This is a genomic window from Streptomyces minutiscleroticus (assembly GCF_014650875.1).
In the GTDB taxonomy this organism is placed as follows: domain Bacteria; phylum Actinomycetota; class Actinomycetes; order Streptomycetales; family Streptomycetaceae; genus Streptomyces; species Streptomyces minutiscleroticus.
In genome coordinates this window covers 1-52,770 of sequence record NZ_BMVU01000048.1, presented here as the reverse complement: position 1 = coordinate 52,770, position 52,770 = coordinate 1, and the positions used below count along the sequence as shown (strand labels likewise).

General features: G+C 73.2%; 47 protein-coding genes. 9 read left to right on the top strand and 38 right to left on the bottom strand.

The window, feature by feature from the left end; all coding sequences use genetic code 11:
• Window positions 1-297: 297 nt before the first annotated feature.
• A complete protein-coding gene (locus IE271_RS32030; protein WP_190193992.1) occupies window positions 298-1,029 on the bottom strand; it encodes an SseB family protein in 732 nt (243 codons plus the stop codon).
• Between the two features lie 148 nt (window positions 1,030-1,177).
• Here IE271_RS32030 and IE271_RS32025 point away from each other — a divergent pair, with 148 nt between their 5' ends.
• On the top strand, window positions 1,178-2,146 hold the full coding sequence (locus IE271_RS32025) for a serine hydrolase (protein ID WP_190193991.1): 969 nt from the start codon (window positions 1,178-1,180) through the stop codon (window positions 2,144-2,146).
• Between the two features lie 212 nt (window positions 2,147-2,358).
• On the opposite strand, the gene mycP is transcribed toward IE271_RS32025, so the two are convergent.
• Both mycP and IE271_RS32015 read right to left on the bottom strand, forming a co-directional pair.
• Window positions 2,359-3,606 carry a type VII secretion-associated serine protease mycosin gene (gene mycP / locus IE271_RS32020; RefSeq protein ID WP_190193990.1) on the bottom strand — a complete coding sequence of 416 codons (1,248 nt, stop codon included), beginning with the start codon at window positions 3,604-3,606 and terminating at the stop codon, window positions 2,359-2,361.
• A complete protein-coding gene (locus IE271_RS32015) occupies window positions 3,603-4,685 on the bottom strand; it encodes a hypothetical protein (RefSeq protein ID WP_229919683.1) in 1,083 nt (360 codons plus the stop codon). The genes mycP and IE271_RS32015 overlap by 4 nt, the downstream gene beginning before the upstream one ends.
• A 1,482-nt stretch (window positions 4,686-6,167) precedes the next feature.
• Between IE271_RS32015 and IE271_RS32010 the strand changes: the two genes are divergently transcribed.
• Window positions 6,168-7,370, top strand: a complete 1,203-nt coding sequence (locus IE271_RS32010; protein ID WP_190193989.1) for an amino acid deaminase/aldolase — start codon at window positions 6,168-6,170, stop codon at window positions 7,368-7,370.
• 42 nt (window positions 7,371-7,412) lie between these two features.
• On the opposite strand, the gene IE271_RS32005 is transcribed toward IE271_RS32010, so the two are convergent.
• The 5 genes from IE271_RS32005 to IE271_RS31985 all read right to left on the bottom strand — a co-directional run bounded on the left by IE271_RS32005 (window position 7,413) and on the right by IE271_RS31985 (window position 13,525).
• On the bottom strand, window positions 7,413-8,357 hold the full coding sequence (locus IE271_RS32005) for a DUF2510 domain-containing protein (protein ID WP_190193988.1): 945 nt from the start codon (window positions 8,355-8,357) through the stop codon (window positions 7,413-7,415).
• A gap of 84 nt (window positions 8,358-8,441) precedes the next feature.
• Entirely contained in the window at window positions 8,442-9,758 is a 1,317-nt protein-coding gene (locus IE271_RS32000) for an HAD family hydrolase (protein WP_190193987.1), read from the bottom strand.
• A 34-nt stretch (window positions 9,759-9,792) separates the two neighbouring features.
• Window positions 9,793-10,614 carry a 3-oxoacyl-ACP reductase gene (locus IE271_RS31995; protein WP_190193998.1) on the bottom strand — a complete coding sequence of 274 codons (822 nt, stop codon included), beginning with the start codon at window positions 10,612-10,614 and terminating at the stop codon, window positions 9,793-9,795.
• Window positions 10,615-10,622: 8 nt separating this feature from the next.
• On the bottom strand, window positions 10,623-11,987 hold the full coding sequence (locus tag IE271_RS31990) for an aldehyde dehydrogenase family protein (RefSeq protein WP_190193986.1): 1,365 nt from the start codon (window positions 11,985-11,987) through the stop codon (window positions 10,623-10,625).
• A 173-nt stretch (window positions 11,988-12,160) separates the two neighbouring features.
• Window positions 12,161-13,525, bottom strand: a complete 1,365-nt coding sequence (locus IE271_RS31985) for a glutamine synthetase family protein (protein WP_190193985.1) — start codon at window positions 13,523-13,525, stop codon at window positions 12,161-12,163.
• A 75-nt stretch (window positions 13,526-13,600) separates the two neighbouring features.
• On the opposite strand from IE271_RS31985, the gene IE271_RS31980 reads away from it, so the two are divergent.
• Together IE271_RS31980 and IE271_RS31975 are read left to right on the top strand one after the other, a co-directional pair.
• Complete coding sequence (locus tag IE271_RS31980) at window positions 13,601-14,335, top strand: FadR/GntR family transcriptional regulator (RefSeq protein ID WP_229919682.1); 735 nt, start codon at window positions 13,601-13,603, stop codon at window positions 14,333-14,335.
• 157 nt (window positions 14,336-14,492) lie between these two features.
• Window positions 14,493-15,179, top strand: coding sequence for a gamma-glutamyl-gamma-aminobutyrate hydrolase family protein (locus IE271_RS31975; protein ID WP_190193983.1), 687 nt, complete (start codon window positions 14,493-14,495; stop codon window positions 15,177-15,179).
• A gap of 124 nt (window positions 15,180-15,303) precedes the next feature.
• Here IE271_RS31975 and IE271_RS31970 read toward each other — a convergent pair whose 3' ends face one another.
• The 4 genes from IE271_RS31970 to IE271_RS31955 form a co-directional block, all read right to left on the bottom strand.
• Window positions 15,304-16,041: a helical backbone metal receptor gene (locus IE271_RS31970; protein ID WP_190193982.1), complete on the bottom strand. Its 738-nt coding sequence runs from the start codon at window positions 16,039-16,041 to the stop codon at window positions 15,304-15,306.
• Window positions 16,042-16,057: 16 nt separating this feature from the next.
• On the bottom strand, window positions 16,058-16,642 hold the full coding sequence (locus IE271_RS31965; protein ID WP_190193981.1) for a helix-turn-helix domain-containing protein: 585 nt from the start codon (window positions 16,640-16,642) through the stop codon (window positions 16,058-16,060).
• Between the two features lie 320 nt (window positions 16,643-16,962).
• Window positions 16,963-19,578, bottom strand: coding sequence for an ABC transporter permease/substrate binding protein (locus IE271_RS31960; protein ID WP_190193980.1), 2,616 nt, complete (start codon window positions 19,576-19,578; stop codon window positions 16,963-16,965).
• Window positions 19,571-20,665 (bottom strand): quaternary amine ABC transporter ATP-binding protein, encoded by a 1,095-nt coding sequence (locus IE271_RS31955; protein WP_190193979.1) that lies wholly within the window; start codon window positions 20,663-20,665, stop codon window positions 19,571-19,573. Before IE271_RS31955 ends, IE271_RS31960 begins: the two co-directional genes overlap by 8 nt.
• A gap of 304 nt (window positions 20,666-20,969) precedes the next feature.
• On the opposite strand from IE271_RS31955, the gene IE271_RS31950 reads away from it, so the two are divergent.
• The 3 genes from IE271_RS31950 (at window position 20,970) to IE271_RS31940 (ending at window position 23,973) form a co-directional block, all read left to right on the top strand.
• Window positions 20,970-21,875 carry a 5'-3' exonuclease gene (locus IE271_RS31950; RefSeq protein WP_190193997.1) on the top strand — a complete coding sequence of 302 codons (906 nt, stop codon included), beginning with the start codon at window positions 20,970-20,972 and terminating at the stop codon, window positions 21,873-21,875.
• Window positions 21,876-22,041: 166 nt separating this feature from the next.
• The gene (locus IE271_RS31945; protein ID WP_190193978.1) at window positions 22,042-22,890 is read left to right on the top strand and encodes a siderophore-interacting protein; all 849 of its coding nucleotides are present in this window, start codon (window positions 22,042-22,044) and stop codon (window positions 22,888-22,890) included.
• A 120-nt stretch (window positions 22,891-23,010) separates the two neighbouring features.
• Window positions 23,011-23,973 carry an RluA family pseudouridine synthase gene (locus tag IE271_RS31940; RefSeq protein ID WP_190193977.1) on the top strand — a complete coding sequence of 321 codons (963 nt, stop codon included), beginning with the start codon at window positions 23,011-23,013 and terminating at the stop codon, window positions 23,971-23,973.
• On the opposite strand, the gene IE271_RS31935 is transcribed toward IE271_RS31940, so the two are convergent.
• The 17 genes from IE271_RS31935 to IE271_RS31855 all read right to left on the bottom strand — a co-directional run bounded on the left by IE271_RS31935 (window position 23,967) and on the right by IE271_RS31855 (window position 41,604).
• Entirely contained in the window at window positions 23,967-25,466 is a 1,500-nt protein-coding gene (locus IE271_RS31935; protein ID WP_190193976.1) for a cytochrome P450, read from the bottom strand. The two genes, IE271_RS31940 and IE271_RS31935, sit on opposite strands and share 7 nt — an antisense overlap.
• A 153-nt stretch (window positions 25,467-25,619) precedes the next feature.
• Complete coding sequence (locus IE271_RS31930; protein WP_190193975.1) at window positions 25,620-26,240, bottom strand: GTP-binding protein; 621 nt, start codon at window positions 26,238-26,240, stop codon at window positions 25,620-25,622.
• Complete coding sequence (locus tag IE271_RS31925) at window positions 26,221-26,634, bottom strand: DUF742 domain-containing protein (RefSeq protein WP_190193974.1); 414 nt, start codon at window positions 26,632-26,634, stop codon at window positions 26,221-26,223. Before IE271_RS31925 ends, IE271_RS31930 begins: the two co-directional genes overlap by 20 nt.
• Window positions 26,631-27,038 (bottom strand): roadblock/LC7 domain-containing protein, encoded by a 408-nt coding sequence (locus IE271_RS31920; protein WP_190193973.1) that lies wholly within the window; start codon window positions 27,036-27,038, stop codon window positions 26,631-26,633. The genes IE271_RS31925 and IE271_RS31920 overlap by 4 nt, the downstream gene beginning before the upstream one ends.
• Window positions 27,035-28,630 (bottom strand): sensor histidine kinase, encoded by a 1,596-nt coding sequence (locus IE271_RS31915; protein ID WP_190193972.1) that lies wholly within the window; start codon window positions 28,628-28,630, stop codon window positions 27,035-27,037. The genes IE271_RS31920 and IE271_RS31915 overlap by 4 nt, the downstream gene beginning before the upstream one ends.
• Window positions 28,631-29,009: 379 nt before the next feature.
• Window positions 29,010-31,865 (bottom strand): DEAD/DEAH box helicase, encoded by a 2,856-nt coding sequence (locus IE271_RS31910; RefSeq protein ID WP_190193971.1) that lies wholly within the window; start codon window positions 31,863-31,865, stop codon window positions 29,010-29,012.
• A 73-nt stretch (window positions 31,866-31,938) separates the two neighbouring features.
• A complete protein-coding gene (locus tag IE271_RS31905; protein WP_190193970.1) occupies window positions 31,939-32,829 on the bottom strand; it encodes a diacylglycerol kinase in 891 nt (296 codons plus the stop codon).
• Window positions 32,830-32,858: 29 nt separating this feature from the next.
• Window positions 32,859-33,809, bottom strand: coding sequence for a twin-arginine translocase subunit TatC (gene tatC, locus IE271_RS31900; RefSeq protein ID WP_190193969.1), 951 nt, complete (start codon window positions 33,807-33,809; stop codon window positions 32,859-32,861).
• A 48-nt stretch (window positions 33,810-33,857) separates the two neighbouring features.
• On the bottom strand, window positions 33,858-34,145 hold the full coding sequence (gene tatA, locus IE271_RS31895; protein ID WP_190193968.1) for a Sec-independent protein translocase subunit TatA: 288 nt from the start codon (window positions 34,143-34,145) through the stop codon (window positions 33,858-33,860).
• Between the two features lie 344 nt (window positions 34,146-34,489).
• Entirely contained in the window at window positions 34,490-34,684 is a 195-nt protein-coding gene (locus IE271_RS31890; protein WP_190193967.1) for a hypothetical protein, read from the bottom strand.
• 10 nt (window positions 34,685-34,694) lie between these two features.
• Window positions 34,695-34,955 carry a hypothetical protein gene (locus IE271_RS31885; protein ID WP_190193996.1) on the bottom strand — a complete coding sequence of 87 codons (261 nt, stop codon included), beginning with the start codon at window positions 34,953-34,955 and terminating at the stop codon, window positions 34,695-34,697.
• A 32-nt stretch (window positions 34,956-34,987) separates the two neighbouring features.
• On the bottom strand, window positions 34,988-36,202 hold the full coding sequence (locus IE271_RS31880; protein ID WP_229919681.1) for a helix-turn-helix transcriptional regulator: 1,215 nt from the start codon (window positions 36,200-36,202) through the stop codon (window positions 34,988-34,990).
• 16 nt (window positions 36,203-36,218) lie between these two features.
• Entirely contained in the window at window positions 36,219-37,172 is a 954-nt protein-coding gene (locus tag IE271_RS31875; protein ID WP_190193966.1) for a helix-turn-helix transcriptional regulator, read from the bottom strand.
• Window positions 37,173-37,354: 182 nt separating this feature from the next.
• Window positions 37,355-37,726, bottom strand: a complete 372-nt coding sequence (locus IE271_RS31870) for an FKBP-type peptidyl-prolyl cis-trans isomerase (protein ID WP_190193965.1) — start codon at window positions 37,724-37,726, stop codon at window positions 37,355-37,357.
• Window positions 37,727-37,811: 85 nt separating this feature from the next.
• Window positions 37,812-38,816, bottom strand: a complete 1,005-nt coding sequence (locus IE271_RS31865) for an FKBP-type peptidyl-prolyl cis-trans isomerase (protein ID WP_190193995.1) — start codon at window positions 38,814-38,816, stop codon at window positions 37,812-37,814.
• Between the two features lie 157 nt (window positions 38,817-38,973).
• Entirely contained in the window at window positions 38,974-40,335 is a 1,362-nt protein-coding gene (gene pafA / locus IE271_RS31860) for a Pup--protein ligase (protein WP_190193964.1), read from the bottom strand.
• Between the two features lie 9 nt (window positions 40,336-40,344).
• Window positions 40,345-41,604 (bottom strand): MFS transporter, encoded by a 1,260-nt coding sequence (locus IE271_RS31855; protein ID WP_190193963.1) that lies wholly within the window; start codon window positions 41,602-41,604, stop codon window positions 40,345-40,347.
• Between the two features lie 120 nt (window positions 41,605-41,724).
• Here IE271_RS31855 and IE271_RS31850 point away from each other — a divergent pair, with 120 nt between their 5' ends.
• On the top strand, window positions 41,725-42,750 hold the full coding sequence (locus IE271_RS31850) for a LacI family DNA-binding transcriptional regulator (protein ID WP_190193962.1): 1,026 nt from the start codon (window positions 41,725-41,727) through the stop codon (window positions 42,748-42,750).
• A gap of 129 nt (window positions 42,751-42,879) precedes the next feature.
• On the opposite strand, the gene prcA is transcribed toward IE271_RS31850, so the two are convergent.
• From prcA to arc, 6 genes are all read right to left on the bottom strand, one after another.
• A complete protein-coding gene (gene prcA, locus IE271_RS31845; RefSeq protein WP_190193961.1) occupies window positions 42,880-43,632 on the bottom strand; it encodes a proteasome subunit alpha in 753 nt (250 codons plus the stop codon).
• Window positions 43,633-43,693: 61 nt separating this feature from the next.
• A complete protein-coding gene (prcB, locus tag IE271_RS31840) occupies window positions 43,694-44,539 on the bottom strand; it encodes a proteasome subunit beta (RefSeq protein WP_190193960.1) in 846 nt (281 codons plus the stop codon).
• Window positions 44,491-45,096 (bottom strand): endonuclease VII domain-containing protein, encoded by a 606-nt coding sequence (locus tag IE271_RS31835; RefSeq protein WP_190193959.1) that lies wholly within the window; start codon window positions 45,094-45,096, stop codon window positions 44,491-44,493. The genes prcB and IE271_RS31835 overlap by 49 nt, the downstream gene beginning before the upstream one ends.
• Window positions 45,097-45,146: 50 nt before the next feature.
• Window positions 45,147-45,365, bottom strand: a complete 219-nt coding sequence (locus IE271_RS31830) for a ubiquitin-like protein Pup (RefSeq protein WP_190193994.1) — start codon at window positions 45,363-45,365, stop codon at window positions 45,147-45,149.
• Window positions 45,366-45,546: 181 nt separating this feature from the next.
• Window positions 45,547-47,058 (bottom strand): depupylase/deamidase Dop, encoded by a 1,512-nt coding sequence (gene dop, locus IE271_RS31825; RefSeq protein WP_351280063.1) that lies wholly within the window; start codon window positions 47,056-47,058, stop codon window positions 45,547-45,549.
• Window positions 47,059-47,289: 231 nt separating this feature from the next.
• Window positions 47,290-49,056: a proteasome ATPase gene (arc, locus tag IE271_RS31820; RefSeq protein ID WP_190193958.1), complete on the bottom strand. Its 1,767-nt coding sequence runs from the start codon at window positions 49,054-49,056 to the stop codon at window positions 47,290-47,292.
• 254 nt (window positions 49,057-49,310) lie between these two features.
• On the opposite strand from arc, the gene IE271_RS31815 reads away from it, so the two are divergent.
• The gene (locus IE271_RS31815) at window positions 49,311-49,616 is read left to right on the top strand and encodes a ferredoxin (RefSeq protein WP_190193957.1); all 306 of its coding nucleotides are present in this window, start codon (window positions 49,311-49,313) and stop codon (window positions 49,614-49,616) included.
• A gap of 68 nt (window positions 49,617-49,684) precedes the next feature.
• Here the strand turns inward: IE271_RS31815 and IE271_RS31810 are convergent, their stop codons facing one another.
• From IE271_RS31810 to IE271_RS31800, 3 genes are all read right to left on the bottom strand, one after another.
• Window positions 49,685-50,263, bottom strand: coding sequence for a hypothetical protein (locus IE271_RS31810; RefSeq protein ID WP_190193956.1), 579 nt, complete (start codon window positions 50,261-50,263; stop codon window positions 49,685-49,687).
• Window positions 50,264-50,444: 181 nt separating this feature from the next.
• A complete protein-coding gene (locus IE271_RS31805; protein WP_190193955.1) occupies window positions 50,445-51,347 on the bottom strand; it encodes a tRNA (adenine-N1)-methyltransferase in 903 nt (300 codons plus the stop codon).
• A 127-nt stretch (window positions 51,348-51,474) separates the two neighbouring features.
• A partial coding sequence (locus tag IE271_RS31800; protein ID WP_229919680.1) for a site-2 protease family protein occupies window positions 51,475-52,770 on the bottom strand: 1,296 nt, incomplete at its 5' end.

The window sequence follows — 52,770 nt, the reverse complement described above, 5'->3', positions numbered from 1 at the left end:
CGGAGGACCACCCTCGTACCGGGCGTACCCGGGTGGCTCCGACAACGCGGCGTGGGGGTCCCCCCTGCTCGAAGAGCCAGGGGGAGTGCCGTGCCGGACGCCGCGAGCCGGTGAACCCTTCCGGTCACGGCACTAGGTCTGCGGTCAGAAGACCTGCCCGGCCGTCCTCCGCGGCGGCCGGGCAGGTCGGCCGCGCACTCCCGCCCGCGGGAGGCGGCGCCGCCGTCCGCCGCGCGCGGGGCGGCCGGTCCCCCGCTCGCGGCTTTCCGTACCGCCCGCCCGACGCGGCCCGGGCGCTCAGTCGCGCGCGTACAGCGGCTCGCCCTCCGGCATGACGTGGGGCGCCAGGAACATCAGGTCGAGGCCGCGCACCAGGCGGGCCCGCAGCGTCTCGTCGGCGGCGAGCTCCTGGGTGAGGGCGCGCGCGGTCTCGGCGGCGCTCGCGGACGGGGTCATGACGAGGGCGAGGGTGCCGTCGGTGTCCCCCTCGTGCAGGTACGCGGCGAGCACCGACGGCACCGCGTGCAGCGCCGCCCGCACCGCCTCGATCACGGCCGGGTCGTCCATCGGGTCCGCGCTCGTGCGGCCCTCGGCGACGGCGCGCAGCGCGGGCCCCGTGAGCTCGTAGGGCACCGGGCCCGCGAGGTCGAGCACGATCGTGTCCGCGTTCTCGTGGGCGGCGGCCCGCAGCGCCTGCTGCAGGGGGACGGCGACGGGCCGGGCCTGGGGGTCCCACCGGGCGAGGCTGTCCGTGGAGGTGAAGGCCGGCAGGGCCGTACGGCTGCCCGCCCGCAGCGTCGGGACCGCCATGTCGCTGGTCTTCTCCCGGCGCAGCCCGTGCTCGTCCTCTTCGACCTCGCCGAGCACCGCGACCACGGGGACGAGGAGCCGGGCGCCCGCCAGCGCCGCGAGGACCGGTTCGTGCGCGGTGCGGTCCTGCGCCCAGGCCGCGAGCGCGGCGGCCAGCCGGGGGTCGGCGGAGCCGTCGTCGTCGGAGTAGCCGGGGTCGGGAATGTTCTTGTTCGCCACGGGGACCGACCCTATCGGTGGCCGGAGCCGGTCCCGTCCCGCGTGTGCGACAAGGCGCTGATACGACTCATCGGTTTCTCAGGATTCCCTGACCGGTGTCTCACCCGGATCCGACCCCGCGCACAGGGCCGCGTCCGAGCATCGCGGCATGGACTCCCGAAGAACGCGCCGCCGGCACGGCGCCGAGCCGCCCCGGCGCCGTCGGGCCCTCGTCCGCACGGCGGCGGCCTGCGCCGTCCTCGTCGGCGCCGCGGCCGCCGGCACCGTGTACGTACGGGCGCAGGCGCACACCGGAGCGGACCTCGTATCGTCCTCCAGGACGTCGCGGTCGTCGGATGCGTCGAAGAGCACGAGGTCGGAGGCATCGGTGGAACGAGTGGCGGCCCCCGCGCCGGACACGGACGGACTGCTCGCGGACGCGATGGCGGCCGTGGCCCCGGAGGACGGGGCGGCGGTGTCGGTCGCGGTGCTGGACCCGTCGTCCGGGGACGGCGCGGTGTACGGCGACGGGGCGTTCGACACGGCGAGCATCGTGAAGGTCGACATCCTGGCGGCGCTGCTGCTCCAGGCGCAGGACGCGGGGCGCGGACCGACGGCGCAGGAGCGCGCGTACGCCACCGCGATGATCGAGAACAGCGACAACGCCTCCGCCTCGGCGCTGTGGGCGGTGATCGGGCGGGCGGCGGGGCTGGACGCCGCCAACGAGCGGTTCGGGCTCACCGCCACCGAGGGCGGCGAAGGCGGGCTGTGGGGGCTGACGCAGACCACGGCCGCCGACCAGCTCGTCCTGCTGAGGCAGGTGTTCGGCGCCGACGGCGACTCGGAACTGAGCGAGACCTCGCGCACGTATCTGCAGGGTCTGATGGAGAGCGTGGTGGAGGACCAGGCCTGGGGCGTGTCAGCGGCGGGGTCCGGGTGGGCCCTGAAGAACGGCTGGCTGGCGCGGAGCACGACGGGGCTGTGGGACGTCAACAGCATCGGGCGGGTGACCGCGGACGGGCGGGAGTACCTGGTCGCCGTGTTGTCCGACGGCAACTCCACCAAGGAGCAGGGCGTCGCGCTGGTCGAGGCGGCGGCGCGGGCGGCCGTCTCGGCGCTGGGCGGCGCAGGGTCGTAGCGGGGGCGGGCGGGTCCGGGAACGGGCAGGTGCGGAACGGACCGGTACGGGGCGGGTCGGCCCGGGACGGGTCGGCCCGGCCCGCGGGACCGATGGGTGCGGGGCGATCCGGGACGGTCGTGTTGCGGGCCGGAGGGCGGTCGCGTTGCGGGCCGGAACGATCACCTTCGTGGCCTGAAACGGCCAGTGGTGCGCGGAAAGAAGCGGGGGCGCTAGAACTCGAGGGGGCGCGTGTCGTGGGGGCGCGCGCCTCCTCGACCGCGCCACAGGACGACCGCCGCGGCCAGCAGCAGCACGCCGAGGCCGCCGGCGGACAGGCCGACCCAGCCGGACACGCCCTCGTCGTCCCGAGCCGCGTCGGGCCCGTCGCCGAAGTACGTGCCCGCGTGCGCGGCCGGGCGCGCACGCTCGGGGGCGAGCCGCCCGCCCGCCTCGATGGCCGCCGCGGGGTCGACGAAGCCGAAGCCGCGCGAGTCGTCGCGGCCGTCGCCGGGCGCGTCCCGGGCCGTGTCCTCCAGGAGCCGCTTGATCTGCGCCGGCGTCAGGTCGGGGTGGGCGGCCCTGATCAGCGCGACCGCGCCGGAGACGAACGCGGAGGCGGCGCTGGTGCCCCAGCCCTCGTAGTACTTGCCGTCCGGGTCCGCTATGACGATGTCGACGCCGGGCGCGCTGACGGTGGCGTACCAGCGGCGGGTGGAGAACGAGGCGCGGGTGCCGTAGCGGTCGACGGCCGTCGCCACGACGACGCCCGGGTAGGCCGCCGGGTACGAGATGTGGTCGCCCTTCTCCCCGCCGTTGCCGGCCGAGGCGACGACGACGGCCCCCTTCCTCAGGGCGTACTGCACGGCCTCGTCCTCGGCGGGCTCGGGGTGCGCGGACTTGGAGTCGTCGCCGAGGGAGAGGTTGATGACGTCGGCGCCGTGGTCGGCGGCCCAGCGGATGCCGTCGGCGAGCGCGTTGCCCCGGGTGCTGCGGGCCCGGGCGCGCGCGGAGTCGCCGTCCTCCAGGATCACCCGTACGGGCAGGATGCGGGCCTCGGGGGCGACACCGAGGACGCCGTCGGTGCCGCCGGGACCGTGGCCGTGGCCCGCGATGATGCCCGCCATCGCGGTGCCGTGCCGGGCCCAGGCCCGGTCGCCGCGCCCCGCCCCGAAGCCGACCATGTCCTTGCCCTGCAGGACGTTGCCCTCCAGGTCGGGGTGCTGGTCGTCGACGCCGGTGTCCAGCACGGCGACGGTGACGCCCTCGCCCTTGGTGGTCTGCCATGCCGCGGTGGTGCGCATCGCCTCCAGGGCCCACTCCTTGGCGCGGATGCCGTCCGCGTACGCCGCGGTGGACGGCGGCAGCACGAGTGCGGCGGCGAGCAGGACGCCGAGCGGTCCGGCCCTGCGAGCGGTTCCGGCCCCGCGGGGCGTGCCTGCCGCGCGTCTCCTGCGGGGCGTGCCTGCCTTGCGGGTCATGAGGGCGTCTCCGTGGCCGGGTCGGCGATTCTGCGCAGACCGCGCTCGACGCGGTCGGCGAGGCCCTGCGCCTCGTGGCCGAGGCCCGCTTGTGCGGGGGCGGTGGTGGCGTCGGCCCGCATGGCCTCGGCGGCGGGCCGGGGGTCGGCGACGGTGCGGCCGTCGGCGAAGCCGGAGACCGCGTAGACCACGACCGGGGCGTCGGTCAGCACCGAGATCGTCCACGCGGCGCGCTGCTCGTCGCCGAAGCCGGCCGCGACGGTGTCCTTCGCCGCGTACGGGCGGGGCATCAGGTCGCCGCGCCGGTCGAGCCCTCCGTCCTCGAACCGCTTGCGCAGCGCCGCCGTGGTCGCGGGGTCCGCCTTGGTGAACAGCAGCCCCACGGTGGTGACGTGGCTGCGGGTGGCGTCCGTGTAGGTCGCGCGCAGCAGCCTCAGGCAGCCGGCCGGGGCGAGGGCCTTGCGCAGCAGCGGGTCGAACGCGCCCTCGCAGCCGCTGTCGGGCGCGACGGCGACCCGCGTCCAGGTGCGGTCGGCGCCGCCAGGTCCCGCGCCCTCCCCGTCGACGGTCGGCGGGAAGAGGGTGTCGACGGGGACGCTGTGCCAGAGGTCGCCGGCGGCGGCGAAGCCCTCGCGCCCGCCCGCCGCGCCCGCCTCGTCGCCGGTCAGCCAACTGCCGGTGACGGCGCCGCCGATGAGGCCGAGCCCCAGCACGAGGCAGGCCGCGGCGGCCGCCGCGCGCGCTCCGGCGCGCGTGCCGGGCCGCGGCCGCGTGGTGTCGCGGTCGCCGGTGTCCGGGTGCCCCAGGGAGAAGAAGGGCCGGCCGGTGGCGGTGCCCAGCACCGGGTCGACGCCGGGGGCGGGACGGGGCGCGTGGGCGGTCGGCGCGTCGGCGGCCGGTCCGGTGGCGGGCGGCGGAGCCGCGGGGCGCGGGACCTGCGGGTGCCGTGCGGGCGGTACGGGCCGGGCGGGGGCGGTTCCCCGTCCCCCGGCGCCCGGCCGGGCGGCGTCCGGGGCGGCCGGCTCCGCGGGGACCGGGCGCAGACGGTGCGTGGCCTCGTCGGGGCGCTCCTCGGGCACGGGCGTACCCCGGAGAGAGGCGGAGACGGGCGCACCCGGAGCGGCCGCACGGTCCGTGGAGCCCGCACCATCCGCACGGCCTGTGAAGCCTGCACGGTCCGCACGATCAGTGAAACTCGCACGGTCCATGGAACCCGCACGATCCATGGAACCCGCACCATCCGCACGGCCTGTGAAGCCCTCGCGGTCCGCACGGTCTGCGGCACCCGTACGGCGCGCGGGGTCCGGGGCGCCGGCGGGGGCGCCCGCGGCGGTGCGGTGCGGCGGAGCGCCGGTCCGGTCCGGGCCGGTCGTGCCCCCCGGCGGGACCCGCCGGTACACCACGCCCGCGCCGCCGTCCTGGTCGTGCGAAGGCGCCGTGGCCGGGCGCGGCGGCGCGGCCGGCTTCGGCGGCGCCGTGGGACGGGCCGGAGGGGGCACGGCGTCCCGGCCCGTTCGCGGCTGCGACGCCGGGCGCGGCGGGACCGCCGGGGCGTCGGTGCGCGGGGCGGCCCCTCCCACCGACGGCGGCGCGTCGGGGAACCGGGCGGAGGCCGGCGGAGGCGGCGGCGACGAGGCCCGGCCGCCCCGCCCGGCGCCGGGCCCGCGGTCCGTGTCGCGTCCGGCCCGCGGGGACGCCTCGCGGCGCGGGCTCCCGTACGTCCCGTACGGGTCCTGCCGCCCGTATCGGTCCTGCCACGGCTCCTGGTACGGGTCCTGCCTCGGCTCCGGGTCCGGACGCCCGGGGCCGGTACCGGCCACGGCGGCCCCGGTGCCCGCGGGCCCTTCGCCGGCCCCGTCGGTCTTCGCCGCTCCGGACCCGCGGCGGCTCCCGTCGCCGCGCGCGCCGTCCGGACGGCGCGCCGAGGGGAGGCCCGTCGGGGAAGAGCCGGTTCTTCCGCTGCCGGTGTTCGCAGAGGCGACGCCCGGGAAGGCGTCCCCGTCCGTCCGCTCCCGCCGTCCGCCCGGCGTGCCGGCGGCGTGCGGCGCCGTCGCACCCGGTGTCCGCGGGGCCCGCGTACCGGGAACGCCCGAGGTCTCGCCGTCGGTGCGTGCGGACGGAGCGCCGGGTTCCGTGCCCGGTCTCTGCGCGCGGCGGCCGTCGCCCGGGCCGCCGGGACCGGTCCCCGGACCTCCGCCCGGCACCGCCGCGCCCCCGGGCGGCACGGCGGACGGCAGGGGCGGAAGACCGGGCGGCGACACGTCCGAGGGGGCCGGTGCGTCCGGCGCGGCCGGTGCGTCCGGGGCCGCCGGGGGCCTCGACGGCGGTGCGACCGGGCGCGGAGGGATGGAGGCGCGCCGCGCTTCCGTGCTCATGCACCCCCCGTTCCGTCGTCTCCGGGCGACCCGTCTGCCGCGGGCGTTCCGGGAGTCCGTTCCCGCCCGCGTGCGCGTCACTCTACGGGTTGCCGCTGTGCGGATGGGAACCAGTGCGCGAGCCCGGGGCATCTGCCCGGGAACGTCCCCCTACCCCGTGGTAGTCCTGTCTGGCAGGCTGCCCGCATGACTGCGCGCGCCGCCGACCGGGCCCGTTACGACCGGGCCACCGCCCATCTCGACGCCCCGCTGGCGATCGTGGACCTGGGCGCCTTCGACGCCAACGCGGACGACCTGGTCCGCAGGGCGGCGGGCAAGCCGGTCCGGGTCGCGAGCAAGTCCGTGCGCTGCCGCGCCCTGCTCGAACGGGTCCTGGCGCGCGACGGCTTCTCGGGGGTCATGTCGTACACGCTCGCCGAGTCCCTGTGGCTGGCCCGGTCCGGCTTCGACGACGTGCTGCTCGCCTATCCGTCGGCCGACCGCGCCGCGTACGCCGAGCTGGCCGCGGACCCCAAGCTGGCGGCGGCCGTCACCGTGATGATCGACGATCCGGCGCAGCTGCGGCTGATCGACGGGGCGCGGGGCGGCGGGCGCGAGGAGGTGCGGGTCTGTCTGGAACTGGACACCTCGTTCAGGCTGCTCGGCGGGCGTGTGCGGTTCGGCGCGCTGCGCTCGCCCCTGCACTCCCCCGCCCAATTGGCCGAGCTGGCCCGCGCGGTGGTGCGGCGCCCGGGGTTCCGGCTGGTGGGCCTGATGGCGTACGAGGCGCACATCGCGGGCGTCGGTGACGCGGTGCGGGAGCGGCCGGTGCGCTCGCGGGCGGTCCGGCTGATGCAGGCGGCGGCCCGCCGGGAGCTCGCCGCGCGGCGGGCGGAGGCGGTGCGCGCCCTGCGGGCGGTGGCCCCGGACCTGGAGTTCGTCAACGGCGGCGGGACGGGCAGCGTCCAGCACACCGCCGGGGAGGACGCCGTCACGGAGGTCGCGGCCGGCTCGGGGCTGTACGTGCCGCGGCTGTTCGACAACTACACGTCGTTCCGCGGGCGTCCGGCGGCGCTGTTCGCGCAGCCCGTGGTGCGCAGGCCGGGCGTCGGCGTCGTGACCGTCCTGGGCGGCGGCTACCCGGCGTCGGGCGCGGCGGGCCCGGACCGGTCGCCGGTGCCGTACCTGCCGGAGGGGCTGCGCCACGACCCGCAGGAGGGCGCGGGCGAGGTGCAGACGCCGCTGCTCGGGCACGCGGCCGACGACCTGCTCATCGGCGACAAGGTGTGGTTCCGGCACGCCAAGGCCGGTGAGCTGTGCGAGCGGTTCGACGCGCTGCACCTGGTGTCGGGAGAGAAGGTGACGGCGACCGTGCCGACGTACCGGGGCGAGGGCCGCACCTTCCTCTGAGCGCCACCGCCGGCCCCTGGGCGCCGCGCCGGTCCGCGGCCGTCACCGGGACGGGCCGACGCTGCTGCCCACGCCGCCGCCCGTGTCCGCGTCGCCCACCGGGCGGATGCCCTCGGTGATGCGGTCCATGTCGGCGAGCGGCGGGCCGCCGGGACCCGCGTCGAGGACGAACCGCACGACGACCGGCGCCTGGGACCCGGTGCCGGAGGGGAACGCCAGGGACTGGACGTAGCCGCCGGGTCCGGCCGCCGTCGTGACCCGCCAGCGCACGAAGTACCCGGCGCGGCCCGCCACCGCGACCTGTCCCCGCCCGACGAGGGCGTGCGACTCGATGCCGCCGTACGGGCGCAGGCCGAGCGCGTCCCGGTCGTACGCGCGGTCGGCGGCCTCCTCGATGTCGGCCTCGGCCAGCGCCCGCGGGTCGGTCTCGTCGTCGCCCGTGACCGTCCGGGAGAAGACCTTGCCGTGCCGGCACAGGCCGGGGTCGCCCGGGCAGTCGTACGTGCCCGGGGTGGTCAGGACGACGTCGTCCTCGGAGACGTTGCGCGGCTCCTCCCAGCCGTCGAGGACCGGCAGGGTGATGCCGTTGAGGTCGTCCACGACGACGGGGGTGCCGGACGCGCCGGCGGACGGCCCGGACGACGGGGGCGCCGTCGTGCCGCTCGCGGGGGCGGTGCCCGCCGTGGTCGCCGGGACGGCCGGTCCCCTCGCGGCGCCGCCGTCGCCGCCGTTCAGGGCGACGGCGCCGGTGACGACCGAGGCGACCAGGACGGCCCCGGCGGCGACGAGGACGATCCCCTTGGCGCGGCCCGGCCCGCCTCCGGCCGCCGGGGCCGGGACCGGCGCGGCCGTCCCCGGCCCGGCGGGCGGCAGCGGCGGGGCGCCGGGCGTGCGCCGGTGGCCGGTCCAGGCGGTGCCGTCCCACCAGCGCTCCGCGGACGGCGCCGACGGGTCGCGGTACCAGCCGGGCGGAGGCGTCATGCTCATCCGGGCACTCTAGGGCCCCTCGCCGCTCCCCCACCGCCCGTCCGCGAAGAGGCGGGCCGGGGCGCCGGGGCCGGAAACCCGTGGTCAGTACACGGTGTCCTTCTGGTCGGGGACGACCGAGCCGTCCGCGCGCCGCACCGGTCCCTTGCCGCCGGCGGGCTCGTTGTAGGCGCCCGTCGAGCAGGGGTAGGGCTCCTGCCGCCGGGGCAGCGGGTCGATGAACATGGGGTTGACCAGCCAGCGCCCGTCCGCGTCGTCGTAGGCGCGGCACATGATCTCGTCCTTGTTGCGGTTCAGGACGAGGTGGGCGTCCGTGGCGTCGCCGACGAACGTGACGTCGGTGTCCGCGTCGCCGCCGCCGATCGAGATGCGGTGCCGCGCGTCCTGCCTCTCCCAGGCCGCCGCGCCCTTGACGCCGTAGATCTCCTGGTTGATCCAGCAGCGCTTGCCGTCGATGTACGGAATGGCCTCGCCGTGGTTGACGGGGACGCCGCCGCAGCCCTCGTTCTTGGTGGTGATCCGTCCCCGCCGGTCGAGGACCGAGCGGATCGCGATCGTGTGGTCCGCGTCGACGCCGACGCCGCGCGACCACACCTCGGTGACCGGTTCCGAGCCGGCCGAGACGATGTAGACCTCGAAGCCGGCCTTCTGGAGCGTACGGATCAGGTCGCGCTGCTGGGCGTAGTAGCGGACGTAGGCGGGGAGGGTGTGGGTGCCGACCCGCTGCGTGGCGCCGACGGGCGCGGCCAGGGCCTCGGCGCGGGCCCGGCGGGCGTACGAGGAGAGTTCGTCGACGGTGTGCCCGGCGAAGAGCTGGGGCACCCAGGCGTACTGCGGGACGGTGCGCCGGTGGTTCCACTCCCCCGCGAAGGCGGCGGCGCCGCTCATCGTCGCGGCCTTCTCGCGGATCTGAAGGATCTCGTCGGCGCAGTCGGCGTCCCTGGAGGTGGGCAGCGGCCTGCCCACCGGGACGTCCGTGCCGCAGGCGCCGGTCAGGGCCTTGTCGGCGGCGTCGGTGAGCCACTTGCTGGTGGCCTTCCAGCGGGCAGGCCGCAGGATCTTGTCGTGCTTCAGGGCCCAGGCGAGCGTGGCGTCGGTGACGTCGTTCTTGGTGACCGTGTTGTCCCAGTCGAAGGCGGCCACGGGGGCTCCCCCGGCGCGGGCGGGGCGGGGGAGCCGGGCGAGGCTCCCGCGCCCGGAGCAGTCGCCCCGCTCGTCGATCACTTCCTGCAGCCGCTCCCGGTTCTCGCCGTACCAGGGCAGTGCCCCGGACAGCCGCGGGCAGGACGGGGAGGGGTGGTGCTGCTGCCGGTCGGCCGTGGCGGCGGCCGTGGCCGGCGGGGCGGCCGCCAGGGCGGCGGCCGCGGCCAGGATCCACGCGAGTGCACGTCGTTGTCGCATGGAATGTGGACCGTACACCGACAACGGCGTCCGGTCAGAGAGGCGTGACGTAGGCACCCGAGATACCGCCGTCGACAAGGAAGTCGGTGGCGTTCACGAACGTGGAGTCGTCGCTCGCCAGGAAGGCGACGGCGGCGGCGATCTCCTCCGCGCGGGCGAACCGGCCGACCGGGATGTGCACCAGGCGGCGGGCGGCCCGCTCGGGGTCCTTGGCGAACAGCTCCCGCAGCAGCGGGGTGTCCACCGGCCCCGGGCACAGGGCGTTGACCCGGATGCCCTCGCGGGCGAACTGCACGCCCAGCTCACGGGACATGGCGAGCACGCCGCCCTTGGAGGCCGTGTACGAGATCTGGGAGGTGGCCGCGCCCATCCGGGCCACGAACGACGCGGTGTTGATGATCGAGCCCCTGCCCTGGCGGCGCATGTAGGGGATGGCCGCCTTGCAGCACAGGTACACGGACGTGAGGTTGACCTCCTGTACGCGCTTCCACGCCTCCAGGCCCGTGTCCAGGATGGAGTCGTCGTCGGGGGGCGAGATGCCCGCGTTGTTGAAGGCGACGTCGACGCTGCCGTAGGTGTCGTACGCGGCCTTGAACAGCGCCTCCACCTGTCCGGCGTCGGTGACGTCGGTCCGTACGAAGAGGCCGCCGGTCTCCTCGGCGGCGGCCTTGCCACGCTCCTCGTCGACGTCGGCGCAGACGACGTGGGCGCCCTCGGCGGCCAGCCGGCGCGCGGAGGCCAGCCCGATGCCGCTGCCGGCGCCGGTGACGACGGCGGTGCGGCCCACGAGCCGGCGGCAGACGGGTTCCTCTGCGGGGTCCTGGGCGGCGGGGTCCGGGGCGAGGCCCCCGGTCACGTGCTCGGTCACTGTGCGGGGTCCTCCGTGCTGATGAAGACGTTCTTGGTCTCGGTGAAGGCGGTGAGCGCGTCGGGGCCCAGCTCGCGGCCGAGCCCTGACTGCTTGTAGCCGCCGAACGGGGTCCAGTAGCGGACGCTGGAGTGGGAGTTGACGGACAGGTTGCCCGCCCTGACCGCCCGTGTCACCCGCAGGGCGCGGCCGACGTCGCGGGTCCACACGGAGCCGGACAGGCCGTAGTCGGTGGCGTTGGCGAGCCGGACGGCGTCGGCCTCGTCGTCGAAGGGCAGCACGACGGCGACCGGTCCGAAGACCTCCTCCACGGCCACGCGCGCGTCCGGGTCGACGCCGGTCAGAACGGTCGGCGGGTACCAGAAGCCCGCGCCCCCGGGGGCGGTGCCGCGGATGCCGGGCGCGTCGTCGGGGACGTAGGAGCGGACGCGGTCGCGCTGGGCCGCGGAGATCAGCGGGCCCATCTGCGTCCTCTCGTCGGCCGGGTCGCCGACGGCCACGGACTCGACCGCCGGGGCGAGCAGGTCCAGGAAACGGTCGTGGACGGAGCGCTGGACGAGGATGCGGGTGCGGGCGCAGCAGTCCTGGCCGCTGTTGTCGAGGAAGGACATCGGCGCGGCCGCGGCGGCCGCCTCGACGTCGGCGTCCGCGAAGACGATGTTCGGGCTCTTGCCGCCGAGTTCGAGGGTGACGGGCTTGAGCCGTGCCGAGCCCTTGGCCAGCACCTGCCGGCCCACGGCCGTCGAACCGGTGAAAACGATCTTGGCTACGCCCGGGTGCTCGACGAGGGCGTTCCCGGCGACCGGGCCCGTACCGGGCAGCACCTGGAAGAGGTGCTCGGGCAGGCCCGCCTCCAGGGCGAGCTCCGCCAGGCGCAGGGCGGTCAGGGGCGTGGTCTCGGCGGGTTTGAGCAGGACGGCGTTGCCCGCGGCGAGGGCCGGGGCCGTGCCCCAGGCGGCGATCGGCAGGGGAAAGTTCCAGGGCGCGATGACGCCGACGACGCCGAGGGGTTCGAGGATCGTGACGTCGAGGCCGCCGGGCACCGGGATCTGCCGCCCCATCAGCCGCTCGACGCCGCCCGCCGCGTAGTCGAGCAGGTCGCGCACGTTGCCCGCCTCCCAGCGGGCGTTGCCGACGAGGTGCCCGGCCTCGCGCACCTCCAGCAGGGCCAGCTCCTCCAGGTGCCCGTCCACGGCGGCGGCGAAGCGGCGCAGCAGGCGGGCGCGGTCGCCGGGGGCCAGCGCCGCCCAGCGCTCCTGGGCCCGCGCGGCGCGGGCGACCGCCGCGTCCACGTCGGCCGCGGTCGCGGCGGGGACGGTGGCGACGACCTCCTCGGTGGCCGGGTTGAGCACGCGCAGCACGCGCTGCTCGCCGGACCGGTCCTCGGACGGGTTCCGGGACCGGTCAGCGGACGGGTTCCCGGAGCGGTCTGCGGATGCGCGCGGATCGGACAAGTGGGGCCTCACAGGCGGTCGTTCGGGCGGGGAAGGCCCCCGGAAGAGCCGTGCGGGAGGGACCGGGCGGACCGGGTCCCTCACATGCGTTCGAAGGAGCGGCGCAGCTCCCAGTCGGTCACCGCGGCGTCGAAGGCGGCCAGTTCGACCCGCGCCATGTTGTGGTAGTGGGCGACCACCTCCTCGCCGAAGGCGGCCAGGGCGATGGGGCTGTCCCGCCACAGCGCCGCGGCCTCGCGCAGGGTGGTGGGCACGTGGTCGTACTCCCCGGCGTACGCGTTGCCCGCGCAGGGCTCGGGCAGCTCCAGCTCGTGCTCGACGCCGTACAGGCCCGCCGCGACCAGGCCCGCGACGGCGAGGTGGGGGTTGACGTCGCCGCCGGGCAGCCGGTTCTCGAAGCGCAGCGAGCGGCCGTGGCCGACCACGCGCAGCGCGCAGGTGCGGTTGTCGTGGCCCCAGGCGACGGCGGTCGGCGCGAAGGAGCCCGGCTGGAACCGCTTGTAGGAGTTGATGTGCGGCGCGTACAGCAGGGAGAAGTCGCGCAGCGCGGCCAGCTGCCCGGCGAGGAAGTGGCGCATGACGTCGGTCATGCCGCTCTCGCCGTCCGACGACATCGCGCTCCCGCCGTCGGCGTCCGTGAGCGAGAGGTGGATGTGGCAGGAGTTGCCCTCGCGCTCGTTGTACTTGGCCATGAAGGTGAGCGAGACGCCCTCCTGGGCAGCGATCTCCTTGGCGCCCGTCTTGTAGATCGCGTGCTGGTCGCAGGTGACCAGGGCCTCGTCGTAGCGGAAGACGATCTCGTGCTGGCCGGGGTTGCACTCGCCCTTGGCCGACTCCACGGTGAGCCCCGCGGCCGCCATCTCGTTGCGGATGCGGCGCAGCAGCGGCTCGATGCGGCCGGTGCCGAGCACCGAGTAGTCGATGTTGTACTGGTTGGCGGGGGTCAGCCCCCGGTAGCCGGCGTCCCAGGCCTGTTCGTAGGTGTCCTTGAAGACGATGAACTCCAGCTCCGTGCCGACCTGCGCGGTGTAGCCGAGCGCGGCCAGGCGGTCCAGCTGGCGGCGCAGGATCTGGCGGGGGGCGGCGGTGACGGGCGAGCCGTCGCTCCAGGCGAGGTCGGCGACGAGCAGGGCGGTGCCCTCGTTCCAGGGCACCCGGCGCAGCGTGGTCAGGTCCGGGTACATGGCGAAGTCGCCGTAACCGCGCTCCCAGGAGGACATCGCGTACCCGTCGACGGTGTTCATCTCGGCGTCGACGGCAAGGAGGTAGTTGCAGCCCTCCGTGCCGTGGTGCAGGACCTCGTCGAGGAAGAAGCGCGCGGCGAACCGCTTGCCCTGGAGGCGCCCCTGCATGTCGGGGAAGGCCAGGACGACGGTGTCGATCTCCCCGCTCGCGACGAGGGCGTGCAGTTCCTCGACGCCGAGCGGCGCGGTGCGGTCTGCCACGGAGGGGCTCCTTCGGTCGGCCGGGAGCCATAAGGTATGGCGGAAGACCTTTGCTTGGGAAGGGGGCACGGCCCGATGTCGCGCACGGACGCGCACGACGCACACGACCGGCTCGCCCAGGTGCTGCGCCCGGTCCGGGCGGGCAACGGCTTCGAGGAGGCTCTGGAGCAGGTCCTCCAGGTGATGCGCCTGGGCCTGGTGCCCACGGGCGGGCGGCTGCCGGCCGAGCGGGACCTGGCGCACCGGCTCGGCATCAGCCGGGTGACGCTGCGCGAGGTGCTGAAGGTGCTGCAGGAGCAGGGCCTGGTCGAGGCGCGGCGCGGACGGTACGGCGGGACGTTCGTGCTGCCGCGCGCCGAGGCGGCCGGCGGGGACGCGCTGCGCCGCCGGGTCGCGGACGTCGACATCGAGGACCTGCTGCGCTTCCGCGAGGTCCTGGAGGTGGGGGCGGCGGAGCTGTGCGCGGCGCACCGGCTGTCCGGCGAACGGGCCGGGCGGCTGCGCGAGGCGCTCGCGCGCACGCACGACGCGCCGCTCGCCGACTACCGGCGCCGGGACACGCTGCTGCACCTCACGCTCGCCGAGCTGAGCGGATCGCCGACGCTCACCGCGCAGTACGCGGGGGCCAGGGCGCGCGTGAACGACCTGCTGGACTGCATCCCGCTGCTGGTGCGCAACCTGGAGCACTCGCAGCGCCAGCACACCGCGCTGGTGGAGGCGGTCCTGGACGGGGACGCGGAGGCGGCGCGCGCCGCGATGCGCGAGCACTGCGCGGGCACGGCGGCCCTGCTGCGGGGCTTCCTGGCCTGAGCGGGCCGGCGGCCCACGGACCCCGAAGGGCACGGCCCGGACCGCCGAAAGGTACGGGAGGGGGCCATTGCCGTCGTACGCACCGGCCGCGCGCATCATGGACCGGCGCCGCCGGCACGGCGGCCGCACGGCGTACGAGGCACGAGGAGCACCAGGCATGACGGACAGGCCGCTGATCGGCGTCAGCACGTATCTGGAGTCGGGCGCGCGCTGGGGCGCGTGGGAACTGGAGGCGGCCCTGCTGCCCGTCGGGTATCCGCGGCTGGTGCAGGCGGCGGGCGGCCTCGCCGTGATGCTGCCGCCGGACGACCCCGCGCGGGCCGCCGCGGCCGTGGCCCGGCTGGACGGACTGGTGATCGCGGGCGGCCCGGACGTGGAGCCGGCGCGGTACGGCGCCGAGCCGGACCCCCGTACGGGTCCCCCTGCGCGCGAGCGGGACGCCTGGGAGCTGGCCCTGATCGAGGCGGCGCTGGCCGCGGGCACGCCCCTGCTGGGCGTCTGCCGGGGCATGCAGCTGCTGAACGTCGCCCTCGGCGGCACGCTGGTCCAGCACATCGACGGGCACGCCGAGGTGATCGGCGTCTTCGGCCGGCACGCGGTCGAGCCGGTCCCGGGCACGCTGTACGCGGGCCTGGTCCCGGAGGAGGCGTCCGTGCCCGCCTACCACCACCAGGCGGTGGACCGCCTCGGCGGCGGCCTGGCGGCGTCGGCGTTCGCGGAGGACGGCACGGTGGAGGCGGTCGAACTTCCCGGCCCCGGCTGGGTCCTCGGCGTCCAGTGGCACCCGGAGATGGACGTGGACCTGCGCGTCATGTCGGGCCTGGTCCGCGCGGCCGCCTCCTGACCGCGCCCGGCACCGGCACGCCCTGCCCCCGGGTGCGCCCTGCCTCCGGGCGCGTCCGGCCGCCCTTCGGACGCGCCCGCACGGGGGTTCCCGTCCGGACGGACGGCGCGGCGCCCGGCGGGGATCAGCCCGCCGCCGCCCGCAGCGCCGCGCCCAGCACCCGGGGCGCCGTCGCCAGCGACGGCCCGTACCAGGTGAGGTGGCGCCCGTCGACGAGGGCGCATGGCGTGCCCGGGAACGCCTCGGGTCCGTCGTCGGCGGTGAAGCGGTAGGGCTCGTCGGGCAGGACGACGAGGTCGGGGCGGACCGCCCGCAGCTCCTCCACCGGGACACGCGGATAGCGGTCCGGATGCGCCGCGTACGCGTTGTCGACGCCGAGGCGGGCCAGCACGTCCCCGGCGAAGGTGTCCCGGCCGAGGACCATCCACGGCCGCCGCCAGACCGGCACGACGGCCCGGGGGCGGTCCGCCGCGGCCGGCGCGCGGGGCGCGGGCGGCACGGCGGCCCAGGCCGCCTCCGCCTCGTCCAGCCAGCGCGGCCGGCCGCGCAGCCCGCAGGCCAGCACCACCCGGGTCAGCTCGGCGAACGCCTGCGCCACGTCCCGTACCTCGGTGACCAGCACCTCGAGGCCCGCCCCGCGCAGCGCGTCGAGGTCGGGCCCGCGGTTCTCCTCCTCGTTGGCGAGGACCAGGTCCGGGGCGAGCGCGGCGATCCGCCCGGTGTCGGGGTTCTTGGTGCCGCCGACGCGCACGACGTCGAGCCCGGCCGGGTGCGTGCACCAGTCGGTGGCGCCGACGAGGACGCCGGGCGCCGACACCGCGACCGCCTCGGTGAGCGAAGGCACCAGCGAGACGACCCTCACGGCCGGGATCCGCCGCTCACCTGCGCGGATCGTCGACCGCGTCGATGTGGTCGGCGACGGTCACGACCACGACGCGCGTGTCCGGCACCGTCGCCCGCCACCGGTGGCGCACCCCGCCCGTCAGGTAGAGCGTGTCGCCCTGGCCCAGGCGGTGGGCGCGGCCCTCCGCCTCCACCTCCACGGCGCCCTCCGCGACGTACATCAACTCGTCGTTGCGGTGCTGCAGTTCGCTGCTCTCCCCGTGGTCGCCGGTGTACTCCAGGGCGTGCATCTGGTGGTGTCCGCGCACCAGGGGGCGCACCCGGGCCTTTGGGACCGGTCCCGTCTCGGGGTCGGGTCCCGGCTCGTCCCCGGCGCGGACCACGTCGACGCAGCGGGCCCGGTCGGCGGCGGCGAGGAGCTCGGCGGCGGTGGTGCCGAGGGCGTCGGCGACCCGCTGCAGGGAGTGGGTGCTGGGCCGGGCCCGCTCGTTCTCGATCTGGCTCAGGAACGGCACCGACAGGCCGCTGCGCCGGGCCACGACGGCGAGGGTGAGCTCCAGTGCCCGGCGCCTTCGCCGTACGGCCGCACCCACCCGAAGGTTCTCCTTGCTGTCGTCCATGGCTTCGGCTCCCTCCCTTGCGTCGTCGTGCCGGCGACGTCCCGTACGCGCCGCCCTTTGATGAGTTGTCTGCACCCTACGCATGTTCGGCAAACGGTTTCATCCGCCCGTGACATCTCTGTCACACCCCGTGCACGGGCGGTGTCCCGTCCACCGCGGTCGGAGGTATTCCATCACCCCGGTCCGACAGCCGCGACAGACCTCGGCGAACGCCGCGAGGGGCGGGTCCCGGCGCGAAGTGCTTCGCGCCGGGACCCGCCCCTCGAACGGACCCCCTCGGCCCGGCGGGACCTACCGCCCCCGCCCGGCCTGCCGGACCGTCACGACGTCATCCGCTCCGCGACGTCCGGGTGGTCCTCGAGCCACGCGGCGACGGCCTGCTCCTCGTGGCCCCGGCCGCGGTCCTTGATCTCGTTCTCCAGCGTGCCCAGCTCGTCCTCGCTCATCTCGAAGTTCTCGATCCACCTCGTGAGCCGCGGGTACTGCTCCGGGAAGTCCTTGCTGGAGACGGTGTGGAGCCTGTTGCTGTCGCCGAAGAGCTTCTTGCCGTCCTCCAGCCGGGTCAGCTCGTACTCGCTGTAGGCCCAGTGCGGCGACCACAGGGTGACGGCGACGGGCTCCTTCCTGGCGTAGGCGCGCTTCAGCTCCGCGAGCATCGCGGGGCCGGAGCCGTCGACCACCTTGTACTCGCCGTCCAGGCCGTACCCGGGCAGGACCTTGTTCTTCAGCAGGTCCATCTGGCCGGTGCCCGGCTCGATGCCGACGATCCTGCCGTCGAAGACGTCGGCCTTCCCCTTGAGGTCCTCGAAGGACTCGACGCCCTTCACGTAGGACGGCACGGCCACGTCGAGCGAGGTCGGGCCGTACCAGCTGCCCAGGTCGTGCAGGTCGTCCTTGTACTTGTCCCAGTAGCTCTTCTGCCCGTACGGCAGCCAGGCGTCGAAGTTGAGGTCGAGGTCGCCGGTGGACAGCCCCGTGTACACGGGGCCGACGTCCATCTGCTTGAGGTTGAGCTCGTAGCCCTTCTTCTCCAGGACGTTCTTCCACAGGTAGGTGACGGCGACGTCCTCCTCCCACGGGAACCAGGCGACGTCCAGCGGGCGCTTCGTCTCGGCGGCGGCCGTCGTGCCGCCCTCCACCGGGGCCAGCTCGTCGACGACCCCGGGGTTGTCCTTCAGCCAGGTGCGCACGGCCTCCTGCTGCTGCCCCTTGCCCGCCTTGTTGATCTCGGCTTCGAGGGAGGTGAGCTGCTTCTCGTCCATCTCGAAGTCCTTGAGCCACCGGCCGACCTCGGGATTGTCCTCGGCGAAGCCCTTGCGGGACAGCGTGTGCACGCCGTCGCCCTCGCCCCAGGCGCCCTCGGGGTCCTTCAGCTTCTTCAGGTCGTAGTCGTTGTACGCCCAGTGCGGCGACCAGAGCGTGACGACGACCGGTTCCTTCTTGGCGTACGCGCGCTTGAGCTCGGCCAGCATCGCGGGCGTGGAGCTGTCGACGACCTCGTACTCCTCGTCGAGCCCGTACTCCTTGAGCACCTTGCTCTTCAGCAGGGCCATCTCGCCGGCGCTGGACTCGATGCCGGTGATCTTCCCGCCGAACTCCGCCGCCCGGCCCTTGAGGTCCTCCAGCGAGTCGATGCCCTTCATGTAGGAGGGCACGCTCAGCTCCAGGGACGTGGGGCCGTACCAGGAGCCCAGGTCGTCCAGCCGGTCGCCGTACTTCTTCCAGTACTGCTCGTGCGTGGTGGGCAGCCAGGCGTCGGTCTGGAAGTCGACGCTGCCCTGGGCGAGCGAGGTGTACAGCGGCCCGGCGTCGAACTGCTTGGCCTCGACCTCGAACCCGCGCTCCTGAAGGATCTCCTTCCACAGGAAGGTGGAGGCGACGCCCTCGTCCCAGGGGATGTAGCCGATGGTGACCTTCTTGCCCTGGCCGACGTTCTTGCCGTCGGACGCGACGGCGGTGGTGCTGTCGTTCGCCGGGCCGAAGATCCCCATGCCGCCCGCGACCAGCGCGAGGACGACGACACCGACCACGGCGACGGCGGGCCGGGGACGGTAGGACCAGATCTTCAGTCCCTGGGCGGCGCGGGCCCGGGCGGCGGCGCGGCGGCCCAGCGGCGAGACCTGCGTGCCCAGCGCGCCGGTCATGCGGTCCAGGTAGATGGCGAGGATGACGATGGCGACGCCGGCCTCGGAGCCCAGGCCCACGTTCAGCTGGCCGATGGCCTCGTTGACGTCGCCGCCGAGGCCGCCGGTGCCGACCATGCCGGCGATCGCGGCCATGGACAGGCCCAGCATGATGACCTGGTTCACGCCGGCCATGACCGTGGGCAGCGCGAGCGGCAGCTGGACGCGCAGCAGGGTGTTGCGCGGAGTCGTGCCGAAGGCCTCGGCGGCCTCGACCAGCTCCTTGTCGACCTGGCGGATGCCCAGCTCCGTCATGCGGACGCCGGGGGCCAGGGCGAAGATCAGGGTGGCCACGATGCCCGCGGGGGCGCCGGTGCCGAAGAACAGGATCGCCGGGATGAGGTAGATCATCGCCGGGAGCGTCTGCATGAAGTCGAGCACGGGGCGCACGGCCGCGCTGACGCGGCTGGAGCGCGCCGCCCAGATGCCGACCGGCACCGAGATCACCAGCGCGATGATCGTGGCGACGAGGACGAGCGACAGCGTCACCATCGCGTCGTCCCACAACTCCATGGAGTCGATGAACGCGAAGCCCAGGAAGGCGAGGACCGCGGCGAGCGTGCCGCGCAGCCAGAGGGCGATCACCGCGAAGATGCCCGCGAGCAGCAGCGGTTCGGGCGCCTGGAGGACCGCGCTGATGCCGTCGTAGGCGCCGAGGAAGACGGTCTTGAAGAAGTCGAAGAGCCAGGCCACGTGGTCCAGCAGCCAGTCGACCGCGTCGTTGACCCAGTCGCCGAGGGGGATCCTAGGCACGGGCGGCCACCTTCTCCCCGCCGGCGCGCGGGCTGTCGCACGGCGCGGGGTCGCCCTGCTCGTCGCCGAGGGAGCCGATCAGCCGCTGCCGGGGCACCACGCCGACCAGCCTGCGCTCGCCGTTCACCGTGTCGACGACGGCGACGGGGTGCGAGACGCGCGCGCTGATCGCGCACAGCTCGCCGAAGGGGGTGCCGGACGTGGCCGTGGGGCAGCCGCAGCCGGCCTCGTCGCCGCGTACGTCGGTGTCCATGACGGAGGCCGCGGTGAGCACCCGGGAGCGGTCGACGTCCTGGGTGAAGGAGGCGACGTAGTCGTTGGCGGGGCGCACCAGGATGTCCTCGGCCGAGCCGGTCTGGACGATCCGGCCGTCGCGCATGACGGCGATCTGGTCACCGAGCCGCATCGCCTCGTTGAGGTCGTGCGTGATGAAGACGATGGTCTTCTTGAGCTTGTCCTGCAACTCGATGAGCTGGTCCTGCATGTCACGGCGGATCAGCGGGTCGAGCGCGCTGAAGGACTCGTCCATCAGCAGCAGGTCGGCGTCGGTGGCGAGCGCCCGGGCCAGGCCCACGCGCTGCTGCATGCCGCCGGACAGTTCGTCGGGCCAGGACTTCTCCCATCCCGCGAGACCGGCGAGTTCGAGGGCCTCGGTGGCGCGTTTCTCCCGCTCGGCGCGGGGCACCCCCTGCACCTCTAGGCCGTACGCGGCGTTCTCCAGGACGCTGCGGTGCGGGAACAGCGCGAAGTGCTGGAAGACCATGCTGATCTTCTTCGAGCGGACCTGGCGCAGCTCGCGGTCGCTCAGCTCCGTCAGATCCTGTCCGTCGAAGCGCACGTGACCCGCCGTCGGTTCCAGCAGGCCGTTGAGCATGCGCAGCAGCGTCGACTTGCCGGACCCGGACAGACCCATGACGACGAATATCTGTCCGGGCTCGACCGTGAAGGAGGCGTCGATCACCGCGGCGGTCGTGCCGTCGGCGCGCAGTTCCTCTCGGTCGCAGCCTCGGCGGAGTTTCTCCACCGCGTCGTCGGGTCGTCTGCCGAACACTTTGAAAAGGTGTTCGGCCTGCAGCCTGGATGACACACGTACCTCTCGGGTCGTACCAAGAACGGCCCGCCTCCCCCGCCAACGGGCCGTGGAGCGACGCGGGTTCCGCCCGCACGTCCGGTTCTCGCCTTGCCTGGCGGGCAAAAATCTTGACCGGGTCCGCTCCGGGTCGGCGCATTCCCGGCACCTTCGACAGCAAACGTAGAAGTGGCTCTGCTCACATTTTGTTTACGTTTTGACCAAAGCCCGCGGACAGGATTCCGCTTCTCGTTCCGCATACGGCGCCGGACGGTGACTGTCCGTGGCGTACGGCATGATGCCTGCCGTGACCCGACGCCTGATGCTTCTCGACACCGCCTCGCTGTACTTCCGCGCCTACTACGGCGTCCCGGACTCGGTGAAGGCCCCCGACGGCACGCCGGTGAACGCCGTGCGGGGCCTGCTGGACTTCATCGACCGGCTCGTCCGGGACCACGCCCCCGACTCCCTGGTGGCCTGCATGGACGCGGACTGGCGGCCCAAGTGGCGGGTCGACCTCATCCCCTCCTACAAGGCGCACCGCGTGGCCCGGGAGTCCGACGGCGGACCGGACACCGAGGAGGTGCCGGACACCCTCTCCCCGCAGGTCCCGGTCATCGAGGAGGTGCTGGACGCGCTGGGCATCGCCCGCGTCGGCGTCGCCGGGTACGAGGCGGACGACGTGATCGGCACGTTCGCGGGCCGCGCCACGGGCCCGGTGGACATCGTCACCGGCGACCGCGACCTGTACCAGCTGGTGGACGACGCCCGGCGGGTGCGCGTGCTGTACCCGATCAAGGGCGTCGGCTCGCTCCAGGTCACCGACGAGACGTGGCTGCGCGGCAGGTACGGCGTGGACGGCGCGGGGTACGCGGACCTGGCCCTGCTGCGCGGCGACCCCAGCGACGGCCTGCCGGGCGTGCCGGGGATCGGCGAGAAGACGGCCGCCAGGCTGCTCGACGCCTTCGGCGACCTGGCCGGGATCATGGCCGCCGTCGACGACCCGGCCTCCGCGCTCACGCCGTCGCAGCGCAAGCGCCTGGACGCCTCGCGGGCGTACGTCGAGGCGGCGCCCAAGGTGGTCCGGGTCGCCTCCGACGTACCGCTGCCGGAGGTGGACACGGCGCTGCCGCGCACGCCGCGCGACGCGGAGGCCCTGGAGGGGCTCGGCCGCCGCTGGGGCCTGGGCGGTTCGCTCCAGCGGCTGCTCACGACGTTGGAGGGATGATCCGGAAGACTGGGGGGAGGACAGCCCGGAAGGCTGTCGAAAACCGGTTCCCATGACGACACATGACCGGTCCCGACGGGTCGGCCCTGCGCTCGGCCCGGGTGAGGTGCTAGGAAGGATGGCATCCTTGTTAGGTAAGCCTTATCCAGCACATTCGGAGGCCGTCATGGCAGAGCGTCCGGCACGCAGGGTGCCCAAGGCCCACTCCGCGCGGGTCGTCCGCACCGAACGGCTGACGCCCCGCATGCAGCGTGTGGTCCTCGGCGGCGACGGCCTGGCGGACTTCGCCGCGGACACCTGCACCGACCACTATGTGAAGCTGCTGTTCGGGGCCGAGGGCGTGACCTACCCCGAGCCCTTCGACATGGCGCGGATCCGCGAGGAGTTCCCGCGCGAGCAGTGGCCGGTGACGCGGACGTACACCGTGCGGGCGTGGGACCCGGCGGTGCGGGAGCTGACCCTGGACTTCGTCGTCCACGGCGACGAGGGCCTGGCCGGGCCGTGGGCCACCCGGGCCCGGCCCGGCGAGTTGGTCCGCTTCCTCGGCCCCGGCGGCGCCTACGCGCCCGACCCCGGGGCGGACTGGCACCTGCTGGCCGGTGACGAGAGCGCGCTGCCCGCCATCGCCGCCGCCCTGGAGTCGCTGCCCGCCGGCGCCCGCGCGCACGCCTTCGTCGAGGTCGCGGGCCCGGAGGAGGAGCAGAAGATCGACTCCGACGTGGAGGTGGTCTGGCTGCACCGCGGCACGCGGCCGGTCGGCGAGGCGCTGGTGGAGGCCGTACGGGGCCTGTCGTTCCCGCAGGGCCGGGTGCACGCCTTCGTGCACGGCGAGGCCGGCTTCGTGAAGGAGCTGCGCAAGCTGCTCCGCGTGGAGCTCCAGGTGCCCCGCGAGGACCTGTCCGTCACGGGCTACTGGCGGCTCGGCCACGACGAGGACGGCTGGCAGGCGTCCAAGCGCGAGTGGAACGCCCGCGTGGAGGCCGAGCAGGAGAGCGCCGCCCCGGCGGCGTCCTGACCGCACGGCCCCGGACGTACCCGCGAGGAAGGGACAGCGCCCCGGCCCCCGGCCTGCCCGACGACCGTCACCGGTGTCCCGGTCCGGCGCGGCCCGGACCCCGCCTCGTAGGCTGACCGGGTGAGACGCAAGCGCGGGATCCCGCCCTCCCCCCTGCCGCAGCGGGACGGCGTCGACGCGGTGCGGGTGCGGCTGCCGCTCGACGGCGCCTGGCCCACCGTGCGGGACCATCTGGTGGCACGGCTCGCGGCCGGGGACGGTGTGATCGACCGGATGCTCGGCGCCGGGGAGATCGTGGACGCGGACGGCGCTCCCGTGCCGCCCGACGCGCCGTACGTGCCGGGCCTGTACCTGTGGTTCCACCGGGAGCGGCGGCCCGAGGTGCCGGTGCCGTTCGCCGTGGACGTCGTGTACCGCGACGAGCGCATCGTCGTCGCCGACAAGCCGCACTTCCTCGCCACCGTGCCGCGCGGCGGCCACGTCACCGAGACGGCGCTCGCCCGGCTCCGCCGCGAACTGGGCCTGCCCGCGCTGACGGCCGCGCACCGCCTCGACCGGCTCACCGCCGGGCTCGTGCTGTTCACCGTGCGCCCCGAGGACCGCGGCGCCTACCAGGGGCTCTTCCGCGACCGGCGCGTCCGCAAGGAGTACGAGGCCGTGGCCCCGCACGACCCGGCGCTCGCGCTGCCGCGGACCGTGCGCAGCCGGATCGTGAAGGAGCGGGGCGTGCTGACCGCCCGCGAGGTCGAGGGCGAACCCAACGCCGTGACCCGCGTCGAGTCGGCCGAGCACCGCGGCGGGCTCGCGCGCTACCGGCTGCTGCCCGGCACGGGGCAGACCCATCAGCTGCGGGTGCACATGAACGCGCTGGGGGTGCCCATCCTCGGCGATCCCCTCTACCCGGTGGTGACCGGCCCCGTGCCGGCCGGCGACTTCCGGCACCCGCTCCAGTTGCTGGCGCGGGTGCTGGAGTTCACCGATCCGGCCACGGGGCGGCGGCACCGGTTCGTCAGCGGCCGGGAGCTGGCCGCCTGGCCATCCCCTGGGACCTGGTCCTCTTCCGGGGCCCGGTCCGCTCAGTAGCCGCGCCACCAGAGCAGGAAGCGCCGCCAGGCACCGGGCCGCCGCACCGGCTCGGCGGGGGGCCGCGCCGCGGACGGGGCCGGGGTCCGCGCCGCGGGCGGTGCGGGCGGCTCCGGCACGGCGGGGGCCGGTGCGGGCGCGGGCGGCGGCATCGTGACGTGCCAGTCCGTGCGCGGCCGCGGCACCGGGTGCCCGGGGCGCTGGTCGATGTCCTGCGGCGGCGTGGGCGCGAACCGCACGGGCAGCTCCACCAGGTGCCGCGACGCGATGGAGTGGGTCCAGCCCAGGTCCTCCTCGGCGCAGTCGAGCTCCAGGTCCGGCAGGCGCAGCAGCAGCGCGTCGACGCCGGAGTCGGCGATGGCGCGGCCGATGTCCTGGCCCGGGCACTCGTGCGGGCCGCCGCCGAAGGCGAGGTGGGAGCGGTTGCCCTGCATGCTGGCGGCCAGGTCGGGGCGGACGCGCGGGTCGACGTTGCCCGGCGCGATCCCGAAGATCAGCCCGTCGCCCTTGCGGATGCGCTGGCCGCCCAGCTCCGTGTCCTGCTTGGCGAAGTAGCCGAGGACGGTGCTGAACGGCGGCTCGTCCCACAGGGACTGCTCGACCGCCTCCGGCACCGTCATCTGGCCGCCGCTGAGCTGGGCGCGGAAGCGCGGATCGGTCAGCACCATGCGCAGCACGTTGCTCAGGAGGTTGGTCGTGGCCTCGTAGGCGGCGATCAGCACCAGCCACAGGTGCTGGGTCACCTCGTCGTCGCTGAGCCGCGCCGGGTGCATGACCAGGTGGCCGGCGAAGTCCTCCTCGGGGTGGGCGCGGCGCCGGGCGGTGAGCCGCGCCAGGGTCCCCATGACGTACTCGTGGCTGGCGATCGCGGTCTCGCTGCCCCGGAGCATGTCGCGGGCGGCCTGCACCATGCGGTCGTTGTACTCCTCGGGCATGCCGAGGATCTCGCACAGGACCGCCATCGGCAGGTGCTCGGCGAACTGGCCGACCAGGTCGGCGGTGCCCTTCTCGCAGAACCCGTTGACCAGCTGCTGGGTCGCGCGGTTGATGTAGCGGCGCACGCCGCGGTGGTCGATGGTCGACATGGCGCCGGTGACCGCGCCGCGCAGCCGCAGGTGCTCGTCGCCCTCGGCGTAGGCGCAGATGGGCTGCCAGGCGATGTGCGGCAGCAGGGGGTGGTCCGATCCCACCATGCCGTTCTGGACGGCGGTCCAGATGCGGCTGTCCCGGGTGTACTGCGAGGGGGTGCGCAGCATGTGCATGTTCTCGGTGTGGCCGAGCACCACCCAGATCGGCACGTCGTTGTGGAGCAGCACGGGCGCCACGGGGCCGTGCTCGGCGCGCAGCTTCTCGTACAGGCCCGCCAGGTCCTCCGCCTCGGGCCCGTACAGGCGGTGCAGTCCGCCCGGTCCGGTGCCGTGGGCGGGGCAGCCCGGCGGCGGCGCGAGGGCGGTGTCGTCCGTACCGGTGCGGAAGGGGGATTCAGGCGTCACGGTGATCGCTTTCGGGGCTGGGGGTTCCGGGGTCTGGGGAGGGCGGCGTGGGGGCCGTCGTACGGCCGGGCACCGGTGGGCCCCGGCCGCACGAGGGGCGGTCGCCGGACGGACGGCGGCCGCCGGGCGAGCTGTGGCCGCCGGACGGGAGGCTCAGGCGGGCGCCGACGTCATCGCGATCGAGTGCAGGAAGCGCATCAGGGTCATCAGGACGTCCCGGCTGGAGGCCCGGCGCCGCGCGTCGCAGCGCACGATGGGGACCTCGTCGGTCAGGTCGAGGGCCGAGCGCATGTCGTCGATGGAGTAGCGGGGCGCGTCGGGGAAGTCGTTGACGGCCACGACGAACGGCACGCCGCGCTCCTCCAGGCGCCCTATGACGTCGAAGCTGACCTCCAGGCGGCGGGTGTCGAGCAGGACGACCGCGCCGAGGGCGCCTTCGAACAGGCCGTTCCACAGGAACCAGAAGCGCTCCTGGCCGGGCGTGCCGAACAGGTAGAGCACCAGTTGGTCCGTGATGCTGATGCGGCCGAAGTCCATGGCGACGGTGGTCGCGGTCTTGGTGTCCGAGCCGTAGTTGTCGTCGACGCCGACGCCGGCCTGCGTCATGGTCTCCTCGGTCGTCAGCGGTCTGATCTCGCTGACGGAGCCCACCATCGTCGTCTTGCCGACTCCGAATCCGCCCACGATCACGACCTTCACGGCGGACTGCGCCGTGTGCGGCAGGTGGTCCTCGGCGCGAGGACCCGTGACGGTGTCAGAGTTTTTGAAGTCCATGCATCACCGCTTCGAGGAGGGAACGGTCGGGCAGCGCCGAGCGGACGATCGGGGCGCGCGCCTGGACCAGTTCGGCCGCCAGCAGCTCCGTCAGCAGGACGGACATCACGCTGAACGGCAGGTCGAGATAGGCCGAGAGCTCGGCCACGGACAGGGGGGCCGTGCACAGCCCGATCACCGCGGACTGCTCCGGCGGGGTGGTGGGCGGCGGCTCGGCGCGGGCCACGATCAGGGTGACGAGGTCGATGGAGGCACGGGCGCCGTCGTCGTCGCCCTGGCCGGTGATGATGTACAGCCGTTCCGGCTGGCTGCCCTCGCCCTGCTCGCCGGCGGGCTCGGACGGTTCCGGGGGGACGGCCTCGGGCGAGCGCCGTTGTCGTTTCGGAGGCGTCATACGGTCTGCCCGTTCCGCCGGGGCGGACTGGTCAGATGGGCTCCGATGCGGACGACGAGGTCGCGCATGCGGTTGCTCATCAGCCCGGCGTCCACGGTCTCGTCCGCGAGCACGGCGAGGTAGGCGTTGGGCCCGGCGGCCATCAGGTAGAAGTAGCCGCCGTTGATCTCGATGATGACCATGCGCATCCGGCCGTCGCTGTCCGGGATCTCGGTGGCGACGGCGCCGGCCAGGCTCTGCAGTCCGGCGCAGGCGGCGGCGATGCGGTCGGCGGCGTCCGGGTCGCCGCCGTGGCGCGCGATGCGCAGACCGTCCGCGGAGAGCACGACGACCTGCCGGGTGTAGGGCACCCCGTCGGCGAGCTCCTTGAGCATCCAGTCGAAGTTGGCTCGCTGCTGGATCACTTGCGCTCCCCTTCGTCGTCGGCCTCCGTACGGGCCGCCCGGTCGGTGGTGTCCTGCGCGCCCGGCTGCGGGTCGCCCTTGAGTCCGTTCATGAACGCCTCGACCCACAGGCCGGGTTCGCGCTCCTGCTTCTGCGGCGCCGGCTCCGGCGGGGTGTACTGCGGGGGCGCCGCCGCCCGGGCCGCGGCGGCCTCCGCCTCCGCCGCCCGCATCTCGGCCACCCGCTGGCTGAAGGGGATCTTCACGCGGCTGCGGCGCTGCGGCAGCCCGTTGTCCGTCCACTCGGTGACCTCGGGGACGTCGTCCTCCATGGACGCGGACAGCGGCGCCGAGGTGCGCGGTCCCGCGGTGGGGCGGCGCCTCTTGGGCGGCCGCTTGGGCCCCTCGACGCCGCCGTAGTCGGCCCGGGGCACGGCGGTGGCGCCGATGCCGTGCGCGAGACCGGGCGCGGGGCCGGTGGAGAGCATGGCGCGCGGCACGACCAGCACGGCCCGTACGCCGCCGTACGCGGACTGCCGCAGCGAGACCTGCATGTCGTACATCTGGGCGATGCGGCCGACGACCGCCATGCCGAGGCGGGGGGACTCGCCGAGCGCGTTGAGGTCGACGCCGGCCCGGGCGTCGGCGAGCATCTTCTCGGCCCGCAGCCGGGCCTCCTCGCTGAGGCTGACGCCGCCGTCCTCGATCTCGATGGCGACGCCGGTCTGCACCTCGACCGCGGTGACGTGCACCTTGGTCTGCGGCGGCGAGTAACGGGTGGCGTTGTCGAGGAGCTCGGCGCAGGCGTGGATGACCGGCTCGACCGACGAGCCGTCGACGCCGACCTTGCAGATCGACTGCAGGTCGATGCGGCGGTACTCCAGGATGCGCGACATCGCGCCGCGCAGCACGCTGTACAGCGGCACCGGCTTGGGCCACTTGCGGCCGGGGCGGCCGCCGCCGAGCACGGCGATGGAGTCGGCGAGCCGGCCGATCAGCGCGGTGCCGTGGTCGATGCGCAGGAGGTCGTCGAAGACGTCGGGGTTGTTCCCGTGGTCGTTCTCCATCTCCCGCAGTTCCTTGGCCTGCTGGTGGACGAGGGCCTGGACGCGCCGGGCGATGTTGACGAAGGAGCGCTGCGAGGAGTCGCGCCTGGCCTCCTCGTAGTCGACGATCCGCAGCACGTAGCGCAGCAGTTCGCGCTGGGACAGGGGGAGGTCGCGGTGCCGGGGGTCGCAGTCCACGAGCCTGCGGATGACCTCGGGCGGGGAGACGCCGGTGCGCAGCTCCGACAGGGCCGTCGGCAGCAGGTCGTTGGAGAAGGCGACGAGGTCCTCCTCCTGGCCGGCGATGCGCTCCTCCAGGAGCGCGGTCCGCCGGGCGTGCTCGGCGCGCGCCCGGCGCAGGACCCGGCCCCGGCGGACCGCCTCGGTGGCGGTCGCGGTCACCAGCAGCGTCGCGACGGCGCCGCACCAGCCGACGGCCATCCGGGCCGGTTCCGCCACCGCGGCGACGGCGGCTCCGGTGGCCGCGGCCATGAGTACGGCCGGCAGCAGCAGCACGCGCGCGTAGGGAACGTCACGGCCACCGGGAGGCGATTGAACACTCACCATGTATGCCCTCTGAGATATCGGCTGGGGGTTCGGGGAGTCCACGAAGAAGGTGGGGGGTACACATTGCGCCTTCAAGGCATCGGGGAACATGCGCACGAATACGTCTCAACTCGGTGCGCCGCGGGCGAGCTTAGCCCCGCCGGATCACCGTCGAACCCTCTTCTCCAAGGCCCTGAAATGGCCCCCGGAGCGGAGTAGTCTCGGCCCCTTTCACGCATCGGGGAGCACAATCGAACACGCTCCGTAATGGCGGCAGGACAAACGAAAACGCCTCACCGTCACGGGTGAGGCGGTGTCCGGAACGGCCCCATAACGCACGTACGCCGCCTCCCGGAGGAGACGGCGCACGTGCGGGGGAACGCGCCCGCGGGCGGAGCGCTCAGCCCACCGACGAGTAGGCGACCACACCCCGCAGCAACGCGTCGACGGCCTTGCGCGCGTTCTTCGGCACGGTCGACTCCCCGCCCGCGGGCGCGGCGGCCGCGATCTGCCCGAGCACGTCGATGACCTGCTTGCACCAGCGCACGAAGTCGCCCGCGGGCATCTCCGCCTCGCGCAGCACCTCGTCCAGGCCCTTGCCCGAGGCCCACGAGTACGCCGCCCAGGCGAAGCCCAGGTCGGGCTCGCGCTGCCCGACGCCCTCGGTCTGGGAGATGCGGAACTGCTCCTCCACGGCGTCGAGGCGGCCCCAGATGCGCACCATCTCGCCCAGCGCGGCCTTGGCCCCGCCGGAGGGCAGCTTGGGCGCCATCGCGTCGTCGCCGACCCGGGACTCGTAGACCAGCGCCGAGACGCAGGCGGCCAGCTCGGCCGGGCCGAGGCCCTCCCAGACGCGCTCGCGCAGGCACTCGCTGGCGAGCAGGTCCAGCTCGCCGTACAGGCGCGCCAGGCGCCTGCCGTGCTCGGTGACCTCGTTGCCGCGCAGGTAGTCCAGCTCCGTCAGCAGGGCCACGATCCGGTCGAAGGTGCGGGCGATGGTGTTCGTCCGGCCCTCGATGCGCCTCTCCAGCTGCGAGGTGTCGCGCAGCAGCCGGTGGTAGCGCTCGGCCCAGCGGGCGTGGTCCTCGCGGTCGGAGCAGCCGTGGCAGGGGTGCGCCCGGATCGCCGTGCGCAGCCGGGCGATCTCGCGGTCGTCGGCCGCCTCGGCCCGCCGCTTGCGGTGCCGCTCCGGCACGATGTGCCCGGCCTTGGTGCGCAGCGCCGAGGCCAGGTCGCGCCGCGACTGGGGCGAGCGCGCGTTGAACGACTTGGGGATGCGCATCCGGTCCAGCGCCTCCACCGGCACCGGGAAGTCCACCGACGCCAGCCGCTTGACCTGCCGCTCCGCGGTGAGCACCAGCGGGCGCGGGCCGTCGTGGTGCTCGAAGCCGCGGTGCCCGTTGGAACGGCCCGCGGGCAGGCCCGGGTCCAGGACGAGCGCCAGGCCGGCGAACCGGCCCGTCGGCACGTGGATGACGTCGCCCGGCTTGAGCTTCTCCAGGGCCGAGGCGGCCTCGGCCCGGCGCTGCGAGGCGCCCTGGCGGGCCAGCTCCGTCTCGCGGTCCTTCAGCTCCCGGCGCAGCCGCATGTACTCGTCGAAGTCGCCGAGGTGGCAGGTCATGGAGGCCTTGTAGCCCTCAAGACCCTCCTCGTTGCGCTGCACCTGGCGGGAGATGCCGACGACCGACTTGTCGGCCTGGAACTGCGCGAACGACGTCTCGAGCAGCTCGCGCGAGCGGTGCCGCCCGAACTGCTGCACCAGGTTCACGGCCATGTTGTACGAGGGCTTGAAGCTGGAGCGCAGCGGATAGGTGCGCGTGCCCGCGAGACCGGCCAGGTGGTCGGGGTTCATGCCGCGCTGCCACAGCACCACGGCGTGGCCCTCGACATCGATGCCGCGGCGCCCGGCCCGGCCCGTGAGCTGCGTGTACTCGCCGGGGGTGATGTCGGCGTGCTGCTCGCCGTTCCACTTGACGAGCTTCTCCAGGACCACCGAGCGCGCCGGCATGTTGATGCCCAGCGCCAGGGTCTCGGTGGCGAACACCGCCTTGACCAGGCCGCGCACGAACAGCTCCTCGACGACCTCCTTGAAGGTCGGCAGCATGCCCGCGTGGTGCGCGGCGATGCCCCGCTCCAGGCCCTCCAGCCACTCGTAGTAGCCGAGCACGTGCAGGTCCTCGGCCGGGATGGAGGCCGTGCGCTCCTCGACCAGGGCGCGGACCTTGTCCCGCGCCTCCTCGTCGTTCAGCCGCAGGCCCGCGTACAGGCACTGCTGGACGGCCGCCTCGCAGGCGGCGCGGCTGAAGATGAACGTGATGGCGGGCAGCAGTCCCTCGGCGTCCAGGCGCTCGATGACCTCGGGCCGGCCGGGCGTCCACACCCGGGAGCGCTGCCGGCGCTCCCGCTCGCGGTCGGCCTCGCGCATGGCGCGGCCCCGCCTGCGGTCCTGGTACGAGGGGCGGCTCGCCTCCATGCGGGCCAGCCGCGTCAGGTCGGGGTTGACGGCCTTCTTGTGGCCCTCGCCCTCCTCGAACAGGTCGTACATCCGCCGCCCGGCCAGCACGTGCTGGAACAGCGGCACCGGCCGGTGCTCGGAGACGATCACCTCGGTGTCGCCGCGGACGGTGTCGAGCCAGTCGCCGAACTCCTCGGCGTTCGACACGGTCGCCGAGAGCGACACCAGCGTCACGGACTCCGGGAGGTGGATGATCACTTCCTCCCAGACGGCGCCGCGGAAGCGGTCCGAGAGGTAGTGCACCTCGTCCATGACCACGTACCCGAGACCGCTGAGGGTCTGCGAGCCCGCGTACAGCATGTTCCGCAGCACCTCGGTGGTCATCACGACCACCGGGGCGTCGGAGTTCACGCTGTTGTCGCCGGTGAGCAGGCCCACCCTGTCGGCGCCGTAACGGCGGCACAGGTCGGCGTACTTCTGGTTCGACAGCGCCTTGATGGGTGTCGTGTAGAAGCACTTCTTGCCCTGCCGCAGGGCGAGGTGGACGGCGAACTCGCCGACGATCGTCTTGCCCGAGCCGGTGGGCGCGGCCACCAGCACGCCCTTGCCGGCCTCGAGCGCCCGGCAGGCCTCGATCTGGAAGGGGTCGAGACCGAAGTCGTACATCTCGCGGAAGGAGGCGAGCGCGGTGGCCTGCTCGGCAGCCCGCTTGCGCGCTGCCGCGTACCGCTCGGCCGGTGAGAGGTCCTCTGTCATCGTACTTTCGAGGTTACCGGCCACCACCGACATAAGGACGATCATTATCCGGATCTGTCGCCGGGCGGCCGCCGGTCCACGCAGCTCAGCGCCTCGCCGCCAACGCGGAACGCACGGTTCAGGGCCCGGCGATCCGTACCGCGCCCGGCACGCACGCGGCGGTCAGGGGCAGCGGCCCGAGCGGTTCGCCGTCGGCGTAGCCGGTGACCCCCTCGGCCGCCAGCTCGATCCGCGCGGCGCGGTGCACGCTCACCACGGGGTGATCCAGGTGGGTGCCCCGGTAGACCCGGGGGAAGACCTTCAGCAGCGTCGCCCGGCCGCACGCCCCGACCACCGTGACGTCGAAGAGCCCGTCGCCGGGGTCGGCGCCCGCGCAGATCCTCATGCCGCCGCCGTACGAGGAGGTGTTCCCGACGGCCACGAGCGTGGCCTCGACCTCCCGCACCGCCCCGCCGTCCAGGGCGATCCGGTAGCGCAGGGGCCGCAGCGCGGCCAGCTCGGCGAGCATCGCCAGGTCGTACCGCAGACGCCCGGCGGGCCACCGCATGCGGTTGCCCCGGTCGTTGACGCGGGAGTCGAAGCCGGAGGCCAGCACGGTGCCGAACCAGGTGCCGCCCGCCCGGCCCAGGTCGACGTCCCGCAGCCGCGCCTCCTCCAGCGCCCCGGCGACGGCGCGCCCGGCGGCGGCCGGGTCCCGCAGGGGCAGCCCCAGGGCCCGCGCGAAGTCGTTGCCGGTGCCGGCGGCGACCAGCCCGAGCGGGGTGCGGGTACCGGCGACCGCCTGGAGCGCGAGGTGCGCCATGCCGTCGCCCCCGACGGCGACCAGCGCGCCGGTGCCCGCCGCGACGGCGGCGCGGGCCCGGCGCAGCGCGTCCGCCGGGCCGGTGCCGAGGACCGTGCGCACGGAGAAGCCCGCGTCCCTCAGCACGGCGGCCGCGGACCGAGCGGCCCGGGCGCCCCGGCCGCGGCCCGCGGCCGGATTCACGAAGAGGGAGATCTCGCTGGTCACGGGCGGACCCTACAATCCGCCCGGGCCCGTCAGGTCACGTCGTCATAACCGTTGATCCGCTCCCGCTCGCCGTCCTGCTTCGTCAGCGCGGGCCGCGGGGCCGGGACCGGCTCCACCTCGCCGATGTCCTCCGGCGTGAGGTCCAGCTCGGAGGCCTCGTCGTCGGCGGGGCCCGCCGCGTCGCGGCGGCTCCTGCGGCGGTCGTTGAGCAGGGAGAACAGGGTCGCGGCGAAGTACAGCACCCAGATCGGGCCCGCGAGCGCCAGCATGGTCAGCGGGTCCGTGCTGGGCGTGGCGACGGCCGCGAACACCGTGATGCCCATGATCATGCCGCGCCACCAGCCGAGCATGCGCCTGCCGGTGATGGCACCCGTGAGGTTCAGCATCACCAGCAGCAGCGGCAGCTCGAAGGAGAGGCCGAAGACCAGCACCATGCGCGTGATGAGGTTCAGCAGGTCGTCGAGCGGCAGCTGGTTGTCCAGGTCGGCCGGCGAGAACTCCAGCAGGACCGTCGCCATCGTCGGCAGCGTCTTGTACGCGAAGAAGGCGCCCCCGACGAACAGGGGGAAGCCCACACCCACGAAGGCCATCGCGTACTTGCGCTCGTGGCGGTGCAGGCCCGGGGCGATGAACGCCCACAGCTGGTACAGCCAGACCGGGGAAGCGAAGATCACGCCCGCCATCAGCGAGACCTTCAGCGCGAGCGTGAACGGTGTGAGCAGGCCGTTGAGCACGATGCGCGCGCACGTGCCGCTCTCCTGCTTCGCCAGCTCCTCGAAGCTGGCCCCGCACCCCACGGCCTCCAGGATCGGGTCCGTGAAGAACTGGATGATGTCCTTGTAGAAGAAGGCGCCGACGACCGTGACGACGACGATCGCGAGCACGGCCTTCGCGAGCCGGTTGCGGAGCTCACGCAGGTGTTCCGCGAGGGGCATCCGCCCCTCGGGGTCCTTCTCCTTCTTGCGGGCAGACTTGAGCAACCCACGTCCTCATCTCGTGCGGCGGGCCGGAGGCGTCCGGCCCTTTCGTCAGCGCTTGGTCGTGTCCGTCGGCTCGGTGACCGGGCGGGAGCTGGTCACGTCGCCGGGAGCGGCCTGGATGGTGCGCTGCGCCGGGGTCTGCTCGTCGGCGGGCGGGCCGGCCGGGGCGGCGCTGTCGTCCTTGTTCTCGGACTTCATCGCCTTGGCCTCGCTCTTGAGGATGCGCGCGGACTTGCCGAGCGACCGCGCCATGTCCGGAAGCTTCTTCGCGCCGAACAGCAGGATGATGACGACGAGGATGAGAATGATCTCGGGAGCTCCGAGCCTTCCGAACATAAGCCTTTACCTTCTCACCGAGACTGCGTTGGGGGCGTGCTGCCCGAGCCGCCGGAACGTCCGTCCGACGATCGCGCTGCCAGCGATCGTAACGCCCAGGGGTGAACGCGGGGCAATGCCCGTGCGTCCTCCAGTTGTGCGGCCCGTGCCTCGTGTTCCGGCCCGCCCCGAGCAGCGTACCCGCCCCTGCCTGCGCGTCGACAGACCGCGACGCCCGGGAGGGCGGCGCCGGGCGCGGGTGGAATGCACCGCGGACCGGCGGGTGCGAGAGGCGGGAGTCACAGCGGACCGGCAGGGAGGAGAGGCCGGGGTCACAGCGGACGGGCAGGCCGGGGAAGGGTGCGTCACAGCGCGTCGACGGCCCGCGCCGTGCTCTGCGCCGCCCTCTCCAGGTCCTCGGCGGCGCGGCCGATCCGCTGGGCGGAGTCGGCGACCTGCCGGCCCAGACGCTGGGTCTCCACGAAGACACGGACGGCGAGCACGCCGAGCACGGCGAGCCCCAGGAACCCCACGACGATCGCGAGCATCGGCCAGAACATGGTGACGAGCCTAGAGGGTCGAGTGCAGGCGCAGGGTGCGCACCCCGCCGCCGGTGAGCAGTTCGACGATCCGCTCGCCGGCCGGCTTGCGCACCGACTCCCCGCACTCGGGGCAGGTGAAGGAGTAGAAGGTGGTCCTGCTGGTGGCGCCGATGGCCAGCAGCAGGGCCGAGGCGGACAGCTCGGAGTAGGCCCGGCACTCCGGGCAGGCGGCCCTGAAGGTGACGGACGGCACCCGGGTCATCCCGGCGAACGCCTTCACGACCGTCATCTCCTCGGGACCGGACGTCGCCGACCTGCTGCTCACAGCCCCTGCTCCTGCCTGTCGTACCGCCCGTCACCGGTCCCCTGCCGCGCGGCGCGCGGCCCGTCCACCACGTCCCGCGGCGCGGCGTGCAGCGCTGCGGCGGCCTCGTACGCGGTGGGCGCCCCGTCGCCGTACGAGGACGGGCCCGGGGCCGGGGCCGCGGTGCCTGTGGCGGCCGGCGCTCCGGCCGTGCCCGTACCCGTGCCGCCCGCGCCGCCCGTGCCGTCCGCCGGGGCGTCGTACGCCGCCAGCGCCTCCAGAGCGGCCCGGCGGGCGCTGTCGGCCAGCTGCGGCGGCGACACGATCCGGCCGTCCGGACCGAGCCGCAGCGCCAGGCGGCGCAGCGAGGCCGGGTCGGGCGTGCGCAGCGTGATGCGCAGGCCGCCGTCGGGCAGCTCCTCGGCGCTGTCGTGCGGGTAGTACTCGGCGACCCAGCGGCCGCCGGGGCCCACCTCCACGACCACCTCGGGGTCCTCGGCGGAGGGCTGCACCAGCGCCTCCGACAGGTCCCGCAGCTCGATCTCCGGCGGCGCGGAGGGCTCGTCCAGGACGCGGATCTCGGCCACCCGGTCCAGGCGGAAGGTGCGCCGCGCCTCGGAGCGGCGGCACCAGGCCTCGACGTAGGTGTGACCGACGCTGACCAGGCGGATCGGGTCGATCTCGCGCTCGGTGACCTCGTCGCGGGCGGGCGAGTAGTAGCGGATCCACAGCCGGCGCCGCTCGGAGATCGCCCGGTCGACGTCCGCGAAGACGCCGCCCTCGGACTCGAACGTCACCGACAGCCGGGCGCTGGCGCCCGCCGCCTCGCCGGCGGCCGTCTCCACCTTCGCCGTGGCCCGCAGCAGCGCCTGCCGGTCGCCCTCGCGCAGCCCCGGCAGGGTCGCCACGGCCCGGGCGGCCACGAGCAGCGCGGTGGCCTCGTCGGCGGCGAGCCTCAGCGGCTCGGCCGCCTCCGCCGCGAGGGCGGCGGGGTTGTGCCACCAGATGCGGTCGCCGTCGGTGTCGATGTCCAGCAGGTCGCCGCCGCGGAAGCTGGTCCCGCACAGCGGCAGCACGTCGAGGTCGGAGATCAGCTCGTCCTCGGTGATCCCGAAGGCGCGGGCGACGTCGCCCACCCGGGCGCCGGGCCGCTCGCGCAGATACGTCACCAGGGACAGCATCCGCCGCGTCTGGTCGATGGCGTTGGCGGGCCTGGCCGGTTTTCCTGCCACGTTCTTCGCGTTCCCCTCAGCCCTTGGCCACGGCGCGCAGCCGGTCCACGACATCGTCCCGCAGCTCGGCCGGTTCCAGGACCACCACGTCGGGTCCGAACTCCACCAGCCAGGCATCCAGACCGTGCCCGTACGGAATCTCCAACTCGTCCCACCCGTTCCCCAGTTCCCGCGCCGAGGAGGCCTTCGCCCGCAGCGGGTAGCCGGCGCCGGTGCGCAGCCGGATCCGGGCGGAGCGGTCGGCGGTCTCCCCCGCCCAGCTCGCCACGGTCTCGCGCACGGTGACCACGTCGGGCACCTCGGCGGTGAACCTCCCGGCGCGCGAGCGCACCTTCCCGGTGATCCGCGACAGCCGGAAGACGCGCTCGGCGCCCCGGTCGCGGTCGAAACCGGCCAGGTACCAGTGGCCGCGCCAGCACTCCAGCGCCCACGGCTCCACGGTGCGCGGCTCGGGGCGGGCGGCGGTGGCCTTGCGGTACTCGAAGGAGACGGGCCTGCGGTCGCGGCAGGCCAGCATCAGCGGCTCGAAGGCCGCCTCGTGCACGGGGATGCGGGGCTCCAGCGCGCCGTGCGCCTCGTAGGGGTCCACGTCCTCGGGCAGGCCCGCGGCGCGCAGCTTCTGCAGGGCGCCGCTGGCCGCGCCGGCGAGGCGGGCCTGCTGCCACACCTTGGCGGCCAGGCCCAGGGCCGCGGCCTCCTCGGCGTCCAGGGTGATCGGCGGGAGCCGGTTGCTGTCGCGGCGGGCCAGGTAGCCGACCTCGCCGTCGAGGTTCTCCACGGTCTCGATGATCAGTCCGAGCTCGCGCAGGTCGTCCTTGTCGCGCTCGAACATGCGGTTGAAGCTGTCGTCCGAGTTCGCTTCCAAGTAGGCCTCGATGGACTCGCGCAGCTCACGCTTGCTGAGCGGCCGCCGCGTCCCGAGCAGACACAGCGCCAGGTTCATCAGCCGCTCGGCCTTGGCAATGGCCATCGACGCCCTTCCCTCTCATACTTCCGGTCGTCGACCGTACCGCTCCGAAGGACCAGGACAAAAGCCGAGGGCCCACGCCCGGACAGGCGTGGGCCCCGGATGATCGGCTCCGGTCGGATCCCGTACCGACACCGTACGGCGGCGGGACCGCGACGCGGCCTCTCGGGGCTTCCCCCGGGCGGTCAGACGCCGAGGAGGTCGACCACGAAGATCAGGGTCTCGCCGGGCTTGATCGCCGGGGTCGGGCTCTGGTTGCCGTAGGCGAGGTGGGCCGGGATGGTCAGCTGGCGGCGGCCGCCGACCTTCATGCCCTGCACGCCCCGGTCCCAGCCGGCGATGACGCGGCCGCCGCCGAGCGGGAAGCGGAAGGGCGTACCGCGGTTCCAGCTGGCGTCGAACTCCTCGCCCGTGCTGAAGGCGACACCCACGTAGTGGACCGTGACGGTCTGGCCCGCCTTGGCCTCCTCGCCGTCGCCCTCCCAGATGTCCTTGATCTCGAGGTCGGCCGGGGGCTCGCCGCCCGGGAAGTCGATCTCGGGCTTCTCGATGTTCACGTCTCTAGCTCCTGCTGTGTGTGCGATAGGGCAACCTGCACAGTCTCGCATCCCGGCGCGGCCGCGCCCCGCCGAGGACGCGGCGTCACATCTTGGCGAGGATGTCGACGCTGAAGACGAGCGTGGAGTCCTTCTTGATGCCGCTGCCGCTCGGCGGGTTGTCGCCGTAGCCCAGCTTCGGCGGGATGACGATGACGACGCGGCTGCCGACCTTCTTGCCGGTCAGGCCCTGCGCCCAGCCCTTGACGACCTGCTGCAGGGAGAAGGAGGTGAGCTGCCCGCGCTCGTAGGTGGAGTCGAACTCCTTGCCGGTGTCCCACAGCACGCCCTTGTACTGGACCAGGACGGTGTCGCTCTCGCCGACCTCGTCGCCGTCGCCCTCCAGCACGTACTCCGCGACCAGCTTCGTCGGCGCGTCCGTCTCCGGGATGTCGATGGAGGGGGCCTTGCCGTCGGTGCCCGTGCCGACCTGCGGCAGGTCGGCGGCGCCGGAGCCGGCCTTCTCGCCCTTGGCGGAGCTCTTGGCGTTGAAGGTGTTCTGCACGTCGATGACGAAGACCAGCGTGTCGTCGCCCCCGATGCCCGCCTGCTCGTTGCCCTGCTCACCGTAGCCCCAGGTGGGCGGCACGGCCGTCATCACGCGGCTGCCGGCCTTCTTGCCCTGCAGGGCGTAGCGCCAGCCGTCGATGATCGAGCCCTGGGCGAGCTGGATGAGCAGCGGGGCCTTGCGGTCGTAGGAGTTGTCGAAGACCTTCGCCGTGTCCCAGACCTGGCCGAGGTAGTGCGCCTGGACGTAGTCGTTCTCGGCGACGGTGGCGCCCGTGCCGACGATGAGCGTCTCCACCGCGAGGTCCTTCGACGGGTCCCCCTCGCCCTTGGCGACGGTGGGCTTCTCGCCGAACCTCTCCCCGTCGGTGATCTTCGGCAGCGGCCCGTCGACGATCTTCGGGGCCGGCGCCGCACCGCTGGAGGGGGAGGACGAGGCGGACGAACTGTCGCCGGAGCCGTCCTTGCCGCTGTCGTCATCACCACAGCCGGCGAGCGCGAGCAGTCCGGCGGGGGCGGCAATCAGGAGTGAGCGTCGGCGCACGGTGGGGGCCTCGTATCGATCGATCTTGTATGGGCGTGCGCGCAACTCTACGTCGTGACGCGGGCGCCGTACGGGAAACGTACGGCGCCCGCGTCGCGTTCCGCGAACAGGGCCCGCGGTCCGCCGCGTTCACGACCGCGCCCGTGCCCTTTTCCGGTCACATTCCGGCGATGAGCTTCTCCACCCGGTCGTCGACGGAACGGAACGGGTCCTTGCACAGCACCGTGCGCTGTGCCTGGTCGTTGAGCTTGAGATGGACCCAGTCGACGGTGAAATCGCGGCGCTGTTCCTGCGCGCGCCGGATGAAATCACCGCGCAGCCGCGCCCGAGTGGTCTGCGGCGGAACGGACTTGCCCTCGAAAATCCGCAAGTCGTTGCAGATCCGTGCGGCCTGGCCCTTCTTCTCCAGCAGGTAGTAGAGGCCCCGGCGGCGGTGGATGTCGTGATAGGCGAGGTCTATCTGCGCGACTCGCGGATGCGACATCGTCATGTTGTGCTTGGTGCGGTACCGCTCGATGAGCTTGTACTTCATCACCCAGTCGATCTCGGTGCCGATCCGGTCCAGGTCCTCGGACTCGATCGCGTCCAGCGTGCGGCCCCACAGCTCCAGGACCTGCTCCACGGTGCCGGTGCGGATGCCGCGGCGCTCGCAGAAGTCCACGGCCTTCTCGTAGTACTCGCGCTGCACCTCGAGGGCCGAGGCCTCCCGGCCGCTGGCCAGGCGCACCTTGCGGCGGCCCGTGATGTCGTGGCTGACCTCGCGGATCGCCCGGATCGGGTTCTCCAGGGTCAGGTCGCGCATCACCGTGCCCGCCTCGATCATGCGCAGTACCAGGTCCGTGGCGCCCACCTTGAGCAGCATGGTCGTCTCGGACATGTTCGAGTCGCCGACGATCACGTGCAGCCGGCGGTAGCGCTCGGCGTCCGCGTGCGGCTCGTCGCGGGTGTTGATGATCGGCCGGGAGCGCGTGGTCGCCGAGGAGACGCCCTCCCAGATGTGCTCGGCGCGCTGGCTCACGCAGTACACGGCGCCGCGCGGCGTCTGCAGCACCTTCCCCGCGCCGCACAGCAGCTGCCGCGTGACGAGGAACGGGATGAGGATGTCCGCGAGCCGCGAGAACTCCCCGTGCCGGGCCACCAGGTAGTTCTCGTGGCATCCGTAGGAGTTGCCCGCCGAGTCGGTGTTGTTCTTGAAGAGGTAGACGTCGCCCGCGATTCCCTCCTCGTGCAGGCGTCGTTCGGCGTCCACCAGGAGTCCTTCGAGAATGCGCTCGCCGGCCTTGTCGTGGGTGACGAGTTCCGTCACGTTGTCGCATTCGGGTGTGGCATATTCCGGATGCGATCCCACGTCGAGATAGAGGCGGGCGCCGTTTCGCAGGAAGACATTGCTGCTGCGGCCCCATGACACGACACGGCGGAAGAGGTACCGCGCCACCTCGTCAGGAGACAGGCGCCGCTGTCCCCTGAACGTGCACGTGACGCCGTACTCGTTCTCCAGCCCGAAAATGCGGCGGTCCATGACTGAACATTACGCCCGATCCCCGGAACTGAAACGGGGTTCGGCAGTACGGTTTGGATCATTTTCCGACGAGGTCGCGCGCACCGGGCCCGCTCCCGGTGCCGTCAGGACCCGCCCCGTGGCCAGCAGGACCAGCAGCGCGGCCGCCCCCGCGGCACCCGGCACGGCGAACCCCCACAGGGCCCCGCCCGCCTCCACGACGGGCCCCGCCGCCCCCGTCCCGACCGACGACCCCACGGTGAACGTCGTCACGAGCCAGGAGAACGCCTCGGTGACCGTCCCGCGCGGCGCGTGCCGGTCCACGATGACGAACGCGCACGCGATGCACGGCGCCAGGAACACCCCCGCGAGCGCGGTGAGCGCCGTCATCGCCACCGCCCCGGGCATCAGCGTCAGCGGCAGGTAGCAGACCGCCAGCAGCGCCACCAGCACCCGCAGCCGCCGCTCCGGCGCACCGCCCCACTGCCACGCCCCGTACCCGAGCCCGCCGGCCAGCGCGCCCAGGCCCAGCGCCGCCATCAGCCAGCCGTACACCGCGTCCCCGCCGTGCCCGTCGGCGTACGCCACCGCCGCCACCGTGATCGACCCCAGCGCGATCCCGACGAACAGGAACGCGCCCAGCAGCGCCAGCAGCCCCGGCGAGCGCAGCGCACCCAGCCAGTGCGCCTCCCGCGGCGCCGACCGCCACGCCCGCGAGGGCGCCGACGCGACCACCGAGAGCGCCCCCAGGACCCCCAGGACGTTCAGGACCAGCAGCGCCGCCCGCGCCGACCACAGCGACGTGCACAGGGTCGCCAGCAGCGGCCCGACCGTGAACATGACCTCCTGCGCCACGGCGTCCATCGCGTACGCCGTGTGCACCTGGTCCTCCCGGCGCAGCACCGACGGCCACAGCGCCCGCAGACCGCCCTCCAGGGGCGGCGCGAACAGCCCCGCGACCACCATCGAGACGTACGCCACCGGCAGGCTCCCCGTACCGGTGAACGCGAAGACCGCCATGCCCAGGGCAGACACCAGCGCCGCGGGCAGCTGCACCCGCGGCTGCCCGTACAGGTCCACCAGCCGGCCCAGCAGCGGCTGCCCCACCGCGTTCGCCACGCCGTACACCGCGGCCAGCGCCCCGGCCAGGCCGTAGGCGCCGCCCTCGTCGCGCACGAACAGCACGACGGCGATGGCGGCGGTCGCGTTCGGCAGCCGCCCCACCAGCGTGCCCACGAGCAGCCGCGCGGCGTGCCGCGCCTTGAGGATCTCCAGGTACCCCGCGGCCATGTCCGGCTGCTCCTCACTCGGGTCCACCGACGGAAAGAGAACGAAGTTTTACGTATAACGTCGCGCGTCATACGTACCATGTGCGCTGTCCGCACGTCCAGACGAAGGAGCAGGCCCCCGGTGGCAGCAGCGCACACCCGCCCCACCAGCCGCGACGTCGCCCGGGCCGCGGGCGTCTCCCAGGCCGCCGTCTCCCTCGTCCTCGGCGACAAATGGCGCGGACGCGTCTCCGAACGCACCGCCGAACGGGTGAAGGAAGCCGCCCGCGCCCTCGGCTACCGCCCCAACCTCGCAGCCCGCAACCTCCGCCTCGGCCGCACCCGCACCGTCCTCCTCGTCGTCCCCGCCCTCACCACCGAGTTCTTCGCCGGCGTCTACACCGGCGCCGCCCGCGTCGCCGCCCACCACGGCTTCGGCGTCGTCCTCTACCCCTCCCCCGAAGGCGTCGGCCCCGCCCGCGACCCCTTCCCCTCCTCACGCGCCGCCCTCGACGGCGTCCTCGCCTCCTCCATGGCCGCCGACGCCCTCACCGACATCCGCGGCGACCAGCTCCCCCTCGTCATGCTCGACAGCGACCCCGACGGCAGCCTCGGCGCCGCCACCGTCAACCTCGACATCGCCGACGGCATCCGGCAGATCGCCGGCCACCTCCTGGAACTCGGCCACCGCCGCTTCCTCCACCTCGCCGCCGACATCCCCTCCTGGACCTTCGACGTCCGCGCCCGCGAACTCGCCACGCGCCTCGCCCGCGTCCCCGGCACCGCACTGCGCACGGCCGCCGCCCCCATCACCATCGAGGACGCCACCACCGCCGCCGAAGCCGCCCTCACCGCCCCCGGCCCCCGCCCCACCGCCGTCGTCTGCGACGACGACAAACTCGCCGTCGGCGCCTACAAGGCCGCCCGCCGCCTCGGCCTGCGCGTCCCGGACGACCTCTCCGTCACCGGCATCGACGACCTCGGCCTCGCCATCGCCATCGACCCCGAACTCACCACCGTCCGCCTCGACGCCGAACTCTTCGGCGAACACGGCATGAAGGCCCTCCTCGCCGTCCTGGACGACCGCACCCCCACCAGCGAGGACATCCCCGTCGAACTCGTCGTGCGCGGCTCCACGGCGCCCCCACCGCCGCACACGGCGGCCTGAGCGGCCGGCACACCCGGCCGCACCCGGCACGACGCCCGCGTGCCCCGGCCTTTCCGGCCGGGGCACGCGGGCGTGGAACTCAGGGCTCAGGGCTCAGGGCTCAGAACATCGACGCGGCGCCGCGAACCGTCACTCCTTCTCGTCGGGAGCCTGCGCCTCGGCCTCCGCGGCCGTCTCCGCACCGTCCCGCTCCAGCAGGGCCGCCAGCTGCCGCCCCACGATCCGCTTGAACTTGCGCTTCTGCGGACGCGTACGGTCCAGCACCGCCACCTCGAGGCGCTCCGCGGGGATCTCCCGCTCACTGCCGTTGGTGTCCCGGGAGAGGGACTGCACGGCCAGCTTCAGGGCCTCGGCCAGCGACATGCCGTCCTGGTGGCGCTGGTCCAGGTAGCTGCTGATCTGCTCGGCGTTGCCCCCGACCGCGACCGAACCGTGCTCGTCCACGATCGACCCGTCGTGCGGCAACCGGTAGATCTGGTCCCCCGCCGGCGTCTCGCCCACCTCGGCGACCACCAGCTCCACCTCGTACGGCTTCTCGGCCGCCGAGGAGAAGATCGTGCCCAGGGTCTGCGCGTAGACGTTGGCGAGGCCACGGGCCGTCACGTCGTCGCGGTCGTAGGTGTACCCCCGCAGATCGGCGTAGCGCACACCGCCGATCCGCAGGTTCTCGTACTCGTTGTACTTCCCGGCGGCGGCGAAACCGATCCGGTCGTAGATCTCGCTGAACTTGTGCAGCGCGCGGGACGGGTTCTCACCGACGAACACGATGCCGTCGGCGTACTGCAGCACGACCAGGCTGCGGCCACGCGCGATGCCCTTGCGCGCGTACTCCGCGCGGTCGGCCATCGCCTGCTGGGGTGAGACATAGAACGGCGTCGACACCGGTTATCCGTCCCTTTCTGTCGAAGTCACTGGATCACCTCGGGATGGCGGGGAACCGCCGTCAGAGCAGCTCGGCCCGCGGGCCGTCCGGCTGCGCCAGACGCCGCTCCAGGATCGCGCGGGCGATCCCGGAGGACTCCTCCTCGGTGAGCCGACGGAAGCCGTCCTCGGTGATCACGGTGACGATCGGATAGATCCGGCGCGCGACATCGGGACCACCGGTCGCCGAGTCGTCGTCCGCCGCGTCGTACAGGGCCTGCACCACCAGGGTCGTCGCCTGGTCCTCGGTCAGGTCGTCACGGAACAGCTTCTTCATCGCACCGCGCGCGAAGACCGAGCCCGAACCCGTCGCCGCGTAGCCGTGCTCCTCGGAACGGCCGCCCGTCACGTCGTACGAGAAGATGCGGCCCTTGCCGCGGTCCACGTCGTACCCCGCGAACAGCGGCACCACAGCCAGACCCTGCATCGCCATGCCGAGATTGGAACGGATCATGGTCGACAGGCGGTTCGCCTTGCCCTCCAGGGACAGCTGCGCGCCCTCGACCTTCTCGAAGTGCTCCAGCTCCAGCTGGAACAGCTTCACCATCTCCACCGCCAGACCCGCCGTGCCGGCGATGCCCACCGCCGAGTACTCGTCCGCCGGGAAGACCTTCTCGATGTCGCGCTGCGCGATCACGTTGCCCATCGTCGCCCGCCGGTCGCCGGCCAGCACCACGCCGCCGGGGAACGTCACGGACACGATCGTCGTGCCGTGCGGGGCCTCGACCACACCCTGCACGGGCGGCAGTTGACGGTTGCCCGGCAGGAGCTCCGGCTGGTGCTCCGACAGGAAGTCCATGAAGGAGGAGGACCCGGGCGTCAGGAAGGCAGCTGGTAGACGCCCGGTGCTACGAGTGTTGGCTTCCACGCGTTTCCTTCCACGTATGCGGCAGCCCGCCTCATGACGTCGGGCCGATCCTTGAGCTGCCCCAGTGCGGCATTGCAGCTGAAGCACAGTACGCCACGGACCCTACCCGTCTCGTGGCAATGATCCACATCTGCCGCCGGAGCAGCCAGACATATGCAGCAGACGCCCGCCTGGGCGGCGAGCAACTCGTCCCGTTCGGCTCCGGTGATGCCGTACTGGCGCTTCAGGTGGTCCTGGCGCCCTCGAACCGCCCGACACGCCTTGCAGCGTGTCGACAGCCCGTCGGACGCAGAAGCGTTGCGATGCCATTCGCTGTGCGGTTTGACCTCGCCACATATCCGGCAGAGTTTATGCCCGGCCGGAACGTCCACCTTTTCGCGGACCGTTTTCCCCTCGGCCTCCCGGCGGCGCCGGTAATGCGTGGCGCTGTATTGCGCCACACACTGCCGACACCGCACCTGGAGACCATCGGGACGGTTCCTGTCCCGCGCAAATGCGGCGACGGGCAGATCCTTCTTGCAGCCCGTGCATTGCTTTGCGTTTGGCTCGTCAGCCATCCCTATCCCCCGCAGCCTTCACTTCGAAGGTGAAAGCGACCGGATAGCCTTTACTCTCCACCCTTTTGCACGAAGGAGCGCACGAAATCCTCGGCGTTCTCCTCGAGTACATCGTCAATTTCGTCAAGGACGGAGTCCACGTCGTCGCTCAACTTCTCCTGGCGCTCCTTGAGGTCCTCGGTCGCCTGCGCGTCCTGCGCCTGCTCCTCGACTTCCTCGGTGGAGCGTGTGGCCTTCTGCTGGCCGCCGCCGGTGTCCTTGGTCGCCATAACCCTCACCCCGCTCAGTTCGCCCGACATGGTCGGCATTCCTGCCGATCGGTCATGATCAGACCCTACAAGCCCGGTCTGACATTGGCCCGGTGGTTCGCTCAACGTCCGGGGACCATCTCGATGATTCCCGGACGCCGGGCTTTTCCACCTTTCGGACCGGCCCGGCCCGTGGATTGGTTCAGCCGCCCGAAAGCACCCTGACCAGGTCTTCCGCGGTGCGGCAGCGGTCCAGGAGTTCCTTGACGTGATTACGCGTTCCGCGAAGCGGTTCCAGGGTTGGGACCCGCTGCAGGGAGTCGCGGCCCGGCAGGTCGAAGATCACGGAGTCCCAGGAGGCGGCGGCGACGTCGTCGGCGTACTGCTCCAGGCAGCGGCCTCGGAAGTAGGCGCGGGTGTCCTCGGGGGGCGTGGTCTCGGCCCGTTCGACGTCGCTCTCGTCGAGGAGGCGCTTGATGCGTCCGCGGGCCGCGAGCCGGTTGTAGAGGCCCTTGTCGGGCCGCACGTCGGCGTACTGGAGGTCGACGAGGTGGAGACGGGCGGCGTCCCAGTCGAGGTCGTCGCGGCGCCGGTAGCCCTCCATGAGTTCGCGTTTGGCGACCCAGTCGAGTTCGCCGGCGAGGCTCATGGGGTCGTTCTCCAGGCGGCCGAGGACGTCCTCCCAGCGGCTGAGCACGTCCTTGGTCTGGTCGTCGGCGTCGTCGCCGTAGCGTTCGTCGACGTATTTGCGGGCCAGCTCGCAGTACTCCATCTGGAGCTGGACCGCGGTGAGTGTGCGGCCGCTGCGGAGGGTGACGAGGCGCTTGAGGGCGGGGTCGTGGGAGACCTGGTGGAGGGTGCGGACGGGCTGGTCGACGGCGAGGTCGACGGCGATGAAGCCGTCTTCGATCATGGAGAGGACCAGGGCCGTCGTCCCCAGTTTCAGATAGGTGGAGATCTCCGAGAGGTTGGCGTCCCCGATGATCACGTGGAGGCGGCGGTACTTCTCGGCGTCCGCGTGCGGCTCGTCGCGGGTGTTGATGATGGGGCGCTTGAGGGTGGTCTCCAGGCCCACCTCGACCTCGAAGTAGTCGGCGCGCTGGCTGAGCTGGAAGCCGTGTTCGTGGCCGTCCTGGCCGATGCCGACGCGGCCCGCTCCGGCGAAGACCTGGCGGGAGACGAAGAAGGGGGTGAGGTGGCGCACGATGTCCGAGAAGGGGGTCTCCCGCTTCATCAGGTAGTTCTCGTGCGTACCGTAGGAGGCGCCCTTGTTGTCGGTGTTGTTCTTGTAGAGGTGGATGGGCTGGGCGCCGGGGAGCTGGGCGGCTCGTTCGGCGGCCTCGGCCATGATGCGTTCGCCGGCCTTGTCCCAGAGGACGGCGTCCCGGGGGTTGGTGACCTCGGGGGCGCTGTATTCGGGGTGTGCGTGGTCGACGTAGAGCCGTGCTCCGTTGGTGAGGATGACGTTGGCCAGGCCGATGTCCTCGTCGGTGAGCTGGCTGGCGTCGGCGGCCTCGCGGGCGAGGTCGAAGCCTCGCGCGTCCCGCAGCGGGTTCTCCTCCTCGAAGTCCCAGCGGGCGCGGCGCGCCCGGTGCATCGCCGCCGCGTAGGCGTTGACGATCTGGGACGAGGTGAGCATGGCATTGGCGTTGGGGTGGCCGGGGACGGAGATCCCGTACTCCGTCTCGATGCCCATTACTCGCCGTACGGTCATGCGGCCCTCCTTGCCCGGCGGCGCCCTCGGTCGGGGGCGGCGCTCAAGTACCGCTGTTTCTCCGGTGCGTGTGCGGTGCCCGTCCCCGCACTGCGCGACTCGGCGGTACGGAAGAGCCTAGAACGCCTTTGCGCTGGTGGGGAGATCATTTGCGTCATTGCTCGCTCCTGCTGTACCGGAAAAGCAGTCGGCTGCGGGTGCCCGGGTGGGCACCCGCAGCCGCCCTGCCTTCTACAGGTACTGACCGGTGTTGGCCACCGTGTCGATGGAGCGTCCGGTGTCCGCGCCCTGCTTTCCGGTGACGAGGGTGCGGATGTAGACGATCCGCTCGCCCTTCTTTCCGGAGATGCGGGCCCAGTCGTCGGGGTTGGTGGTGTTGGGGAGGTCCTCGTTCTCCTTGAACTCGTCCACGCATGCCTGGAGGAGGTGGGAGACGCGGAGTCCCTTCTGGTTCTGTTCGAGGAAGGCCTTGATGGCCATCTTCTTGGCGCGGCCCACGATGTTCTCGATCATGGCGCCGGAGTTGAAGTCCTTGAAGTAGAGGACTTCCTTGTCGCCGTTGGCGTAGGTGACCTCGAGGAAGCGGTTCTCCTCGGATTCGGCGTACATGTGTTCCACGGCGGTCTGGATCATGCCCTGGACCGTGGCCGCCTTGTCGCCGCCGTGCTCGCCGAGGTCGTCGACGTGCAGCGGGAGGCGCTCGGTGAGGTACTTGCCGAAGATGTCCTTGGCCGCCTCGGCGTCCGGGCGCTCGATCTTGATCTTCACGTCGAGCCGGCCGGGGCGCAGGATGGCGGGGTCGATCATGTCCTCGCGGTTGGAGGCGCCGATCACGACCACGTTCTGCAGGCCCTCCACGCCGTCGATCTCGGCGAGCAGCTGCGGGACGATGGTGTTCTCCACGTCCGAGCTGACGCCGGAGCCGCGGGTGCGGAAGAGGGACTCCATCTCGTCGAAGAAGACGATGACGGGGGTGCCCTCGCTGGCCTTCTCACGGGCTCGCTGGAAGACGAGGCGGATCTGCCGCTCGGTCTCGCCGACGTACTTGTTCAGGAGCTCGGGGCCCTTGATGTTGAGGAAGAAGCTCTTGCCGGCGGCCTGGCCGGTGACCTCGGCGACCTTCTTGGCCAGCGAGTTGGCGACGGCCTTGGCGATGAGCGTCTTGCCGCATCCGGGGGGCCCGTAGAGCAGCACGCCCTTGGGCGGCCGCAGTTCGTGCTCCTTGAACAGGTCGGGGTAGAGGTACGGCAGTTCGACCGCGTCGCGGATCATCTCGATCTGGCCGCCCAGACCGCCGATCTGCTCGTAGCCGATGTCGGGCACCTCTTCGAGGACGAGTTCCTCGACCTCGCTCTTGGGGACGACCTCGTAGACGTAGCCGGAGCGGGGTTCGAGCAGCAGGGCGTCGCCGGGGCGGATGGTGACGTCCAGCAGCGGCTCGGCGAGCCTCACCACCCGTTCCTCGTCGGTGTGCCCGACCACCAGGGCCCGCTCGCCGTCCTCGAGGATCTCCTTGAGGGTGACGATGTCCCCGACCCGCTCGAACTCCATGGCCTCGACCACGTTGAGCGCCTCGTTGAGCATCACTTCCTGGCCGCGCCTGAGCACGTCGAGGTCGACGCTCGGGCTGACGTTCACCCGCAGCTTGCGGCCGCCGGTGAAGATGTCGGCCGTGCCGTCCTCGTTCGCCGTGAGGAAGACACCGAATCCGGCCGGCGGCTGCGCGAGCCGGTCGACCTCCTCCTTGAGGGCCACGATCTGGTCGCGGGCCTCTCGGAGTGTGTTGGCGAGCCGCTCGTTCTGCGCGGACACGCCCGCCAGGTTGGTCTGCAGCTCGACGATCCGCTCTTCGAGAATCCTCGTGTGTCGCGGAGAGTCGGCGAGCTTGCGCCGCAGGACGGCGATCTCCTGCTCGAGATAGGCAATCTGACCGGCCGGGTCCTCGGACCCTCGTCCCGGGCGGATGCCGCGGTTCATGTCGTCGTCGTGGGCTGCCACGGTCCTCACCTCCTCCAAGGGGAGCTGGACGCTTCCAGACCCTACCTGGGTGGGTGTCGATTGAAACCCCTAGATCACAAAGACGGTGGGGGCGTGTCCGATCTTCACCCTTGCGCTCTCCCTCACGCCAGGGGAATACCCACCCAACAAGATTGGAAAGCCGACGGTTGTAGGCTCGAAGCGTTCAACACCCGTCAGGGCCGTGCCGAATTGCTTTCGACTCGGTCCGGGCGGCGGAGGAAACGGCAGGAGACATGAACGTGCAGCAGGAGGCCGGTACCGGCGTCGAGGAACTGGAGGTCTGGATCGACCAGGACCTCTGTACGGGCGACGGCATCTGCGCCCAGTACGCGCCCGAGGTCTTCGAGCTGGACATCGACGGCCTGGCCTACGTCAAGAGCGCCGACGACGAGCTGCTGCAGACCCCGGGGGCCACGGCGCCCGTGCCGCTGCCGCTGCTGAACGACGTCGTGGACTCCGCGAAGGAGTGTCCGGGCGAGTGCATCCACGTACGGCGGGTTTCGGACAGGACCGAGGTCTACGGGCCCGGCGCGGAGTGACGCACGGGGCTCGGGTGAGACCTGGAGTGTCTGTTTTCTCACACTGAGCCCCGCGCGCCCGTTTTCGATCAGACCCCGCGGGCGCCGGCGGGCGTGGAGCGGACGAAGGAGCCGTCGCGCCACTGCCACCGGGCGGAGTCCCGGACGTCGGGGCAGCAACTGGGCACGTCCAGGGACGAGTAGCCGAGGAGCGTGGCGGTGACGGCGCCGTCCGCGACGGCGAAGTCGGTCACGCTCATGCGGTCCTTCGGGTCGACGAGCGTGGCCACCACGCGGGGCTTCGGCGCGTCCGCGGCCCGGGTGAGGACATAGACGCCGTCGGGCGGGGTACCGGAACCCGCGTCGCAGCGCACCACGGCGACCGTCTCCGGTCGGCCGTCCCCGTCGAGGTCGCCGGAGGCCTTCTTCTGCACGACGACGCCCACGGGCCCGCAGTCCAGGGGGAAGTCGGCGGCGTCCGCGTCCGGGGGCGCGACGTCGGCCGGGGCGGACTTCGCCGTGGGGGTCTTCGCCTGGGCCGCGGTGGCCGCGCCGGGCTGCAGGACCGAGGAGAGCGCGACGACGGCGGCCAGGGCGGTCGCCGTGGCGAGCCAGTGCACGGGGCGGGTGTGCGTGTGAGCCAGTTCCGGGACGGCGGAGTGCTGCACTAGGAGTGTCTCCTGTGAGGGCTGTGCCGGTGGGGTGGCCAGCATGGTGCCACACGTCACATCGCGGGGGAACGGCGGGGTCGCCGATCGTGCCGTGGTGCCGACGGGAGGACGCCGTGGCCCGGTTCCCGCGGGCTGTGCGGGAACCGGGCCACGGCCGTGGTGCGTTGTACCGGTGTGCTCAGCGGCCGGTGCCGCCGTCGGCGTTGGGGCCGGCGTAGTCCTCGCCGTAGGCGCCCTTGGCGGGGCGGCGGCGGCGCATGGGCGGCTCGACGCCGTCGGCGAGGCGCCGGGCGGTGAGCAGGAAGCCGGTGTGGCCGATCATCCGGTGGTCCGGGCGGACGGCCAGGCCCTCGATGTGCCAGTTGCGGATCATGGTCTCCCAGGAGGTCGGCTCGTTGAAGCAGCCGATCTCCCGGATGGACTCCACGGTCCGCGCCAGCTGGGTGGTGGTGGCGACGTAGCAGCACAGGATGCCGCCCGGGACGAGCGCCTTGGAGACGGCCTCCAGGCACTCCCAGGGGGCGAGCATGTCGAGGATGACGCGGTCGACGTCGGTGTCGCTGAGGTTGTCCTGCAGGTCGCCGACGGTGAGCTGCCAGGCGGGGTGGGGGCCGCCGAAGTAGCGCTCGACGTTCTGCCGGGCGATGTCGGCGAAGTCCTGGCGGCGCTCGTAGGAGTGCAGCATGCCCTGGTCGCCGATGGCGCGCAGCAGGAAGCTGCTGAGCGAGCCGGAGCCCACGCCCGCCTCGACGACGCGTGCGCCGGGGAAGATGTCGGCGAAGGCCAGGATCTGCCCCGCGTCCTTGGGGTAGACCACGGCTGCGCCGCGGGGCATGGACAGGACGTAGTCGGGGAGCAGGGGGCGCAGCGCGAGGTAGGCGACGTTCCCCGTGGTGCGGACAACGCTGCCCTCGGGAGCGCCGATCAGTTCGTCGTGCGGGAAGGAACCCTTGTGGGTGTGGAAGTTCTTCCCGGCCTCGAGCGTGAACGTGTAGTGGCGGCCCTTGGGGTCGGTCAGCTGAACCTGGTCCCCGACCTTGAAGGGCCCGCGCCTGCGGGCGGCACCGGTCGGTTCGGACATGTGAACAGCCTACCGGTCCCGGCGGGGGCGGCCGACCATGTGCGCGCCCCGCCGGGGGCCGTCGGCGGACCGTCCACCGGGGCGGACCGCCCGCAGGCGGGGCCCGGCGGGACCGGGCAGCAGCCCGTCAGGGCCGGCGGGCCATCGCCTTCACGAAGGCGCGTTCGACGTCGGTCGCCGACAGGACGCCGTAGATCTCGCCCGACTCCTCCACCACCAGGTACTCGGTGGCGGGCGTCTCGCGCAGGGTGTCCAGCAGCTCCTCGCCGGCGAGCTCGGCGGAGACCCGCATGCCGTCGGTGATCTCCTGGGCGAGGCCGCCGACGGTGACCCAGGGCCTGCGGTGCTGGGGGACGCCGACGATGGCGGCCTCGCGGACCACGGAGCGGGGTTCGCCGTCGGCGTCGACCACGACGAGGGCGCGGGCGCCGGCCTCGTTGGCGCGGCGCAGCGCCTCGGACAGCGGGGTGTCGGCCGAGACGGGGACGGCTCGGCGGGTGAGGGCGCGGGCACGCAGCTCGGGCAGGTGCTCGCGCAGCCGGGCCATGCGCAGGCTGTTGCCGGCGCCGGTCCAGATGATGGCGGCGAGGATGGCCGCGAGGAGCGCGTCGGTGACGGTGTCCATGCCGCCGGTGTCCTCGACGCCGCCGCCGAGCGCGCCGGACCGGGTGAGCAGCGGCAGGCCGACCAGGACGGAGAGGGCGAGGGCGCGGCCGACCCAGGCGGCGGCGACGGTGCCGCTCATGGGCTTGCCGGTGATCTTCCAGACGACGGCGCGGAGCATCCGGCCGCCGTCCAGGGGCAGGCCGGGCAGCAGGTTGAAGGCGGCGACGATCAGGTTGGAGACCATCAGCCCGGCCAGCAGGACGCCCGGGACGGTGCCCGGCTCCACGGTCTGCAGGGCGACGTAGAAGACGCCTGAGAGGACCAGGGAGAGCAGGGGGCCGACGAACGCGAGGACGAACTCGCGTCCCGGCGTCTCGGTCTCCTTCTCGATCTCCGAGACGCCGCCGAAGAACTGCAGCTGGATGCGGCGCACCGGCAGCTTGAAGCGCAGGGCGGCGACGGTGTGGGCCAGCTCGTGGACGAGGACGGAGGCGTAGAAGGCGACCGCGAAGAAGAGCGAGACGAGATAGCGGGCGCCGCCCAGCTCGGGCAGGACGCGGTCGAGCTGGCCGCCGAACACCCAGGTGATCAGCGCGGCCACCAGGAACCAGCTGGGCGCCACGTAGACGGGTACGCCGAAGGGCCGCCCCATGAGCAGGCCGCCGCCGGGCTCCTTGTGCCGGGCGGGGCCCCGGCGGGGGCCGCCGGGCGGCGAGGCGGCGTGGGCGCGGTCGGGGTGCGCGTCGCCGTCGGCGGGGGCGGCGCCGGGCCCGCCGGCGTGGCGGGGGCCGTGCGGGCGGCCGCCCGCACGGTGGGG

Coding starts and splice junctions, on each gene's coding strand:
- IE271_RS31930 (WP_190193975.1), bottom strand. CDS start 26,240: ATGGACTTCAAAAACTCTGACACCGTCACGGGTCCTCGCGCCGAGGAC.
- IE271_RS31945 (WP_190193978.1), top strand. CDS start 22,042: ATGGCAGAGCGTCCGGCACGCAGGGTGCCCAAGGCCCACTCCGCGCGG.
- IE271_RS31950 (WP_190193997.1), top strand. CDS start 20,970: ATGCTTCTCGACACCGCCTCGCTGTACTTCCGCGCCTACTACGGCGTC.
- IE271_RS31885 (WP_190193996.1), bottom strand. CDS start 34,955: ATGACGGTCGTGAAGGCGTTCGCCGGGATGACCCGGGTGCCGTCCGTC.
- mycP (WP_190193990.1), bottom strand. CDS start 3,606: ATGACCCGCAAGGCAGGCACGCCCCGCAGGAGACGCGCGGCAGGCACG.
- IE271_RS32010 (WP_190193989.1), top strand. CDS start 6,168: ATGACTGCGCGCGCCGCCGACCGGGCCCGTTACGACCGGGCCACCGCC.
- IE271_RS31975 (WP_190193983.1), top strand. CDS start 14,493: ATGACGGACAGGCCGCTGATCGGCGTCAGCACGTATCTGGAGTCGGGC.
- tatA (WP_190193968.1), bottom strand. CDS start 34,145: ATGTTCGGAAGGCTCGGAGCTCCCGAGATCATTCTCATCCTCGTCGTC.
- IE271_RS32005 (WP_190193988.1), bottom strand. CDS start 8,357: ATGAGCATGACGCCTCCGCCCGGCTGGTACCGCGACCCGTCGGCGCCG.
- pafA (WP_190193964.1), bottom strand. CDS start 40,335: ATGGACCGCCGCATTTTCGGGCTGGAGAACGAGTACGGCGTCACGTGC.
- IE271_RS31890 (WP_190193967.1), bottom strand. CDS start 34,684: ATGTTCTGGCCGATGCTCGCGATCGTCGTGGGGTTCCTGGGGCTCGCC.
- IE271_RS31915 (WP_190193972.1), bottom strand. CDS start 28,630: ATGGTGAGTGTTCAATCGCCTCCCGGTGGCCGTGACGTTCCCTACGCG.
- IE271_RS31815 (WP_190193957.1), top strand. CDS start 49,311: ATGAACGTGCAGCAGGAGGCCGGTACCGGCGTCGAGGAACTGGAGGTC.
- IE271_RS31925 (WP_190193974.1), bottom strand. CDS start 26,634: ATGACGCCTCCGAAACGACAACGGCGCTCGCCCGAGGCCGTCCCCCCG.
- IE271_RS32000 (WP_190193987.1), bottom strand. CDS start 9,758: ATGCGACAACGACGTGCACTCGCGTGGATCCTGGCCGCGGCCGCCGCC.
- IE271_RS31855 (WP_190193963.1), bottom strand. CDS start 41,604: ATGGCCGCGGGGTACCTGGAGATCCTCAAGGCGCGGCACGCCGCGCGG.
- IE271_RS31980 (WP_229919682.1), top strand. CDS start 13,601: ATGTCGCGCACGGACGCGCACGACGCACACGACCGGCTCGCCCAGGTG.
- IE271_RS31965 (WP_190193981.1), bottom strand. CDS start 16,642: ATGGACGACAGCAAGGAGAACCTTCGGGTGGGTGCGGCCGTACGGCGA.
- IE271_RS32025 (WP_190193991.1), top strand. CDS start 1,178: ATGGACTCCCGAAGAACGCGCCGCCGGCACGGCGCCGAGCCGCCCCGG.
- IE271_RS31875 (WP_190193966.1), bottom strand. CDS start 37,172: ATGGCCATTGCCAAGGCCGAGCGGCTGATGAACCTGGCGCTGTGTCTG.
- IE271_RS31830 (WP_190193994.1), bottom strand. CDS start 45,365: ATGGCGACCAAGGACACCGGCGGCGGCCAGCAGAAGGCCACACGCTCC.
- dop (WP_351280063.1), bottom strand. CDS start 47,058: ATGACCGTACGGCGAGTAATGGGCATCGAGACGGAGTACGGGATCTCC.
- IE271_RS31835 (WP_190193959.1), bottom strand. CDS start 45,096: ATGGCTGACGAGCCAAACGCAAAGCAATGCACGGGCTGCAAGAAGGAT.
- IE271_RS31805 (WP_190193955.1), bottom strand. CDS start 51,347: ATGTCCGAACCGACCGGTGCCGCCCGCAGGCGCGGGCCCTTCAAGGTC.
- IE271_RS31910 (WP_190193971.1), bottom strand. CDS start 31,865: ATGATCGTCCTTATGTCGGTGGTGGCCGGTAACCTCGAAAGTACGATG.